Origin of the sequence: Paenibacillus cremeus (assembly GCF_007786445.1) — a bacterium.
Lineage (GTDB): Bacteria > Bacillota > Bacilli > Paenibacillales > NBRC-103111 > Paenibacillus_G > Paenibacillus_G cremeus.
Genome location: NZ_VNJI01000053.1, coordinates 1 through 50,459, shown reverse-complemented (window position 1 = coordinate 50,459; position 50,459 = coordinate 1). Strand labels below are relative to the sequence as shown.

Sequence of the window (50,459 nt, the reverse complement as noted above, 5' to 3'; positions counted from 1 at the left end):
CCTCAAGATGAGATTTCCCAGTATGTAAGACCCCTTGTAGACGACGAGGTAGATAGGTTCGGGGTGGAAGCGCGGCAACGTGTGGAGCTGACGAATACTAATCGGTCGAGGGCTTATCCAAAACGATTCAGCAGGCTTTGTTTCGAATCCAGTTTTCAGGGTGCAAATCCTGAACAATCCGTTTGGTGATGATGGCGGAAGGGAACCACGCGTACCCATCCCGAACACGACCGTTAAGCCTTCCAGCGTCGATGGTACTTGGACCGCAGGGTCCTGGGAGAGTAGAACGTCGCCAAGCAACCGAAAGCCCACTAAGGGTGGGCTTTCACAATTTTATACACACACAAGGGCCTTTAGCTCAGCTGGTTAGAGCGCACCCCTGATAAGGGTGAGGTCGGTGGTTCGAGTCCACTAAGGCCCATTAGTATTCTATTATGGGGCCATAGCTCAGCTGGGAGAGCGCCTGCCTTGCAAGCAGGAGGTCAGCGGTTCGATCCCGCTTGGCTCCACCAGTATTCCCTGATAGCTCAGTTGGTAGAGCACTCGACTGTTAATCGAGTTGTCACAGGTTCGAGTCCTGTTCGGGGAGCCATTCATGGAGAGGTGTCCGAGAGGCCGAAGGAGCACGATTGGAAATCGTGTAGGCGTCACAAGCGTCTCGAGGGTTCGAATCCCTCTCTCTCCGTAGCAATACATCTTCACATCAAAGGGATGAGAACCGGAGGTTCGTCGGAGCATAGGCTTCGTTAGGATTGCTTCGCAGTCTCAACACGAATTGTTGAGTATCCCTCTCTCCGTAGCAATACACCTTCGCATCAACACATATTTATCCTCGCGATGGGAAACATAATCATATTGAATATGCCGCTGTAGCTCAACTGGTAGAGCAACTGACTTGTAATCAGTAGGTTGGGGGTTCAAGTCCTCTCGGCGGCACCATGAGTTTCTTCATCCGATTGCGCGCGTATGGCGGAATTGGCAGACGCACTAGACTTAGGATCTAGCGGGAGACCGTGGGGGTTCAAGTCCCTCTACGCGCATCATAATGCGGATGTTGTTCATCCGCTTCATAGGATAAACGAAGAAAAGCCCTGAACGCGCAGCGTTTAGGGCTTTTCTCTGTATTCTCTCATGTCTCCAACAAAATCTCACCCGTGCGGGACAAGTCGTATCCGGCAATCGCTTGCAGCTCTTTACGGAAAGCGTCAGAGCGCAGGATCTGTATAAGCGATTGAATCCAAGGCAGATTGTCGGCATGCTTCAGCATGACGAGATCGTAGCGCTCTTGGATCATTGGAATAAAGTCGATCTGCCCTACGAGGGAGGCGGCTTTCTCGATGCCGACACCGACATCCGCCTCGCCAGATGCGACTTGGGTGGCAACGCCGAGGTGATTCGTGTGCTCCTGCGCATAGCCGATCAGCTGATCGGCTCGAATCCCATGGAGCCGCAGCTGCTCGTCCAGCAGGACTCGGGCGCCGGAGCCCTTTTCCCGGTTCGCGAGGCGGAGGCCCGGACGGCCCAAGTCGGACCAGTTGGTCAGGCCCAGCGGATTGCCCTGCTGGACATACAGCCCCGCGGTGCGCGACAGCAGGTTGACGACCAGGTAGGGGGATCCAACCAGCAGCCTGCGGATGTAAGGGAGGTTGTACTGCCCGGTTTCCCCGTCAAGTAGATGAGTGCTGACGATATCGGACTCGCCGCGATACATCGAGATGAGGCTGTCCATGCTGCCGACGAACGAACGCAGCGGCCGGATGCCGGGAATATGCTTTTCCAGATGCTTGGCCAGGATATCCAGACCGATGTCATGTCCGGTGATTACGATTGGGCGAGGACCGATGGGAGAGGCGGCGACCGGAGTTCGCACTGCAGGAGGTGCTACCACAGCAGGCGCATCCGACACCGGAATCGTCCTAGCCCGCTGCTTATAGGCCTCCAGGTCGCTAGCGTCGACCCGCATTTGCTTGCCCACCCGGTAGGAGGGCAGCTCGCCTTTTTTGATCAGATCATAGACGGTGAGCTTGGATATTTTGAGCAGCTGGGCAATTTCTTCGGTAGTGTATGAAATGACGCTCAACATCGGGATCCTCCTAAATTTGCAATTGGTTGTTCAAAAAACTCCGTTCCAACACTTTAATATATTGTAGCATATACGGCACATAAAAGTGGGCAATCCGGTTTACAATCCAATTTTAAACTGGGTATAATTAGGTTTAATTATATCTATTTATATCTAAATATCTATGTAGAGGGGATATCATGTTTAAAATCATTAAAAATAGTATGGTTTGGGGTGTTGTTGCCTCCTTAACGATTATGCTTGCCGGCTGCGCAGCTCCAGCAGCTCCAACCGCTTCACCGGCACCAGCGGATGCGCAAAAGAACGCCGTGGCGGCACCGGTCGAGCTGACCATCTCAGCGGCCGCCAGCATAACGGATGCCCTGAAGGAAATTCAGAAGTCTTATGAAAGCAGCCATCCCAATATTAAAGTGAACTTCAACTTCGGCGCTTCCGGAGCGCTTCAGCAGCAGATTGAGCAAGGCGCGCCGGCGGACCTGTTCCTCTCGGCTGCAGCCAAGAACATGAAGGACCTCGTGGACAAGCAGCTGATCGACAGCGCGAAGCAAAAGAAGCTGCTGACCAACGAGCTGGTAGCCGTCATTCCGACCGGCGGCAAGACACCGATTGCGAGCGTGGCTGATCTGTCTAAAGCGGATGTGAAGCACGTGGCCATTGGCATCCCGGAGAGCGTTCCAGCTGGCAACTATGCGAAAGAAGCATTGACAAACGCGAAGCTGTGGGATTCGTTACAGTCTAAGCTGGTACAGGGAAAAGACGTCAGACAAGTGCTGCAATACGTGGAAACCGGCAATGCGGACGCCGGATTTGTGTATAAAACCGATGCGATGACTTCGCAGCAGGTGAAGGTTGCTTTTGCCGTCGATCCGAAAAGCTATACGGCAGTCGAGTACCCGATCGGCGTCGTGAAGGCTACCAAGCATGGAAAAGAAGCGGAAGAGTTCTATACATACTTGCAGTCCAAACCGGCGCTAGACGTGTTTATTAAATATGGCTTTACGGCGATCCCGTGAGTGCGGCGGCAATAAGGATCAGCTGGCCTGAATTTTGGACGCCGATCTGGCTGTCACTGCAGGTAGCACTGCTTTCCAGCATCGTAGTCGCTGTGCTTGGGGTAGGTGCTGCCTGGTGGATGAACCGTTGGAGTTTTCGGGGGAAGACGCTGCTGGAAACGGCTTTTATGCTGCCGCTGGTGCTTCCGCCAACGGTCGTCGGCTTTGTACTGCTGGTCCTACTGGGACGCAAAAGCTGGATCGGACGTGGCATCGAATGGCTGTTTAGCGCGCCGATTATTTTTTCTTGGTGGGCCGCTGTGGTCGCTTCCATTATCGTAGCTTTTCCGCTGGTGTATCAGACGATGAAGGTGGGCTTCACCTCCGTCGACCGCGATCTGGAGGGTGCCGCACGTGCTATGGGGGCAACCGAATGGCAGGTGTTTGCGTACATCACTCTGCCGCTGACGTATCGTGCGCTGATCTCCGCTTTTATCCTTGGGTTTGCACGGGGACTGGGGGAGTTCGGAGCGACGCTGATGATTGCGGGCAACATCCCGGGGAAAACGCAGACGATCCCGACAGCAATTTACGTGGCGGTGGACAGCGGAAATTCGGCATTGGCCTGGGCTTGGTCTGGCTCGCTAATCGTCATCTCCTTCCTCATGCTCCTCTTGACCGGAAGGAAAAAGAATACCTAAAACAAAAGGCCTGCGAGAGCACTCTTAATGGAGCGTGCTGACGCAGGTCTTTTTGCATTTAAAGTTACAACGCTTTCATGTCAGCAGAAGAAGTGGATCGCAGCTTATACCTTCGCGCCATCAGGAAGAAGCCAAGCGCGCCAAGCAGCGAAAGCACGGACGCCAACTGGAACAGTACGGAAAAACCTTGCTGATCCATGATCCATCCCCCGACATTGCTGCCGATGATGCTGGAGAGATTGGAGGCGACGACGGTATAGAGCGTTTGGCCGGTCGTTTTCATGCCGTCCGGACCCATCTCGTAGACGAAGGTCACCGCAGCAGCCATCAGCAGAGCATACGTAGCGCCATGCAGGAGCTGGTTCATCAGCAGCACGGAATACGAGGGCTCGAAGGACAAGATGAGCCACCGCAGCATCCCTGCCAGTGCGCTCAGAGAAAGTATCGGGTAGAGAACGAGGACTCTTGGGGCTTCCGGCAGTTTTGGGCACCCGAGGTGGTGCAGCGAGACGGGAAGTTCTATATGTACTACACGGCGCGCTGGAAGGAAAAAGACAGCCTGCGCATTGGCGCCGCTATCGCGGACCATCCTGCGGGGCCGTTCATAGACGTGTACGATCGTCCGATGTTCGATTTTGGCTATGCTGCGATTGATGCCCATATTTTGTTCGATGACGATGGCCGGATGTATATGTACTATTCGCGGGACTGCTCGGAAAATGTGGCGAACGGCCGTTTCGAAAGTCATATTTACGGCTTGGAGCTGGCGGACGATATGATCACAGTCCAAGTAGAAGGGATCTGCTTGTGCCAGCCGGACCAGGAATGGGAGATGAAGTCGCTGTCCCGCGGTCAGCAGTGGAATGAGGGCCCGTTCGTGCTGAAGAGGGAGGGGCTTTATTATTTGATGTATTCCGCGAATTTTTTTGGCGGGCACGACTATTCGGTCGGCTATGCCACGGCGAAGCATCCGCTCGGGCCATTTGTGAAGTATGAGCATAACCCGGTTCTGGTTAGCGATCGGGAGGAGATCTCCGGTCCCGGCCATCACAGTGTGATTGCGTCGCCTGATGGGACGGAGCTGTTTATCGTGTACCACATTCATATGGATCCTGCGCTAGGAGGCGGCAATCGCCAGGTGTGCATGGATCGGATGCGATTCCGGGAGGACGGCTCGATTGAGGTGCTCGGTCCTACGCTCAGCAGTCTTCAGCCGGTGCCTTCGGCTTCTGCAGTTCAATGAGTTCAACGAGCAGGTGATTGGAGGAAGTGCACGTAGAGTCGACATTATTCGTTCAGGCGGCGCCGAATGGCACGGGGGTCAGCGGGTGGACGGGACGTACGACTTGATGGTGGCATCAGCGGATCACATCTGCGCGCTCACTCCACCGTCCTCGAGGACTCGCGAACCAGCAGCTCGGACTCGAGGATGCGCACCCGAGGCTCCGCCGGTTCGCCCGACTCCATGTGATGGATCAGCATCTGGACGACGGCGCCGCCCATCTTATTTTTGGGCTGGCTCACGGTACTGAGCTTGGGTGTAATATACCGGCTGATGCGGTTATTGTCCACACCGACGACAGCCAGCTGACCCGGGATCGAGATCCCGAGCTCCGCGCACGCTTGGTACACGCCGAGCGCCATTTCATCGTTGGCGGCGTAGATCGCCGTGAAATGGACCGGCTTGGCCGCTAGTCGCATGACCGCCTCGTAGCCGCCACGCTCGCTAAAATTCCCGTTCTCGATCCACTCCGGCCGAAACGGAATATGATGCTCCCGCAGTCCCTTCAGGTAGCCCTCCAACCGCTCGTAGCTGTCGATGGCATCCGCATATCCGCTCAAAAAGGCGATTTCTCGATGCCCCTGCTCCACGAGATGCTGTACAACCTCCTTCGAAAATTTCACGTTATCCGTATACACGCAATGAATTTTCTCGTGCTCCACATGCCGGCCTACCACACCGATGACGTAGTCCATGTCGGCCAAGCGGCATAGCTCTTCGTCGGGCAGGAGCGGGGTGACGAGAATGAGCCCATCGACCGTTTTGTTGGTGAGCAGATTGAGAAACTCCAGCTCTTTCTCCGGGCTGTTGGCCGTATCGCCGATAATCACCTTATATTTCTGAGCATACGCCTGGTTTTCAATGCCTTTAATGACCTCGGCATAGTACGAATTGTTAATCGCGGGGACAATGACGGCGATGGTCATCGTTTTTTGGGAACGCAAATTTTTGGCGGCGGCGTTGGGCTGGTATCCTAATTCATGAATGACCTTCATCACCTTGTCTTTGGTCTCGGATGCGACAAGGCTGTTATTGTTGAGCACCCTCGAAACGGTGGCGGGAGAGACCCCGGCTCTGGCGGCGACATCGATCATTTTTATGTCCATTTTTATCCAACCTTAAGTGGAATGAGAATTCAAAGTGCATGCGTTCTATTCTCGACTATATCCTAATCTGAAATCGATTTCAACCATTCAAAAAACGATTTCATTGGAGTTTTCGACCCAATTTTCAAAGTGAAATATCGATATAATCTTAAATTATGTTGTTAAAATACGGAAATGGCGGATTCGTTTGACAACAAATCGGCATGGAATCTATAATTCAACATGAAATCGATTTCATAAATCAATCATCGATAATCAAGGGGGCATCACCATGGCAAAGTATCCTATCGCATTGGCTGGCATGCTGCTGGCTGGAGCTGTTTTATCCGGCTGTTCCAGCACGAAACCGGAAGCGGGGGCAGGCGGAGCGGCGGCACCGACAGACAGCGCATCGCAGGCGGCCAATATGAAGCCGGTGGAACTATCGATTTATCACAACGGCGGAATTCCGGAGGACCAGTTCCAAGCGCAGTATGGAGACTATATTAGGAAGAAGCTTCCGAACGTCACGGTGAAATTCATTCCTAAAGATAAAAACGTGAACCTGGGCGAAATGATCAGCAGCGGCTCGATGAAAATCGATATTTTTATCGACTCTATCGGTCAGATCGGTTTGAAGGGCTCGCTGCTCGACATTGGTCTCAACCAGGACATCAGCGATCTCGTCAAAAAGCACAACGTCGACCTGAGCCGATTTGAGCCAACGACGATCGATGCGGTGAAGGTGATGGGAGGCTTGTACGGACTTCCAATCAGCAACAGCGCGCTCGTTCTGATGTACAACAAGGACATTTTCGATAAATTCGGTGTGCCCTATCCGAAAGATGGCATGACGTGGGATCAGCTGGCGGAGCTGTCCGCGAAGCTTACGCGTACGGATGGCGGAACCCCCTATGTCGGCTATTCGACCTCGATCAACCATTTTATCAGGCTCAATCCGCTGTCGCTCGCCGATGTGGACGCCAAAACCAAAACGGCGGCGCTGGATAACGACAACTGGAGAAAACTAATTCAAGAAACGATGCTGAAGCCGATGCAAGCGGAGGGCTACCGTCAAGTGCTGACCGACTTGAGCAAACAGTGGTACAAGGTGCCTTACATCGACGAGTTTTCCAAAGCCCGTAACGTGGGGATGTTCAGCTTCCTGTACGGCGACAACGCGTGGGCCAAGGATATGAACTGGGATGTCGTATCGCTTCCGACGTTTAAGGATAATCCGAAGCAGGGCAGCCAATCGTACCCGAGCTACATGTTCATTACGTCGACCAGTGAGCATAAGGACGAGGCGTTGGAAGTGGCGAAGCTGTTTATTACCGACGAATACCAGACACAACTGTCCAAATCCGGGGGCATTACGATTCTCAAAAATGACGCAATCAAGCAAGTGTTCGGCCAAGACACCCAGATGAAGGATAAAAACATCAAGAACGCCGTGTTCTACAACAACTTTGCGCCGGCTGCTCCAAAGACCAAGTACGATACGTACGTCGAGGATGCGGTTAAGGCTCAGGTCAGCAACATGCTGCTCGGCAAGACAGATCTGAATACCGCACTCCGGACCGCCGAGGAAGACGTGAGCAAAAAAATCGCAGCAGATAATAAATAACTTCCATATCGCAAAATCTGCTCCCGGCAACCTGGCGTTGTCGGGATTTTTTTAATACAACTGGAATTGTTTAATACTTATGAGACATTAACAAACATTTTTAACAGTCGCGTTATAAAAGCCCTAACATCTATAAGCTACAATTTTACTAACTTTGCAGGCAGAGAGGGTGGGGGCAAGGAATGAGAGTAGCCGCATTATTAAAAACGGTGGGTGCTGTTTGTTTAACTTTATTAGTCGTTTCAATGGTATGTGTCGTTAACTTGAATAACAGCTTCAAGGCGGAACGATCAGCAGTAAGCAGACAGGTGGAATATAAACAGCTAGGCACCACGCTTGCCAACGCTTCCGACTATTTAACGAACGAAGCCCGTCGATACACCATTTTCGGCGACCAAGCGCATTATAACAACTATATGAAGGAAGTAAACGAAACGAAGACGAGAGACATGGTCGTGAGTCGTCTCAAGGAGCTCCGGGCGCCGCAAGAGGAACTGGATCTGATCGAGCAGGCCAAGAAAAACTCCGATAATCTCATCCAGACAGAAACGAACGCGTTCAAAGCCGTGGCCTCCGGTGATTTGGATAGGGCGCGAAAGCTTATGTTTGATGCGGAATACGACAAGAGCAAAAAGCTGATTATGACGCCGATTGAAGCGTTTCAAGAGAAAATGAACCGCAGGGCTACCAATGAAACGGAGCAGGCCCGGTCTACAGCGACATTCTGGCTTTCGATGACGACGACTTCGCTGATTGTACTGGGCGTCATATTAACAGCAAGCTTGGTGGCTTTATTCATCCGCATTGTGGGACCGCTTCGTCAATTGAATCATTCGATCGAGAATCTGGCGAGCAGCGATGGTGATTTGACGGTCAGATTGCCGGTGAAGGGACGAGATGAGTTCAGCTCGATTTCCGAGGCCTTCAACCGGATGGTAGCTAACTTGCACGGCTTGATCGGCCAAATTGCACAGATTAGTCGGAGCCTTACCCAGAGCTGTGAAGAGGTATCGTTAAGCACAAATGAAATTGCATTGGGCAACCAGCAGCAGGCGAGCTCGATGGACAGCATCAACCACTCGCTGAAGGAAATGGTAAGCTCCATCGAAGAAGTGGCACAAAATGCCGACAAAATGTCTACCGCCTCAACAGATGCCGTACAAGCCGCCAACAGCGGCAGCCTGGTGCTTACGACCACTTTATCTCAGCTGAGCGAAGTGGCGGTACATATTAACGAGCTGTCCTCGAAATCGCAGCAAATTAACGATATTGTTGTCCTCATTGATGATATTGCCGCACAAACGAAGCTGCTTGCCCTGAATGCGGCGATCGAAGCGGCGAGAGCGGGGGAAGCGGGCAGAGGCTTTGCGGTGGTCGCAGACGAGGTAGGAAAGCTAGCCCAACGCAGCGGCGAGGCGACCCAAAACATCAGCAGCATCATTAACATCATTCAAAGCGATACGGAGCAATCCGTGTCCGCCATGAGAAGGAGCAGCGAAATGACATTTAAGGTGGAAGCGGCGCTGCAAAATATTGTGTCGGTCGTGTCGGATTCGTCCTCGCGTATCGATGAAATTGCCGGAGCGTGCAATGCGCAATCGCGACAAACACAAACGTTGCTGCTGAACGTGCAAAGTATGTCCGCTGTCACGGAACAGACGTCGGCAGGGGCGCAAGAAAATGCGGCTGCGGCGAACGAGCTTAACGAAATGGCATCTACGCTAAATCGGCTCATTTGCAGGTTTATCATTTAATCCGTATGAAAATAAGAGTCCAAACCTATATCATACCAAGAAATGGACAAGCGTGCGTCGGTTTTCTTTGACCTCGCTTGTCATTTTTTTAGATATCATACAATATATTGAACACTGAGAAAAAACAGGACCTTTTTCCCATGCTTGTTACTAGTCTTTTGTTCCCGGTGGCGCTATAATAAACCTGTTTTGTCGATGATCGACCAACATTTTACATACGTTTGTTATGAAAGGGGCAACTAAGATGAAGTTGACGGTTGGGAATAAGCTGTATCTGGGATTTGCTTGTGTCGTTCTGCTGATGCTGATTTCGGGGGTTATCAGCGTTCGAAACATGCATTCGATCAATGCCGCTACGAGTAAGGTGACCCATGTCTGGCTTCCCGGAGTCGAATCGATTAATCGGATTGATTTTTTAACCCAGCTGCTGAAGACGACCGATTTAAGCTTGATGGCGACCACCGAGCCGGCTGCCGAGCAAGCGTACATTCAGCAGGTAACGCAAACGGCCATGCAGATTGACGATCAGCTGACCGCGTATGAGCCGACGATTAGCTCCGAGGAGGAAAAGCAGCTCTTCCAAGATATGAAGCAGCAGATCGGCGAGCTGATGAAAATTCACGGCGAGCTGGTCATGGCGGTGAATAACGGCAGCAAAAATGGGCCTAAGCAAAAAGAAACCCTGCAAAAGTGGGACGAGGTTTCTAAAAAAATGCAGGAGCTGGTCAGTAAGCTGGTCGAATTGAATCATAATGGCGCTCAATCGGCAAGCATGGACAGTGAGCGAACTTATACCTCCAGCCTTAAGTTTACCTGGGTGATGATCATTCTTTCTCTGGTGATCTCGATGGGGCTGGCTTACTACATTACCAAAAACATTGCAGGACCTGTGCGCCGCGTTTCCCAGGCTCTCCGGGAAATGGCGGATGGAAATTTGCAGGTCGGGGACATTGAGGTGAGCAATCGCGATGAAATCGGCGAGCTGGTGGAATCGCTGCGGATCACCGTCAGCCGGATGCGCACGATGATCCTTGAGCTGCAGGGGGCTGCAGCTCAAGTGGCTGCCTCTTCGCAGCAGCTGCTCGCGGGCGCTGATGAGACGGCTCAAGGCTCCAGGCAAATCGCTGCCTCTATGAAGGGAGTAACGGAGTCCGCGGATACCCAGCTGCGCAGCTCGGAGGAATGCAGCCGGGGGATGGACGAAATGTCCGGAGGCATTCAGCGAACGGCTGAGGCTTCCAGCACGGTGGCTGAGATGGCTTCGGAGGCATTGCGTCATGCGGAGGACGGGCAGCGCTATATCGAAGCTGCGATGGGGGGAATGACCGCTGTGCGCGAAGCGATGAGCGTCTCTTCCGAAGGGATCCGAGATCTGAACAGCCGTTCGACAGAAATCGCCGAGGTTGGACGCATGATCTCCGAGATCGCATCGCAGACTGATTTGCTTGCCTTAAACGCGGCGATCGAGGCTGCACGTGCCGGTGAGCAGGGACGCGGATTCTCCGTCGTCGCCTCCGAAGTGCGCAAGCTGTCCGAACAGGCAGGGCAATTTGCGACACAAATTTCCGAGCTGATTCGGTCAGTTCAGCAGGATATTAAGCATACTGCCGAGTCCATGGATACGAGCATGCAGCGGATCGGAATCGGCGTGGAGAAGGTTCAAGCCGCCGGCGCATCCTTCAGGGAGTTGGTAAGCAGCTCCGAGCGTGTAAATCAGCAGATCTGCGAGGTTGCCGCTGTCGCGGAGGAAATGTCCGCCAGCAGCGAGCAAATCACGGCGTCGGTGACACAAATGGCGTATACGGCTTCGGCCTCATCCGAGCAGTGCCAGGGCGTGGCTGCGACGACCAAAGAGCAGCTGGCTGCGATGCAGGACATTTCGCAATCCGCGCACTCGCTGGGCCGTACCGCAGAGGAGCTGCAGCTGGCGGCAGGACGGTTCCGGACTTAAGCGTGACATTCCTCAAATCAAGAAGTTCATCGCCTGCTAGGTCTCCGTTGTGCATTTGTACAGCGGAGGCGAGCATAGGCTTGGCAAATCCACTATTCGTCGGAACGTGATGCTTAGGAGGGTCATGATGGGTCAAAAGCCAAGTGGCAGCTAAAAAAGAGAAATTGTTCATCTAATGCTCGTCTCAAATTTTCAGCTCTTAAAAAGCCGTGCCCTTCTCCTTCGAATGTGAGATATGAAACGGGTAGTCCACGTGATTTTAATCCATCAGCCATGATTTGAGCTTGATTGGGTGGGACTACCTTGTCTTCAAGTCCATGGAACATAATAAGCGGTGAATGATATCGTTCCAGCGCATGAGACGCAGAACGTTGATGGTATAGCTCCAACTGACCGGGAAGCTCGCCAATCAATCCGTCTAGATAGCGTCGTTCAAATTTATGCGTTTCTTTAGCCCATAGCTCACAGTCACTGATGCCAAAGTGGCAGCCACCTACGGCAAAAACATCAGAAAATGCCAAACTCGAAAGCGTCGTATATCCACCAGCGCTGCCACCTGTAATTGCGAGTCTCCTTCGATCTACTTTCCCCGTATTCGCCAAATACAGGGCACCTGCAACACAATCTTCCACATCAGCGGTCCCCCAGTTGTTGTTCAGGGCGTCGCGATATGACCGACCATAACTGGTGCTTCCGCGATAATTGACGTCAAGCACTGCAAAGCCTCTGCTGGTATAATATTGAATATCCCAACGAAATCCTGGAGAAGTCATGCCCGTTGGGCCCCCATGAACGGTGATGAGCAGCGGTGGAAGCTCGTTCTCTCCTCCTTCAAAATCCCGGTTCGTCGGCGGATAATACAGACCGTGTGACATCCACCCGTCTCTGGACGGAAAGTCAATCACCGTTGCCGTGGACAAGTAATCCGTATTCAGTTGAATTCGATTGGAAGTCACAAGCGTCTCGATTTCTCCTGTGTTTGGATGAAGAGAAATGATACGGTGGGGTGTCGTAGAGCAGGCAGCATTCAACAAAATTTTTCCATTATAGACTATCGGTGAACCAATAAACGTATACGGAGTATCCTGTGTTCTCAACCTCCCAGTTGGGATATCTATCCACCCCAGATAGAACAAACTATGTTTCGCATACGAGCTAACGATGGTGTCATCATCGAAAAATGTAAACATGGATGTTCCACATTGCCAGTTACAGAGCCCAAAATCAACCTGCTCGTTCGTAATTTGTTGAATTTGTCCATCAGAATAGCGATAAATATTCCACCAATCCGTTTTATCCGAAGAAAAATAAAGCGATCCATCTCTATGCCACATCGGTTGAAAAATGGACTCTTTCTCATTGCCTGCCACATGAAAGGCCGAGGAAATACGCCCATCCTCCAGCACCTCAGCCATCCACAATTCCGTTCCGTCCCAAGGCATAATGGGGAAATTCCAAGCAAGCCAGCACATCCGTTTTCCATCTAAGCTAATCTGAGGTGCTAAGTAGAAATCGGCCCCTTCAACCAACACATCGCCCTCGCCGGTTTTATTACAATCCAGTGCAACAATAGAGAGCGTCGGCTCCCCTTCTTGACGATGATCTTCTCTGACACATATCAAGCGATTCCGCGCTTCGTCTATCACAAGGTCAGCGTATCTTAAATTTGAATCCGTTGTGATGGGTACAGGCTTGCCCTCGCCGCTTAACGGCTGCTTGTAGATAAGGTTGTCTTCAAAGTTAGAAAAATACAGATAACCGTTAAAGAAAACAGATGCTCCCCCGCCATATTCATACACACGCGAGCGAACGTTGTAAGACGCAGGAATGACATCATATTCACGTCCATCTGCTGTGCGGCAGACCACAACGACCCTCCCGCCTTCCAACGGACGGCCTTCTGCCCAGAACAGGCTGCCGTCTATCATAGACGGTCCAGATAATTCAACGAATTGTGTCGTAATTAGCTCTGAAGTAAGCGGTGAAACCCACGACCCGTACGAGGAACTTTTTTTTCTCACTAAGCAATCACCTCTAATTTTTTTCATTTGATTTCCGATACTCACGGGGAGATACACCTCTATAATCTTTGAAGTGTTTATTGAAGTAATGAATGGACGAGTAACCGCATTCGTGCGCGATGTCCGTAATGCGCTTGTCCGAGTTGACGAGCATATAGATGGCTGCCTGCATGCGAAGGCGGTGGATAAACATATTAGGCGTCATCCCGGTGACAGATCTGAACGTTCGGTAAAAAGCGGTATGCCGCTTTCCTGCCATTTTAAGCAGGTGATTTACGTCGATTTCTTCTGTAAAGTGTTCCAAAATGTATTCTATCGCTTGAATTATGCTGGGATAGACCTCCATCCCGTCGTCGAATCGTTCTGCGGAGCTGATGGATTCATCACGCTTGGAAGCATGGCGCAGCGTATGAACGAGAATATCGATGACGAGCAAAAATTGCTTCGCTTCCCAGCCGATCGCTTTTGTTTTCTCTTCTTCAATAGCCATCTTTGCAAGTTGATGAATCGCTATGGCGCTTGATGATGAGGCCGGAATGAGCGGCGAAATCGCCTCTACGGCATAAAACGGAGCTAACAGCTTATACCCGTTTGGGATCAGCCTTACAATCGAGGGAGAGAGCAAAAGACTGATCCAGCGTATGGGCATTTTTGCATTTTTGACCAAATTCCAATGGGGCTCGAATGGGCGGAACAGAAAAACATCTCCCGGCGTGCCGTCGTATTTCTTATGGGCCAGTTGAAAGTTCGCTTCGTTCTCCACCAATATGTGATATTCTAAGACATCGTGAAAATGCAGCTCATGACTCTCTGAGTCTCCATATTTTTCTTTAAACACGAAGTCCCGTTCAATTTTGAAATCGGCAAAGAACATCATGCCTGCCCCCTCATTGTTCAATTCAATTATACATGGGATCAGCATTGTACAAAATTGCAACTTTATATGGGAAATAGAATAAGACACCCCTTCTTCAAAATGATACTCTTTTTAGTAAGCGACTCAATAAAAACGTGACATTCGAAAATCAGGGGGAAAAAGCATGATAAAAATCGTATTAGTAGGAGGCGGGAGCGTCCATTGGTCACCTCGCCTAATCAATGATTTATTGCTGACACCGAGCTTGAGCTTGCAGAGTGCCGAATATGTGATTTATGACTTGAACCAGGAGGCCGGGTTGAAGATGGCGGACTTCGGGAACAAGCTGGCCCGTCACAGGGGGCTGTCATGCAGCTTCCATGCCACTGTAGAAGCAAGTGAGGCGTTAACCGATGCCCATTATGTCTTGATTACAATCTCAACCGGTGACCTTGACGCGATGGAGTACGACTTATTGATCCCTGACGACTATCGGATTTATCAGACGGTAGGAGATACTGTAGGTCCCGGCGGATGGGCGAGAAGCTTACGCAATATTCCAGTTTTTGTAGAATTAGCCCGTTCCATTGAACGCTACTCCAAAAACGCGGTTGTCTTGAACTACACCAATCCAATGGCGACTTTAACCAAAACATTCTATCAAGTGAGCAATCTCCGGACGGTCGGGCTTTGCCATGGATTGTTTGAAGTCTATGCAGTTCTGATGCGTATTTTTGGACTGGAAAGTGAAAACGAAATTAAGGTACGCTTCGGCGGAACGAATCATTTCTTCTGGATGTTAGATATGCAGATCAGGGGAGAAGACGGTTACGCATTGTTGAAGGAGAGGCTAAACGGAAGGTCGTTTGCCGAAGTAGTCAAGGAACTGTATGACGATGAGGCAGGTTATAATCCTGACAAGCTGGTATCCAATGAACTATTTCAAACGTACGGGTATCTTCCCTATGTAGGTGACACGCATACTTCCGAATTTTTACCCTATTACCTGACACAGGACCCGTCAAGACTTGCAAATTACAAATTGAAGAGAAAAACCATAGAAGGACGAAGGATGCAAAGGCAGAAATACACGCAGAGGCTTGACGTTTATCTGTCCGATATTGAAACGGTGACAACCGAACGTTCGCGGGAGTCAGCGGCCGATATCATTGCAGCATTTGAAAGCAAGCAAGATTTCATCGATGTGATGAACCTTCCAAATAAGGGGCAAATCGCCAATCTTCCAAAAGATTCGATTGTTGAGACGCTGGGAGTGGTCAATAGCCTCGGATTTACGCCATTGACCGTTGGGAATTTGCCAGAGCCCTTGTTGAATCTGGTATTGCCGCATGTGAGGAACCAGGATCTGATTGTAGAGGCGGCGCTTGAAGGAGACAGGGATAAAGCATTGTATGCGCTGTATTCCGACCCCTTATGCTCCCATCTTTCTTATCCTGAGGTTAAGGAAATGGGTGAGAAGCTGTTGAAAGCACACAATCGTTTCATGCCTGAGGGCATTCGCCTGTGAAATTACTTGACTAGCTATTGATAGATTTGGATGCGTTTTCAATCCCGATGAAAGGAAAGAATCGTGATGATGTCCATTCAAGAGCTGGAAAACAGAGTTATTAGATTGTACGATGTGAAAAGTCAGTTAAAAGCATTCATTTATCAGCTTTCCGAAGAAGCATTCGAGAAAGGAGACCGGGCGCGCGATCAGATCAAAACGATCGAACAGTTGGAGGATCGTAATGCATGGATGCGTCAAAAATTTATCGAATCGATGGGGGGCTTGCCTTCAAATGATTCTCCTCTCCGCCCCCAAATTGTCGGGACGATCCAGTGCGACGGGTACAGGATTGAGAAAATCATCTTCGAGTCTCGTTCGAATGTTTTTGTGACATCGAATCTGTATGTTCCCGATGGTATTACTTCACCGCGTGGCGCAGTATTGTTTCTATGTGGTCACCTTGAGCAGGCCAAATGCGCGGATGAATATCAGATCGTTTGCCAATATCTTACTCGTGCGGGACACTAGTCGTACTTTCAATGGATCCTGTCGGACAGGGAGAACGACATAGTTACTATGAACGGTCAAGAAACCAATCTACAGTTAGATGGGGCACTGCAGAACATGATTATGCAGGCAACCAGTGTTGGCCGCTGATGAAAAATGATAACCTGCACTTGTATGCAGATGGACGTCAAGGCGTATATGCGTGCCTCGCCGCACTGTTGGATTCCCGTGTAACTCGTATTGAAGCGGTGAATGGGATGAGCAGCATGGCAGATTGGATTCGAACTCGCCACTACGATTCCTATGACACTCTCAGTCTCATTGTTCCCGGGATGTTACAATATTTTGATCTTTCTGATCTGGAAAAGTTTCCTGAATTTCGGAAAAAACGATATTGCAATATTTCTTAAATCCATATATAGTAACAGTAATGATAACGCTTACACCTTGGGATTTATTAAACCGGTTTAAAAAGGAGACTTTTTATAGGTTTATAGAAGGTGGGGCGTTATTTATTTTTGATTCCAATAAAAGCGCTTACATTTTAAACCGGTTTAAAATAGACTATTACTTTAAATCGGTTTAATTTTTATTTGCTTTGGGGGTGAAATAATAATTTTCAGTGTTTAGAGTTTGCAGAGAAAGATGGAATCGTTAATTACAACTATGGAGGGAATCGTCTTGAAAAATAACAGGTTATTTTTCGTACTGATGATGTTGATTTTCGCAGTTGTATTTGTGGCATGTGAGAATGACAGTGAGCCAAAAGATAAGCCAGCAGCAGGAGCAGCTACTGCTACGGCTACTCCAGCTCCAGCTGCAGCTGCACCAGGGAAAATAGAAGGCTATAAAGAGGCTCCGATGTTAGCTAAGCTCGTCTCTGCTGGTACTTTGAAACCGGTAACCGATCGTTTGCCGGTCAAGGAAGATATCATGGTTGAGAAAACGTTAAACGAGATCGGCACGTACGGCGGTGAATGGAAAATGCCTTGGGGCGGACCTAATGATCGCTGGACGGTTGGTCAGCCTACGGAAGAAGCGCTGTTCCGTTTCGTTAAGGATGGAAGTACAGTTGAGCCAAACGTTGCCAAAAGCTATGAAGTCAATAAAGATTTTACTGAATATACCATACATTTAAGACAAGGCATAAAGTGGTCCGATGGTGTGCCGTTCACAGCTGATGACGTCATGTTCTATTGGGAGCACATGGTCACGAAAGAGACTTTCGGTAAAAAAATCTATGATGCGTACTACTCCGTCGACCCTGTTACAGGCGAAACGGCTTTAGCGAAATTTACTAAAGTCGATGATTACACCTTTAAAGTTACACATAAGTATCCAAACGTCATGTTCCTGGAGCGCGTTGCGATCGACTGTAAATGGCTCTGGGCACCGGGCGGGGAGCATTTCCAAAAAACGATCCTGCCAGAGTTTGTTGGCGAAGCTAAGACACTTGAAATCGCAAAACAATGGGGATATGCAGATGTAAAATCTTTCTTGGTTGCAACGGGCTATTATTACTGGGTAAACCCACAAATTCCGACTTTACGACCTTGGGTAGCTAAGAACGATCCGAACAGTGATCAATTTATTATGGAACGCAATCCATATTATTGGAAGGTCGATGCCCAAGGCAATCAGCTGCCGTATATGGATCGTCTCGTCGCTACTAAAATTCAGGATCCTGCAACACAAAGAGTTCTTGGTACATTATCTGGCGACTACAATCTGCTTGATTTTGATGTTAAAGACTTTACTGTACTGAAAGAAAATGAGAAAAAAGCAGGGTACCAGGTAATTACTTGGGCAACTCCAAACTGGTCAAGCGCGGGTCTTCAGTTTAATCAGACCATTGAGGATCCTAATCTGCGCAAGCTATTCCAAGATATTCGATTTAGAGAAGCCGTTTCCGTTGCGGTTGACCGCAAAGAAGTTTCAGAGATTTATACCAATGGTTTAGGCGTTCCTCAGCAAGCTTCAGTTCCTGAAGGCTTACCTGGATACCAAAAGGGCTGGGCGGATCAATGGGTTAAATTCGATCCAGCACGTGCGAATCAACTTTTGGATGAAATCGGTCTGACGAAACGGGACAAAAACAATTTCCGTTTGAACGCTGACGGCTCTGATTTAACGATCACCATAATTGAGCAGGATTTGAACACAGCACCTTTCCTGGAATTAGTGAAAAAATACTATGAGAAAGTCGGCCTGAAGGTGGACTTAAAAGTTGTGGATGCAGGTACGCACCACGATCTCAAATATGCCAATAAGATTCCAGCAACTACAGAAAATATTTCTGTCGTTAATGTAGCTTTAAGACCTGATACATTAGTGCCTCTGCGAGTATTGACGCCATGGTTCGGCCATTATGCCTTGTACACTCAATCGAAAGGGAAAGAAGGCGTTAAACCCGATGGAGATGTCGCGTTGATTTTGGACTACTGGAACAAAGTCAAAGCAGCTACAAGCAAAGAGGAAATTAATAAATGGAGTAATGAAATCATTAAGCTTCATCAAAAGAATCAGTGGGTTATTGGCTATGCTGGCCCAACACCAAAGCTGTTCGTCGTATCGAATAAAATGGGTAACGTACCTAAGGACCTGGTCTATGCAGATGAATTCCGCAGTATTGGGCACGGTCATCCAGCTCAATTCTATATCAAACAATAAGCTAGTTTTTAAAATAATAATGGGGGAATTCAACTTCCCCCATCCTTATTTTAAAAGGCACTTTTGAATTAACCGGAGAGGATAGGATCGGGATGCTCCAATATGCTATTAGAAGAATCCTTTTGGCCATACCTGTCGTGCTGTTCATTTCGATGATCGTATTCTACATCATTCAGCTCCCACCCGGTGACTTTGTTTCGACTTATGCGGCGAAGATGTCTTCGGCCGGTGAAGTTATGACACAACATGATATGGATGTAATGAGAGCAAGCTTAGGATTAGATCGATCATGGTTTATCCAGTATCTAGTATGGATGAAAGGTATTATTTTGCATTTTGACTTTGGGTATTCATTTAGCTTTAATAAGCCTGTCTTGGCCGTCATCCAACAATACATGGCGTTGACGTTAATCGTCTCTATCGTCACTATGGCTTTTACGTACGCCATAGCTATTCCTATTGGTATTTATTGTGCGGTAAGGCAGTATTCAGTCGCAGACTACATTTATTCAGCGTTAGGTTTTCTCGGCATGGCTACACCGCATTTCTTATTAGCTATTATTTTAATGTACCTCTCTTATATGTATTTTGGGGATCCGCTGGTAGGTCTTTTTTCAAGTAAATATGTCAATGCCGCCTGGTCCATGGACAAAGTCCTTGACTTATTGAAGCATATGATCATTCCGGTTATTGTCATTGGTCTGGGGAACACAGCAGAGCTGATCCGTGTGATGAGAGGTCAAATGCTGGACGAATTGAATAAACCTAATGTGGTGACAGCAAGATCGAAAGGCTTATCCGAAACAAAAATATTGCTAAAATATCCAACACGCGCAGCTATGAATCCTATCGTTAGTACCATCGGATGGTCACTTACATCTGTATTTACAGGTTCGACGATTACGGCAATCGTTTTAAATCTGCCCATTCAAGGCCCTGTCATGTATAGCGCCTTATTAGCGCAGGATATGTACCTCGCTGGCACATGGTTATTGTTCATGGCCGTGTTAACGGTTATAGGGACATTAATTTCCGATATTTTATTGGCATGGCTGGATCCAAAAATTCGCACAGCGTTCAGAGGTATGTGATCTATGAAAACGATACCGATAGCAGAAAAACAGTTACTGGGCCTACTAAAGCGGAAAAAAAATAACGACGCAAACTACAGTTCGCAATGGAGTCTCATATATCGTAAGCTAAAGCAGCACAAATTAGCTCGGATCAGCTTGTTTATACTGGCCTTGTTCTATATTACGGCGATCTTTGCCCAATTCGTAGCGCCTTATGGCTTAGAGAGCTATGACAGTAAATATGTCAATGCGCCGCCGGCAAAGCTGAGCTTCAAAGATGCAGAAGGCAAGTTTCACCTTCTGCCATTGGTATATGATTTAAAATCAGGCAGGGACAAGGTTACGTTAAGGAAAATATTTGAACCTGACGAGAAGGTCCGCTTTTCCGTCAAATTTTTTGTTGAGGGTGAAAAATATAAGCTTCTTGGCTTATTTTCAACCAATATACATTTGTTTGGCGTAGATGAACCCGGACGTGTATTTATATTTGGCACAGATGGCATGGGGAGAGATTTATTTTCGCGTATCCTCATAGGAAGTCAAATTTCATTAAGTATTCCTCTGCTTGGGGTATCCATTAGCTTTGCCTTGGGTTTATTGCTCGGAGGGATCTCCGGCTACTTCGGTGGTTGGATTGATACTGTCATTCAGCGGCTCATTGAAATTATTCGTTCCTTCCCTACCCTTCCACTATGGATGGCGCTATCTGCTGCAATACCACCGCGCGTACCTGTAGTGACGATGTATATTTATATTGTCATTATTTTCGCATTTATTGAGTGGACCAGTCTGGCTAGAATTGCCAGGGGTAAGTTTATCTCGTTAAAAAATGAAGAATATGTATTAGCTGCCAAAATTGCCGGTGTAAGCGATGCGAAGATTATTATGAAACATCTCATCCCAGGTTTTATCAGCTATTTGGTCGTAGCCACGACGCTAGCCATTCCTGGTATGATTCTGGGCGAGACAGCGATGAGTTTCCTTGGACTCGGTATTCGTTCGCCTGCCACAAGCTGGGGAGTTCTGCTTCAGGAAGCTCAACATATCGACAATGTGGCTTTATACCCATGGAAATTGATACCGTTGGGTTTTGTTGTTATTGCCGTATTAGCCTTTAATTTTTTAGGTGACGGGTTACGCGATGCTGCGGATCCATACAAAAGATAATCTAATAACAAATTAGAGTAAAGCGAGGGGACCGTATGACATCGCAAGCTTCACAAGCAGAAGCGCCGCTTCTCTCCGTTCAAGACCTAAAGATACAAATTCAGATGGACAATGGGCTCATGAGGGCCGTTGATGGTGTTGATTTCGAAATCAAAAAGGGTAAAACATTAGGTCTTGTTGGGGAGTCGGGCTGCGGGAAAAGTTTAACGAGCAGAGCCATTATCAGTATCAATCCCAAAGAGTGCGAAGCCACGGGCAATATTTTATATCATTCTGATTCTGAAAACGTGGACTTGTTAAAATTAAATCCACGCGGCAAACAGATACGATCCATTCGCGGCAGAAAAATCGCTATGATTTTTCAAGAACCAATGACAGCATTTTCGCCGATGTATACGATTGGCAACCAGATCATGGAATCGATTCTCATCCATCGCACCAAGGATAAAAAAGAAGCTAAAAGGATTGCGCTGGAAATGCTCAGTAAAGTGGGAATTTCTGATGAAGAGAAGCGGTTCAATCAATACCCGCATGAATTTTCCGGCGGTATGCGTCAGCGGGCGATGATCTCGATGGCCTTGTCTTGTAATCCGGAATTGCTCATTGCCGACGAGCCTACGACAGCGCTGGATGTTACGATTCAAGCGCAAGTCATGGAGCTTATGAAGGGACTTCAGAAGGAATTTGGCATGGCCATTTTGCTAGTGACGCATGATCTAGGCATCATTGCAGAAATGTGCGACGAAGTGGCGGTCATGTATTTGGGGAAAATTGTCGAGCAATCGACAGTGGGGGAAATTTTTAAAAATCCAAAACACCCGTATACAAAAGGCTTGCTCAGATCAATGCCGAGATTAGGTGGAAATCGAAATGCACGGCTGGAATCTATTGAAGGAACGGTTCCCATTCCGATCAATATGCCTCCCATGTGCGGATTTTATGATCGATGCAAGGATCGAATCGACGGCATATGCAACACAAGAGCCGTACCCAAAACACAAATATCCGATAACCATATGGTCAGATGCTTCCTTTATGCGGATGAAGGTGAGGGGAAATAAGGATGACAAAAAAGATACTGGCTGTAAAAAATCTAAATAAGGATTTTTATGTGAAATCCGATAAAAAGCTGTTTAATAAGCTTACCTCCATTCGTGTTTTGAGCAATATCTCTTTTGAGCTTATGGAAGGCGAGACGCTAAGTATTGTCGGTGAATCAGGCTGCGGAAAAACAACGCTGGGCAGATGTATTGTGAGGGGCGTGGAAGCCACTTCAGGGGAAGTCATTTACCACACAGAATCTGAAGATCAGGTTAATTTTCTGGGCCTTCGAGGTAAGGAATTCAAGAAGTACAGAAAAGACATTCAAATGATTTTTCAAGATCCTTATTCGTCACTAAGCCCGAGAATGAGTGTGTATGATATTATTGCGGAACCGCTGAAAGCCAACTTTAAGCTGACAAAAACGGAACTCGATGAAAAAGTGACTTTAATTGCAGAAAAAACCGGTTTAAATGTCAGTTACCTTAGACGTTATCCTCATGCCTTTTCCGGAGGGCAAAGACAGCGTATCGCGATTGCAAGGGCGCTCGTTTCTCAGCCTCGCCTAATCGTCTGCGATGAGTCCGTGTCCGCCTTGGATGTCTCGATTAAAGCGCAAATTATTAATTTGTTGAAAGACCTGCAGAAGCAACTGCAAATCACGTATATTTTCATCTCCCATGATTTATCTATTGTCCAAAACATATCCGATAGGGTAGCCGTGATGCACTTGGGAAAAATCGTAGAATTAGCACATGTGGACGCGCTATTCGATAATCCCAAGCATCCGTATACGGAGGCGCTCTTATCTGCAGTACCTGAGCCTGATCCGGAATATAAGAAAGATCGAATTATACTCGAAGGCGAAGTGCCGAATCCGGCTAACCCGCCGAGCGGATGTCACTTCCACCCAAGATGTCTGTATAAGACGGACAAGTGTATTCAGCAAGAACCAGAGCTGCAGCATATAGGCAACAATCACTACGCGGCGTGTCATTATGCAGACCATTTAGATTTAAGAGGTGTAGTCCAGTAATGAAGGGATGTAAATCCGGACATGGCAAAAATTGATGATGTTGCAAGGCTGGCGAGGGTTTCAAAAGGGACCGTTTCCAATGTCTTTAGCCAAAAAAGACCGACCAGCGACGAAATCAGAGAGCGTGTAATGCGTGTTTCTAAACAATTAAATTATGTCCCTAATCATACTGCAAGAAGCTTGGTTACCAAGAAAACAATGGCGATTGGATTAACCATCCCATATGGCAGCTTCTTTTTTACCGCGTTTCATATGCAGTTTATCAACGGGGTCATTCTGGAAGCAGCTTATTATGGATATAGGGTTTTGCTAGATATCATTCCTTCACAGGAGGTCAAAACACCGTTTTTGACGAGTTATCCGATCGATGGTGCTGTCGTTATGAGGCCAACAGCAAATGATGAACGTATCAACCAAATGCATTTGGGACAGATCCCTTTTGTTACTGTAGGGCACGTGATGAATGAGAATATTGAACACTTTACAAGCGTAGATAACGATAATCATCAGATCATGTACAACATTTGCGAGTATTTAATAAGCAAAGGCCATAAAGATATCATGTTTTTGAATGCGAGTGAACTCATGACCGTGTCCATCGATCGAAAAGCGAGCTTTATTCATGCAATGAAAGATCATGGGCTGGACGTTGAGGAACACATGATACATCATAAGCCTGACCTGGATTCAAGTGAATATATGGATTATGGCTATGAAGAGACAATACTTATTCTCGGTAAGCAGAAGAAGAAAGTAACCGCCATTATTGCAGATGATGAACGTACCGCATTCAGTGTTCTCAAAGCGCTCAAGGATCTCAATCTCAGTGTTCCAGGGGATGTCTCTTTATTCGTGGTATGTGGTGATCACTCGATGATGGTGCAATCGAATCCAGCTTTGACTAGCATGGATTTGCAGCCATCGGAACTAGGGGCTCAATCGGTACGCTTGTTAATGCATCAATTAGGTGTGCTGCAAGGTGATTTTTCTGGAAATATCATTGTTGAAGGCAAAATTATTGAACGAAATTCGGTGTCAACGATAGATCATAAGGAAAAGCACAATTAAGGGAGAGAGCAGGATGACGAATAAAACGTGGAATGTAGGCATTATTGGCTTGGGCGCTATCGGCGCTTCCCATATGAACCATCTTGCGAAAATTACCAATACAAAAGTTGCCGCCATATGCGATGTGAATGCGAACGCGGTCGAACAGGTTGGGGATCGTCTGAATTTACCACCTGAGAAGCGATACAGCGATTTTCAAGCGATTATAGCCGATTCTGAAATCGACTTTATCATTTCAGGTGTCTCGAATAAATTCCATTTTGACATCTTAAAATTAGCGATTGAATACGGCAAGCCTATATTTTCTGAGAAGCCTTTTACCCGAACCATGGAAGAGGCTGACGAATTAGTAAGCTTATATGAAAAAAATCCGATCCCCTGCATGATTGGATTTTCATATCGGTACAGACCTTGCTTTCAATACGTGAAGCAGCTCGTTACGAATGGTACGTTAGGCCGTATTCGGCATATCGCTGCACATTATCTGCAAGAGGAAAACGCACCTATGTTTAATAAGGAGTACACATGGCGATTTAATAAGGCTATGGCCGGATCAGGAATATTAGCGGATATAGGCTCACATATGGTAGATGCGGCACGTTTCTTTGTTGGAGAATTTACGCAGGTGTCTGGAATGATGAGTACGTTTACAGATCGCCGAATGGATAAGCGGACTGGAGAGTATGCCCAAGTAGATGTGGATGATTTTACCGGCTTCCAGTGTGTACTTGAAGGTGGAGTGATGGGGTCTTTTTATACCCATAAAAATGCGATCGGTACACGCAATCAATTTGACGTTACCCTATTTGGCGATTTGGGTACGGTCCGAATTTCAGTCGAACGGCCTAATGAAGTTCATTTAACGCTTAGAGCAGGCGAAAATCTACAACTAACCGAGACCGTCATACACTTGGATGAGAAATCGGTGAAGCCCATGCTGCAGGATTTTGTGGATTATTTGGAGCAAAGGAAATCTACTTCGGTCCCGACAATTATGGACGGTTACCGTAATCAACAAGTGCTGCAAGCGATCATAGACTCATCAGAAGACGGAGTGACGAGAAGTTTATCATTTTAATCGATTATAATAAGGGAGGACTTATATGATCAGAGTAACCATTTGGAACGAATTTCTTGTAGAGCAAAGAAAAGAGAAGGTAGCCCGGATCTATCCCAAAGGCATACACGGAGCCATTGCTGACGGTATTAGCCAGGATGGCTTTGAGATTAGTTTTGCGACCTTCAATGAGCCTGAGCATGGTTTAACCCAAGAAAAGCTGGATCAAACGGATGTCCTTATTTATTGGGGACACGCAGATCATAAGGGCTTTCAGGATCACGTCGTTGATCGCATTTGTAACCGTGTACATAATGGGATGGGGCTAATCGTACTGCACTCAGGTCATCATTCCAAGTTGTTCCGCAAATTGATGGGCACTTCCTGCGATCTGCTTTGGAGAGAAGCGGATGAGAAAGAGCGACTATGGGTCATAGATCCATCCCATCCGATCGTAGAGGGAATTGGACCCTTTATCGAGTTAGAGGAGGAGGAAATGTACGGAGAGCATTTCGATATTCCCGCACCGGAGGAATTAATCCTCGTCAGTTGGTTTCAGGGAGGAGAGGTGTTCCGCAGCGGATGCACCTATCGTCGCGGTCAAGGGAAAATCTTTTATTTCCGGCCAGGCCACGAGACATATCCAACCTATCACAACAAAGATGTTCATCGCGTAATTGCCAATGCTGTTAAATGGACAGCTCCGATTCAAAGAGAAAAAACCTTTTACGGACGCCATATGCCTCTTGAGGAAATTAAAAAGTAAAAATGATTTACTCCCTCACTTGTCTTCAGGGTCGGGCTTAAGAGCTTCTTTCAATGAGAAAGAAGCTGTTTGCTTATGTTAGCAAACGTTATGGGAGGCAGATAAAATGAGGAAAGAGGGTGAAATAAATGAAGACTTCGATATTATTAAGCGGCCTATGGGATTGGCACATCCCGGGCGGACAAAATCAGAAAATTACTGTCCCATCGTGCTATCATTGTGTTGGCGATGCGTATTATGAAAAAGACTTTGAGATTTTAAATTTACCAACCCATCAAAAAGTAGTGCTGCGGTTTGAGGGAATTCACTATGAAGGCCATGTATGGGTCAATTCGGTCGATATCGGTGAAATGTTCCCCTACTGTCGCTATGAATTCGATATCACCGATTACATAAAAACTGGCACAAACCATATCACTGTACTGGTGCAAGACATCACAGCGGAGTTTGGCCCCACAAGCGGTTGGGAAGACTACGGCGGCATTTCGAGAGATGTTTTCCTTTATTGCTATGACGATGCGTATGTCTTGGAAACGCAATGGATTACGCATTTCAACGGGGATTACACGGCGGCTGACTGCGAATTGAAGGTATGGATTGAAAATCCGTTTACGCCCTGCAATGCGGATGTTTGCTACGAAATCATTTATAACAACTCTGTCTATTTATCAGGTAACACAGGAATCGATATCAAAGAAGGACGAAATGAGATTCCATTCCGTTTTCATGCCGTCGCGCCGCCGCTTTGGTCGCCGGAATTGCCAAATATCTGTGAATTGAAAATCAGAGTGATGAAAAACAATGCTATTGTCGACCGAAAAACGGAAACCATCGGATTCCGGGAATTTAAAGCAGTCGGAACAAGATTTTATCTAAACGGCAAGGACACCGTTTTGAAAGGAATCTGCCGCCATGAAATGTGGGGCGAGCATCAAGGGTTTACCCTCTCGAAAGAGCAGATTGAGCGTGACTTCCGTTTGATCAAACAGCTTGGCGCGAATTATGTGCGCCTGGTTCACTATCCGCATAACGAATACACGCTTGAGGTTGCCGATCGCATGGGCATTATGGTCAGCGAGGAACCGGGCTTGTGGTGGTCGGATTTTCGCAGCGGGCGAATGGAAGAAAAGGCGCTGGAAATCTTATCGCGCACAGTTCACCGCGACCGTAACCGCGCCTGCCTGATCTTCTGGCTGTTGTTCAACGAATGCCGTTTTGCCGGCGATTATCCGTCACGTGGGAAGAAGGTCTGTCGTGACCTGGATCCGACAAGATTGGTTTCAGCGGCAAACTGTATGGACATAGACGACACCAAGAACTATTTTGATGAGCAGGGCCTCGATTTCTATACCTACCACGCCTATGGATACCGGCCTAAATACATCGGCGGCGATCGTCCGCTGTCGGTTGAGGATGCCTGCCGTTGTTTTAAGGACAAACCTCTGGTCTTCACCGAATGGGGCGGCTGGTTTATCCATAACAATGTCAATCTGATCAACGGATTTAAACGGGATTTCGTGAAATTTATGCATAACCGCAGCCCCGAACCGAATTTGGCAGGAATCGCCTGGTGGCAGTTCCAAGATATCTACCAGTTTTACCGCGGCCTGCCTGGTGTTGTTGACGGTCAGCTTAGCGATGGACTGGTGGATAACGAACGCAACATAAAGCCAATGTACAATCAAATGAGCGACTTATTCCGGCTGATCGACGAGCCCGCGCCACCGGTTGCGTTGATGTCGTCCTCCGCACCTGCGCAGTTGATTTGCAATTGTAAGATCATCGAGCCGAATTTCCCGTTCGACAACCGCAATATGAAAGCCCTGAGCTTGGTGAATCTGCTGCAATCCTCCGAGCAGCAATTTGCTTGGGAACAGGTATTGAAAAACACAGCCCGCCGGTCCCGCGCCGGTCATCACAGCTATGTAAAAAGCATAGGTCCTGTGATCCCGCAGAAAATCGAATCCATTGGACGGATTCCGGTCTGCCTGGAGAAGGGGCAGCCGCTTGTCTTCTCAAGGGATTATGAGTGTGCCGAGGTTATTGTGAATGAAATGGTCTCAGAAGTATTTTTCTTCGGGCATGTAACCTATTGCGAGGGATATCCCGCGCTAGGGAAGTATGGCGATCCCGTGATGAATTATGAATTTGTTTATGAAGACGGTGGTACTGATTTGTTTGAATTGAAAAATGGAATTGATTTTTCATCTGCAAGTATGCTTTGCGATGGTTCACGTATGAACCCGATATCAGTCAACGCATTCCGAGTCATAGAACTGACTTATGAACAGGATTGGGAGCATTATCAAATCTGCTGGCAGACATGTTCGATCAATCCAACTAAGAAACTAAACCGCATTAAAATGCAGTTGGTTGGTCCTGGCGAAACTCTGTTTACGCCACTGGTTTATGGAATTACGGTGAAAACCACTTTCAAATAGCAAGTATGGGATGTAATGGCGGCTCGCCGTTAGCAGATCGGATTACCTCATCTGCACACATAAGGCTCATCCGTAACATCGCTTCATGAGTATGGGAAGAGATATGGCAAGTAAATATACAATTATCCAGTTCATTTGCCTAAGGAAGGAATCGGAAACCATTCCTATCGTAGTTTCATTTACGGGTGCGTGAAGTGTGATGAAAACGGTTCGGATTACCAGCCAAATGAAGGCGCTATTATGTCTGGGGAATGATTGTCATAAAGGGGGTCCTATCCGGAAATTCCTTTTGAACAGGCCTGTTTGATTGAACCCGCGGCAATTGCATTCAGGGGTCTGGAGAAAATTAAAATTACACCCGGCGATACATTGGCTATCATTGGACCGGGACCGATAGGCTTATTGACGACAGCAATGGCCAAGGTATGTGGTGTTCGCAAAGTCGTGCTGATTGGTTTTCAACCAAATCGGTTAGCATTAGGGTTGAAGCTTGGTGCTGACCACATCATCGATATTTCCAAGGAAGATTATTTGGAACGTGCCATGGACTGTACCAATGGCGAAGGGTTTACCGCTATCGAGGAGGCGTCTGGCAATGCACAAGCGATCGCGCAGCACCGATCTGATTATACACGAGTTTGCATTGCAAGATTATGAGAAAGCATTGCGGCTCATTGAAAAGCAAGATCCTTCGTTAATCAAAGTCCTTCTTAAGCTATAAGGAGATGATTATATGAAAATGATAACAACGACCTATGACGGAAAAGTTAAAAAAACAACCGAGCGGGACGTGCAATGGATTCAGGACGACATATCTGTAGAAAACAGAGTTGTCAACATTTATCCGCAGGTTGAGTTCCAAGAGATTATCGGATTTGGAGGCGCTTTCACAGAGGCGTCTGGCTACGTTCTCAGCAAAATGAGTGAAAAATCCCGACACGAGATTATTGAGAGCTATTTCGGCTCCAGTGGAATTGGTTATACGACATGCCGCCTTCATTTGGACAGCTGCGATTTTGCCCTTGGAAACTATTCCGCTATAACGGACCCGAACGATTTCGAGCTCAAGACGTTTTCGCTGGCAAGGGATGAAGAGTATATTCTCCCGCTAGTTAGAATGGCGCAGCAAAACGGAAAAGAAGAACTGCAGTTTTTACTTTCCCCATGGTCGCCACCAGCTTTTATGAAAACGAATAAGCAAAAAAACGGCGGTGGAAAGCTGCTGCCGGAGTATCGTACCATGTGGGGCCAATATATGGCAAAATACGTTAAAGCATACTGGGATATGGGTATAAACATCACTATGCTTAGTGTCCAAAACGAGGCTAACGCCACTCAAAAATGGGATTCGTGTGTGTACAGCGGTCAAGAGGAAATGGAGTTTGTCAGAGACTACTTGGGTCCGGCCATGGAAGAAGCGGGTGCTCACGATGTTCAGATATTGGTGTGGGATCATAATAAAGAGCGCGTGTTTGAGCGTATGAGTGAAGCACTCGCTGATAAAGAGGCCGATAAATATGTGGGAGGTGTGGCGTTCCACTGGTATTCGGGGGATCATTTTGAAGCGGTGGCTCTTGTTTCAAGATGTTTCCCTGGCAAGAAGCTGATTTTCAGCGAAGGCGCATTCGAGTACATTCCAAGCGAGGGTATTGACCAACTCGATCATGCGCAAGCGTACGCACATCAGATGATCGGCAATTTCAACGCTGGCATGCATGCTGCTATGGATTGGAATTTGGCTCTGGACAAAGACGGAGGTCCAAACCACGTCAACAATCTAGCCATTGCCCCCATCATGTGCGACGTTCAAAACGACATGTATGAAGTACAGCTTTCCCATACTTATTTAGGCCATTTCAGCAAATACATCAGGCCGGGCGCAAAGCGCATCGGGCACTCGACTTATCGCGGAGATTTGGAGGTAACCGCCTTTAAAAACCCGGATGGAAGCATTGCCGCTGTTGTATTGAACCGAACGAAAAATGATATTAGGTATAGACTGCGCTTTTGCGGAAAGCTTGCAGATGAATTAATCGCAAATAAAGAATCGATCACTACACTTCTTATACAAGAGCAGCATTGATGAAGCTGTGAATTCCTTCTGAACGGCCAATTAACCTGTAGTTTACCCAAAATTTGATTATTAAGGAGATTTGCGACGATGAGCGAAAAAAAGCTGATTATTTTTCTCGATAGCGGCGATACCATTATTGATGAGGGCACGGAGATTCGGGACGACGAGCAAGTCGTCTTGAGGGCAAATGTGATCCCGGGCGCCGATACGATGGTCAAAAACTTATATGAGCGTGGATATACCCTGGCCTTAGTGGCCGATGGACTGGCGCAATCGTTCAAAAATATGCTGGTCCAAAACGGCATATACGATTGTTTTTCCGCGATGATTTACTCGGAGTGCATGAAGGTCAGCAAGCCGGACCGCCGGATGTTTAAGGCCGCGGTTGGTGCCCTTGATCTTAGCGAAGCGGATTACGGCCGCATTATTATGGTCGGCAACAACCTGAGCCGCGATGTCAAAGGTGCGAATGAATTTGGCATCACAAGCGTTCATTTGGCCTGGACACCCCGGTATCCGAAAACACCTGCGGACGAGAGTGAAAAGCCGGATTACACGATTAATACGCCCATGGAGCTTCTCGATTTGGTGGAAAAGCTCGAGGCGGAGTTAAGCTGACGCCGTTGGTAAAAATGATTTTATATAAAGATAGACAAAATTCGACGCTCCGGAAGTCTAGGTACAGGTATGATGGACTAAAAAAGGTTCATATTCCATGTGGATGCATGTACGCAGACTTGGGGGTCGGGTGTGAAAGTATTAACGCATGATTGCGAATTCAGCAACGCGGTTTTGTTCGGGGAATATGTTATGGTCCTAGATGCGGAGCAAAAAACCTATCTGCACGGCGGCCTGATTCGAATCTGCAACGAGGAGGGTGTCATCGTCGGCGATCGATATTTCGAGCGGAGCCGCGCGACGTTCGTCGTGATGCCACCCCCGCAGGTCTGCGGGGGATAGGGCATGCAACGCGGAAAACCCGCGTTGGAGCGCCGCAGCGGCGCCAAGCCCGACGTGCAACGCGCGGAAACTCCGCGTCGCCCCACAACGCCAAAAAGGATCAACCAGATGTTGTCTGGTTGATCCTTTTTGGCGTTGCTTTAATACAAATGACATGCCACAGCATGGCCGTCCTTGGTTTTCTTCATCTGCGGACGTTCTGTCTTGCAGATGTCCATGCAAGCGGAGCAGCGCGTGTGGAAGGCGCAGCCCGAAGGCGGATTCGCCGGGCTCGGCACGTCGCCGGTCAAGATGATGCGCTCCGGCGTTTTGCGCGGATCCGGATGCGGCACCGCCGACAGCAGCGCTTGAGTGTATGGATGCTGCGGGTTGCTGTACAGCTCGTGCTTATCTGCCAACTCCACCAAGCGACCGAGATACATCACGCCTACGCGGTCGCTGATATGGCGTACGACAGACAAATCGTGGGAGATGAAAATGTAGGTCAGCTTAAACTGCTCTTGCAGTTCTTTCATTAGATTGAGGATCTGCGATTGGATCGAAACGTCCAGCGCCGACACCGGCTCGTCCGCTACGATCAGCTTAGGTCTGGTAATCAGCGCCCGGGCGATCCCGATCCGCTGACGCTGGCCGCCGGAAAACTCGTGCGGATAGCGGTTGTAATGATGAGGCGTCAGCCCGACGATATTGAGAATTTCCAGCACGCGCTGCTTGCGCTCGGCGGCGGAGCCCAGCCCGTGAATGATCAGCGGCTCCTCGAGAATCGCCCCGACCGTCATCCGAGGGTTCAACGACGCGTAGGGATCCTGGAAAATGATCTGCAAATCGCGGCGCATGGCGCGCAGTTCGCCGCCCTTGAGCTTCGTCATGTCTTTGCCTTGAAACAGCACGGTCCCTTCCGATGGCTCAATCAGTTGGATGATTGAACGGCCGGTGGTCGACTTTCCGCAGCCGGACTCGCCAACGATCCCCAGCGTTTCGCCTTCCTTTACCTCAAAAGATACATCGTCGACCGCCTTGACAAAGCGCGTGGTACGCCCGAAGCCGCCGGATTTAATCGGAAAATATTTTTTGAGACCTTTAATTTCTAATAGATTGTTCACCGGGCTGCGACCTCCTTAGCGGCGTTTTCATGAATCCAGCAGCGGCTGAGCTGGCCGTTCTCCAGAGCGAACAGAGGCGGCGCCTCCTGCAGACATCTGGACTCGACGAACGGACAACGCGATGCAAAATGGCATCCCTGCTTCACGCTGCCAGGCAGCGGAACGTTACCGGGAATCGATTTGAGCCATTTGCTGTCTTCGCCCAGCTTCGGCATAGATTCCAGCAGACCTTGCGTGTACGGATGCGAAGGGGTTTCGAACAGGGAGATCACATCCGCCTGCTCCACGACTTGTCCTGCGTACATGACAACGACGCGCTGGCACATCTCAGCCACAACGCCCAGGTCATGCGTAATCAGCAGGATGGAGGTACCTTGCTTGCTGCGCAGCTCGCGCATCAAATCCAGAATTTGCGCCTGAATGGTCACATCGAGCGCGGTGGTCGGCTCATCGGCAATGAGCAGCTCCGGATCGCAGGACATCGCCATGGCGATCATCACGCGTTGGCGCATCCCGCCGGACAGCTGGTGCGGATACTCGTCCACAATCGCTTCGGCGCGCGGAATGTTCACCTTTTTCAACATCTGAATGGCGTGCTCGCGGGCTTGTGCTTTATTGTAGCCCCGGTGCAGCATGACCATCTCGCTCAGCTGCTTGCCGATCGTGTACACGGGATTCAGCGACGTCATCGGCTCTTGAAAAATCATCGCGATTTCGTTCCCGCGAATGCGCTGCATTTCTTCTTCCGGTACGTTCAGCAGGTTGCGTCCTTTATACAGGATTTCCCCATCGGTTATTCGTTTCCCGCCCTTAGGCAATAAACCCATTATGGTAAGAGACGTAACGCTTTTTCCGCAGCCGGATTCACCAACAATCCCCAGGGTTTCACCCTTTTGTAAGGTTAGGCTGACACCGTTGACAGCGGGAATGACGCGTCCCTCGCTAATAAAATGATTCTTAAGCTGACGAATTTCGAGCAAATTAGACATCGAAGACCCTCATTTCTCCCTGTAATATAGCGATGGGAAGCGATTACCACTTGCTTTTTTTTATTATCTACTTTCTCAGAAACCTTTTGTTTAGTCAATGGTTAATTTTATTGTTGAATTTGGTAGTTTTTCGTCGTATAGTATACAAAACGAAAGCGACCAAAGAGAAAAGCTTTCGGATTGTTAAGTAATAATTTGGTTATTCAACTACTTTAAGGAGGTAAAGCAATGAAGAAATCGTTTCGCTGGGGGTTAAGCGCATTACTGGCACTTACTATGGTTGCAGCAGGCTGCAGCAGCAATAAGGCCGCCTCTACTACCAAACCTGCATCAACTGATACCAAGGCTGCTGCGACAACAGCGCCTAAAGCCGGAGGTACGCTCAGCATTGAGATTAATGCGGATCCGCCGAAGCTGGATCCATCCCTTTCGACTGCTCTAGTAGACCGTCAAGTGTTTCAAAGTATTTTCGACAAATTAGTAGATACGGATGCCAACGGGAAAATCATTCCGATGCTGGCTGAAAAATGGGAAATTTCCCCAGACCAAAAAACGTATACCTTCAAATTGCGCCAAGGCGTAAAATTCCAGGATGGTACGGACTTCAACGCTGACGCGGTAAAATTCACGTTCGATCGCAACATGGAAAAGAACTCCGTTCGCCGCGGTGAGCTTTCCGAAGTGGACAAGGTAACCGTTTCAGATCCTTATACAGTAGTAGTTACATTGAAAAACCCGTTTGCACCATTCTTGTCGGTTTTGACAGACCGTGCCGGGATGATCGTATCTCCTGATGCGGTGAAAAAATACGGCGAAGACTTCCTTAACCACCCAGTGGGTACAGGTCCTTTCGTATATAAAGAGCGCGTGAAGGGCACGTCCGTAACGCTGGAGAAAAACCCGAACTACTGGGTGAAAGGGCAGCCATACCTGGATAAAGTCGTGTACAAAGTGTTCACGGACTCCAACGTTGGTTTGACCAACCAGAAGAGCGGGCAAGTCGATATCATGACGAACTTCCCTTATAAAGAAATCACGAACATGGCTAACGATCAAAACATTAAGGTCATGAACCTGGCGGGCCAAGGCTACCAAGGGATTCACTTGAATACGTCCAAAGCGCCGTTCAATAACAAAGAGCTGCGTCAAGCCGTGGATCTGATGATTGACCGTGACGCATTGATCAAGGTAGCACTGAACGGAGCGGGTACGCCTGCACATTCCCCGTATGCACCGTCTCACTTCTCTTATGGCGATTCGGATAAAGCTGCAAAACCAAATGTCGAGAAAGCGAAAGAGCTGTTGAAAAAAGCAGGCAAGCCGGATGGCTTCTCCTTCACGCTTAAAATCGGAACGACGCCGACGAACCAGCAAGTGGGCGAAATGGTACAAAGCATGCTGAAGCCTGCAGGCATCACTGTGAACCTGGAAAAAGTGGAATTCGGTACTTTGCTGGAGCAAGCGAAGAGCGGCAACCACGAATCCGCCCAATTAGGCTGGAGCGGAAGACCGGATCCGGACCAAAACATCTTTGACTTTGCCTTCACCGGCGCTTCCAACAACTACTCCCAGTACAGCAACCCAGAAGTGGACAAGCTGCTGAAAGCGGGTCGTGCCGAAGGCGACGAGGCGAAACGTAAAACGATTTACAACGATCTGATGAAGGTTTTGAACGACGACGACGAATATGTTTACCTGTGGCACTCCAACAACGTATTCGGTATTTCCAAAGGGGTACAAGGCTTCGCGTACATTCCGGACGGCTTGGTCCGTACGGCAACTATCAGTAAGTAAGGAGAATCCGTATGGCTTTTTTAGTCAGGCGTCTGCTAATGGCCGTTCCTGTCATCTTCATTGTAACAATAATGGTCTTTTCATTACTTCATATGCTTCCGGGCGATCCGGCAACGGTCATTCTGGGACAAGAAGCGACGCCGGATGCGGTGGCGGCTTTGCGTGACGAGCTTGGCTTAAACAAGCCTATCGTGATTCAATATCTCGATTGGATGGGAGGAGTGCTCCAGGGAAACCTGGGGCGCTCGCTCGTCGATCGCTCACCGGTATGGGAGCTCATCACGCAACGCTTTCCGGCAACGCTTGAGCTGACAATCGGTACCTTCATCGTCTCGCTGCTGATCGCGGTTCCAGCCGGGATCTTATCTGCAACCCGTCAAGGCAAATGGGTCGATTATCTCAGCACCATTTTGGCGCTCGGCGGCATGTCGATTCCTCACTTTTGGCTGGGAATGATGATGATCGTCTTTTTCTCGGTTCAGCTGGGCTGGCTTCCTGCCTCGGGCTATGTTCCGTTCTCGGAGGACCCGCTGGGCAACCTGTCTGCGATGATCATGCCGATTGTAGCTACAGGCCTCAGGGAGTCGGCAGTACTGATGCGGATGCTGCGCAGCAGCCTGCTGGAAGTGATGCATGCGGATTTCGTCCGTACGGCGTACTCCAAAGGGCTGAAAGAGCGTGCGGTCGTGCTCGGCCACGCGCTGAAAAACGCGCTTGTGCCTGTTGTAACCACCAGCGGCTTGATTGTAGCCGGTTTGCTCGGAGGTCTGGTCATCACGGAACAAATCTTCTCGATTCCGGGCTTTGGCCGATTGATTGTCGAGTCGATCTTCCGTCGTGACTATGTCACCGTACAAGGCGCAATTCTCGTCTCTGCGTTAATGGTCGTTGTCGTGAACCTTGTTGTTGATTTGGCGTATGCATTAATTGATCCAAGAATCAAAATGGGGAAGGGGTCCGAATAAATGAGTACGCAAGCAGGTGCCAACCTTTCCCAACCAAGCAACCGTATGAATACCCCTACGAACCAGGATACGCTGGGTAAAGCGGAGAGCCGCAGCCGGATCATGCTGCGCAGATTTCTTCGCAATCGCCTCGCTGTATGCGGCGCGATTATTATTGGCTTGCTCGTCATTGCGGCGATTTTTGCTCCCGTTCTGGCCACCCATGACCCGTTCAACCAGAATTACTCCGATCTGCTGCAGAAGCCGAGTGGTGATCATTGGCTGGGCACGGACGATCTCGGACGAGATACCTTCTCCCGTTTGCTGTATGGCGCTAGATTGTCGCTGGAAGCGGCACTCGTCTCTGTAGGCATTGCCGTAGTGATCGGTGTACCGATCGGATTGCTTTCGGGTTACTTCCGGGGCTTCTGGGACGATTGGGTCGTTATGCGTCTGGTCGATGCGATGCAGGCGTTTCCTTCGCTGATTTTGGCGCTGGCGATGGCGGCGGCGCTTGGCGGCGGCTTTTTCAACGCGATGGTGGCGATCGGGATCGGCTTTACGCCGGCCTTCGTTCGGATCACGCGAGCGCAGGTGCTGACCGTTCGCAACCTGGAGTACATCCAGGCGGCCAAAGCGATCGGCGCGCGCAATTGGCGGATCATGTTCCTGCACGTGCTGCCGAATTCCATGGCTCCACTGATGGTGCAAATCACGTTGTCCATGGCCGCGGCGATCATTGCCGAAGCGAGCTTGTCCTACTTGGGCCTTGGGGCCAGACCTGAGGAGCCGAGCTGGGGCTCGATGCTGCATATTGCGCAGGGCTACTTGAATATTGAACCGACACTGGCGATTTGGCCGGGGATGTCGATTTTCCTCGTCGTACTCGGATTTAACTTCCTTGGCGACGGTATTCGCGAAGTGCTCGACCCTAAGCTTAAACGATAGTTTAATGGAGGTATTACGATGGTTTATGCCTATTCCGAAGAGAATGTGATGCCGACCATGGAATTGGATGAAGTGGACCAGCAAATATTAGAAGCGCTGCATGAGAACAGCCGAATTTCGTATACCGATTTGGCCAAAAAAATCGGTTTGTCCCGGATCGCTGTGCAGCAGCGGATCTCCACCCTCATTGAGGAGGGAGTCATCGAGCGCTTCACCGTGGTCATCAATCCGGCGAAGGTTGGAATCCAGGTATCGGCATTTTTCAACGTGGATATTGAACCGCGATTTTTGGACGAGGTCGCAGAGAAACTGTCCAAAGAACCTCCAGTAACAAGCCTATATCATATGTCGGGACCGAGTACGCTGCATATGCACGGCGTATTTCGAAATATGCACGAGATGGAAAACTTTTTGCTCCAAACGCTTTATGCCATGCCGGGGATTGTGCGCGTAGACAGCCAGCTGCTGCTGCGCCGGTACAAGAGCCGAATGGGGATGAAGCTGTAAGAGCGTGGTAAGGGGATTAGCAGCTTATGAGCACGAAAACTTACAAAGAGCTCACGATCGGCATGGCACGAGCCGGCGTCTTGGGCTTTGGCGGCGGGCCTTCCGTAATCCCTCTGATCCGTTACGAAGCAGTAACGAAGTACCAATGGATGGACGATAACGAGTTTGGCGAAATATTGGCCATTGCCAACACCTTGCCGGGTCCGATTGCGCCGAAAATGGCCGCTTATTGCGGATACCGGTTAAACAAAACGATGGGAGCAGTTGTAGCCGTTCTCGCTCACATTCTCCCAACCAGCTTGGCGATGATCGCCTTGCTGGGCTTTCTGTACATGCTGCAGCATTCGCCAGTGGTGGCGGGCATGATTGCGGCGGTACGACCCGTGATTGCCGTGATGCTGGGGCAGATGGCGTACGAATTTGCTGCGAAGTCGGTCAAAGGGCTTGGAAAGCTCGGGGCCTTGATTTTTGGAGTGATCGCGTTCGTGCTGCTGTCGGTGCTGGATGTACATCCGGGGATCGTCGTGGCTATCGCGTTACTCTATGGCGCGTTTCATTTCAGACTCATGGCGTCGCGAAGCAAGGCTAAGGATGCAGCCGCACAGAAGGGGGCATCCGCATGATACTGCTCAAGCTGTTTTGGGGATTTTTTGTTGCGAACATTCTCGGGTACGGCGGTGGGCCGTCCTCGATTCCACTCATTCAAGAAGAGGTGGTCAATCACTATGGTTGGCTTACGACCGCTCAATTCGCTGACGTGCTTGCGGTAGGCAACGCGCTGCCGGGGCCGATCGCCACCAAGATCGCCGCATTTGTCGGCTATCAGCAGGCGGGCTGGGTAGGGCTGCTCGTCACGACCTTGGCGACGGTAGCGCCTTCGGCGATTGGCCTGATCGTGCTGCTTAAAGTGTTGGATCGCTTCCGTAAATCGTCTGCGGTAAAAGGCATGTCGCTGCTGGTGCAGCCGGTGCTGGCCGTGATGATGATCGCTATGACCTGGGAGCTGGCGCACGTATCGTATACGTCCATCGGGATTTGGCACTCGCTAGGGATCGGTGCGGTATCGCTCTGGGCGTTCACCAAAGGGAAGATTCATCCCGCATTTGTCATTCTAGGCGCATTTGTGTATGGCGGATTGGTTTTATCCGGAATATTGGTTTGAAAGGAAGAACAATCTCATGAACTTTGATGCACGATATCATCCTTATGCCTCCCGCAGATCGCCGATGTATGCGCGTAACGGGATGGTAGCTACCTCGCAGCCGCTTGCAGCGCAGGCGGGGCTCTCGATTTTGCGCAAAGGGGGCAACGCCATCGACGCGGCGATTGCTACCGCGGCTGCACTCACGGTGGTCGAGCCAAGCGCTAACGGAATTGGCGGCGATTCGTTCGCCCTCGTTTGGACGCAAGGCAAGCTGCACGGGCTAAACTCCAGCGGTGCTGCACCGCAAAGCATTTCCGTTGACGCGCTGAACACTGCAGGCGTGAAGGAAATTCCGAAGTATGGCTTTATCCCGGTGACGGTACCGGGTGCACCGGCGAGCTGGGCAGAGCTATCCCGCAAGTTCGGTAAGCTGCCCCTCAAGGAAGTGCTGCAGCCGGCGATTGATTACGCGGCGAACGGCTTCCCGATCTCCGCAGGCATCTATTGGAAGCGCGCGACGGATATCTTCAAAGCGAACCTGAAGGGCGAGCAGTTTGAAGAGTGGTTCCGCGTGTTCTCGCCAGAAGGTCAAGCACCTAAGATCGGCCAAATGTGGCGTCTGCCGGATCATGCCAAGACGCTTCAAGAGATCGCCGATACGGATGCCGAATCGTTCTATCGCGGAGATCTAGCGGAGAAAATCGACCGCTTCTCGAAGCAATACGGCGGCTATATCCGCAAAGAAGATTTGGCGGCGTTCAAGCCGGAGTGGGTCGATCCGATCAGCGTGAACTACCGTGGATACGACGTGTGGGAAATTCCTCCGAACGGTCACGGTCTCGTGGCGTTGATGGCGCTTAACATTTTGAAGGGCTATGAGTTTGGCGAGCGCGATACCGTAGACACCTACCATAAGCAGATCGAAGCGATGAAGTTGGCGTTTGCCGATGGCCAGAAGTACATTGCCGATGCTCGCAAAATGTCTGTCAGCGTGAAGGACCTGCTGTCTCCAGCGTATGCTGAAGAGCGCCGCCGCCTGATCGGCGACCAAGCATTGACGCCGGCTCCGGGCACGCCTCCAAGAGGCGGTACGGTGTACCTCTGTACGGCGGATGGCGAAGGCAACATGGTGTCGTTCATTCAAAGCAACTACATGGGCTTCGGCTCCGGTCTGGTTGTGCCTGGCACAGGCATCGGGCTGCATAACCGCGGTCATAACTTCAACCTGGATCCGACGCACGACAACTGCCTGGAGCCGGGGAAAAAGCCTTACCACACGATTATCCCAGGCTTCATGACGAAGGACGGCGCTCCTGTAGGCCCGTTCGGCGTAATGGGCGGATTCATGCAGCCGCAAGGCCATGTACAAATGGTGATGAATACGGTCGATTTCCAACTCAATCCGCAAGCGTCGCTGGATGCTCCAAGATGGCAGTGGATGGAAGGCAAAACGATCGAGTTCGAGCATGCTACGCCATCGCATATCGTAGAAGCGTTAGCGCGCAAAGGGCACGATGCCAAGTGGACGCTCGGCTCCATTCCGTTTGGCCGGGGTCAGATCATTTGGCGGGACAACGAGACGGGTGTCCTGGTCGGAGGTACGGAGCCTCGCACCGACGGTCAAGTCGCCGCATTCTAATGAAACAAAAAAGCATTGTCATGGCAGCTCAAGCTCCAAATGGAGATCTGGCTCGTGGCAATGCTTTTTCTTCGTTTTATTCGCATTTAAATGAGGGGTCCAAATCGGCGGCAGCTCGATTCAGCTTGTGCAGCAGCTGACCGAACATCCGGCATTCCTCATCGGTCCACTCTTTCGTCATTTCCTTCAATCGGGCAGAACCGGCTTTTCTAAATTCGCCTAGTTTCGTTTTTCCTAATTCCGTCGGCTCCACGAAGAAGGCTCGTTTATCCAGCGGATCGGGAACCTTTTGTGCATAGCCTTTTTGAATTAGAGCCGCAACCTGTCGGCTAACGGTGGAGATATCGATTCGAAAATCTTCCGAAAGCGCTTTAACTCCTGCTGGGCCTTGCGTAGAAATTTGATGCAGAATTAGAAAGGCCGCACGGTCGAGCTCATATTTCTTGGCATAGCTCATCGCTGTAAGCCGGCGTACCATTACCGCCAATTCCAGCTCTATAACTTCAAACGAACGCTCATTCATCTATGGTCACCTCAGTAAAATATTTGAAATAGTTTGACATTTGACAGGACATTAGGTCGTCATATAATATAGTTTCATACTACAACTTGTTGAGAGGTGAGTCAACTTTTTGGCTCTAATAGCAGGAGACAATGAATAAATTGCCCGCCTGAGCGCCAAGAAACAGTTCAATGCGGGGAATTTCTTTGTGTTTTAAGGATTTCAAATTTTAAGCAAAGGCAGGAACAAAGGATGAAACGTAAAGCGTTATTGTATGTCATCTTAACGGCATTGGTCGTTGTTGGTGGCGGGATCGGCGGTTACTTCTGGTACGAAGGTCAAAATTACATCTCTACCGATGATGCAAGGCTGGCCGGTGATATTTACAAAGTCATGCCCCGAATCACAGGTAAAGTTACGTCTTTAGGCGTTAATGAAGGGGATCATGTCTTAGCCGATCAAATTATCGGAACACAGGACAACAACAACTTGCCGACGAGCAGCTTGGATCAAGCGACGCTCCGATCGCCGATTGACGGTACCGTTATTAAGACGATGGTGAAGGCCGGAGAAGTTTCCTCGCCGGGTCAAACGGTAGCGATGGTAGTAGATACGAACAAATTGTACGTATCGGCTAACATTGAAGAAACCGAGATCAACAAGATTCATGAGGGTCAGGCGGTTGAATTCCATTTGGACGGCTTCTCAGGCAAAGTGCTGACCGGGAAAGTGCAAGAGATCAGCAAAGCGACAGCCTCTACGTTCTCCTTGCTTCCATCCACGAACACGAGCGGCAACTTCACCAAGGTTACGCAGCGCGTGCCGATCAAAATTTCGATTGACGATCATCAAAATCTTGATTTGTCGCCGGGCATTAGTGCCACGATCAAGATTCACTTAAAAAGTATCTCATAATTAGAGAGAGAGGAGCTAGCCCCCATGAAAAAACGAAATGTAATGCTCGCCCCAGCAGCTTTAGCGCTTGCGGCTGTGATCGTCCTTCCCGGCTGCGGATCGGCCGTTTCCGGCCAAGCGCAGGCTGCTGGCGAGTCGGTTCAATTAATGAAGCTTGGCCAGACGGCTACCGCAGGCCTCAGCGGTAAAATTATTCCGGATCAAGACATTAAGATTGTATCCAAGGTATCCGGCAAGGTAGCTGCAGTGAATGTCCAGGAAGGCACCAAAGTGGCCAAGGGAGATGTGCTCGTACAGCTCGAAACCACAGACCTGGAGGAGCAAGTGAAGCAGGCTGCCTCTTCCCTAGAAGGCGCGCAAGCGAAGCTGGGCGATACGGAAGCCGGAGCCCGCAAGCAAGAGATCGACGGGCTGCAAAGCACGGTAGACGCTGCTCAAGGCGCATATGATCAAGCTACGGCTGCAGTAGAGCAAGCCAAGGCTGCACTCGATTTGTCCACCAGCACTTATAATCGTTTACGTAATGCCTATGACAGCAACTCAGGTGTAACCAAAGAAGATTTGGATAAAGGCACCATGGATTATCAACGTACCCAAGCTGCTTATGCTCAGGCGCAGGCAGCACAAAAAGCGGCGGGGGCACAGGTACAGGGCGCAAGCTCCAAGCTTCAGCTAGCTAAGGTCGGTGCGACAGATAACACGATTAAAGCGCTGAAATCGGACGTCGAGCGTCTTGGCGCTGGTCTGGAGCTGGCAAACAGCAGCCTAAGCAACGCAACCGTAACCGCGCCGATTGACGGGATGATTGTGAAGAAGAGCATCTCCGTTGGCGAGCTGGCGCAGGCAGGCGTGCAGATTCTTTCGCTGGTCAACATGGATCAAGTACAAGTCGAGCTTAGTGTGGCCGATAGCCAAATTGCTCAAGTGAAAACGGGGATGCCGGTTGATGTAACGGTCGCCAACCTGCCGGGTAAAACGTTCAAAGGCGTTATTGCTTTCGTTAGCCCGGTTTCCAACGCGAACAGCAACACATTCCCTGTCAAGGTGAAGATGGACAATAAAGACGGTCAGCTCTTTGCCGGGATGGTAGCGGAAGTGAAGCTGAACGGGACACAGGACAGCCGTTTGGAAGTGCCGAAGAGCGCGATCGTGAAAAAGGATCAGAAAGAATATGTATTCGTTGCAGATAATAATCATACGGCGCACCTCGTGGAAGTGAAAACGGAAGAGAAAAACCAAAGCTGGGTTTATGTGCAAGCCAGCGATAAGCTGAAGGCCAATGATCAAATCATTGTCAATCCGACGGACAAAATCTCCGAAGGCACGCAGGTAAAAGCCGGATAGGAGGCTAGAGCTATGGCCGAAGCATCGGCAGTAAATCAACCGGGATCGGAAGATAATGGGAAAATGTGGCTGTCGCTCATCGCGATCGTCATGGGTACGTTCGTAGCGGTACTCAACTCCAGCTTAATGAACGTAGCGATGAACAAGTTCGTTTCCGTCTTCGGTTCGGATATTAATACCATGCAATGGGTTATTACGGGATATACATTGGCTTCGGCTATGGTTATTCCCATGAGTGGGTTCTTGGGCGCGAGATTCGGCAATAAGACGATCTTTGTCTATTCTGTCGCCGGGTTTACGTTATTTTCCGGGTTAAACGGCTTAGCATGGAGTGCGGGCTCCATGATCGCCTTCCGGATTCTCCAAGGCTTTGTCGGCGGATTTATTATGCCCATCGGGATGTCGATTATTTATTCGGCCTTCCCGAAGGAGAAGATCAGTACAGCGATCGGCCTATGGGGCGTTGCAGCGATGTGTGCCCCGGCTTTGGGTCCCACTTTTGGCGGCTATTTGATTCAAAATTTCAGCTGGCGCCTGTTGTTTTTCATTAACGTGCCGATCGGGATTTTGGCTGTTATCATGGGGAAGATCCTGCTCAAAGACTCGCCTAGAAAAATGGGTTTGAAGTTTGATACACCCGGAGCGCTTCTGTCGATGACGTTCTTTGGGAGCTTGCTGCTCGCATTGAGTAAAGGGCAGTCAGAGGGCTGGACTTCGCTGTTCATTGTCAGCCTGCTGTATGTTTCCGTCTTTAGTCTACTGCTCCTCATTTGGGTGGAACTTGGAAGCAAGAATCCAGTGCTCGACCTAAGATTGTTTAAAAACTTTAAATTTACCATTAGCGTGATATCGGGTTCATTAGTTATGATGGGGATGATGGGTGGTACGTTTTTAACGCCGCTGTACTTGCAAAATATTCAAGGGCTCTCGGCCATGCAGACGGGCATTGTCATGATGCCGCAGTCGGTCGCCATGGCGCTGATGATGCCAATTAGCGGAAAGCTGGCGGATCGGTTCGGGATCGTTCCGCTTTGTATGGTAGGGCTATCCATTCTCGGGGTTACGACGCTGGAGCTGCATCACTTGACTACCGATACTCCGAATCATTGGCTCGATACGCTGCTCACGATTCGCGGGATTGGGATTGGTTTATGTATGATGCCTCTCACTACGGCAGGGATGCGCGCCGTATTGCCTCAGCAGGTAGGTAATGCTTCGCCGCTGTCCAATGTTTGCCGTCAGGTGGCAGGTTCCCTCGGGATCGCGATTTTTACGGCAATCATGAGCAATCGTCAGGTCGTTCATTATTCGCATATCTCGGACAGCGTTCAGGTGGATTCGCTTATCGCCAACAACACGTTGTCGATGCTGACCGGCGCGATTTATTCGTGGTCGGTGGATACGGCTACGGCGACAGGAACGGCGGCTGCCTATTTGGCAGGCTTCATGCAGAAGGAAGCGCTCGTGCGCTCGATTGCCGATACCTTTTATTTATCTGCTATTCCGGCATTTTTATGCATCCCGTTCGTTCTCTTGTTTATTCAACGGAAAAAGGCGGCGGCTCCAGCAGCTGGAGTGAAAGAGTAACTATAGAATCCTTTAATTAGGAGAGGAGAATTACTACTTATGAAAAAATCATTATCCGTAATGCTGAGCACGGCTATGGCACTGGCTGTTTTCTCGAACGTGGCGGTCGGATCTGCGGCGGCCAAATCGTCCACGGATTTCAGCGACCTGGCAGGACTGGATGCTACAACGAAGGCCAAATTCGATGCGATGATCTCGGCCGGCATTTTTGATGGCGTGAGCGATGGCGTGTTCGGGGTGAACGACCGCATGAACCGCGCCCAATTCGCTAAAGTCGCTGCGCTGGTTTTCGGCTTGAAGGTGGACACGACGCTGCGCGTCTCCAGCTTCAGCGACGTGAGTGCGAATGACCCGGCGAACGGCTATGCACTGCCTTATATCGAGGCGCTGAAAGCTGCTCACCTCACCGACGGCTACGGACCAGGCACATACAATCCGGCTGGTGAAGTTAGCAAAGAGCAATTGGCCGCTTTCCTGCTTCGCGGTCTGAACAAAGACGCTGAAGCGAAAGCAACGGCAGGGCTGACATCGGACAGCACCGTGTCCTCTTGGGCAAAAGGCTATGCAGCGTTGGCGCTTCAGCTGGGCCTGATGGGCAAAGAAGCCGACGGTACGTTCGGCGGCGTGTCCCCGGCGATTCGTCAGCTGCTGGTCACTTCCTCGTATGAGGCGAAGCAGCAGTATGTCCCTGGTGTAATATCCGCCGGAGAGATCCCTGCGGAAGTACTTACCGCTTATGCGTTGAACGGCAATACGAATGCCCGCGTCAAAAGCGTGCTGCAAGAGAAAACTGTTGACGGCTGGAGAATCGGTGCAGTTGTAAAGCTGGATAACACGACGGGCTCGACCGTGCGTGTTCCTGATTATGAGCTGCGTGTGCAAACGACGGATGGCACCGTGCTTACGCTTCAACCAAGCGCAAGCAATGCGAAGTCCATCAACCCGCAGAGCGATGTGACGCTAAGCTACATGGCTGACGTGAATGTGAAAACGGACATTAACCTGTCGACGCTGCGTTTTATCGATGTAGATCTGACCGTTTATCCTAAGAAAGAAACATTGCTTGCAGAGGTTCCGGTTCAATCGATGGTATGGCGCGGGAAAGACGCGGTCATCACGGGTTCGACGCTTTTGGGCGACTGGGGTGCATCCTTCTCCGCACCGGGCGTGACGTCTGCACTGAAATATTCGGCTACCACGTTGTCTAAGCAGTTTGTGGGACAAACGCCAACTTATCTCGTGCAAGTGAAAGTCGTTAATACGGGCAGCTACGCTGAAACCGTGCCGGACTTTACCCTTAGCGGCAAGTCGGATACCCAGACGTACGTCGGTAAACGAGTGGAAGAGGGAGCCATCACGCTGAATCCGGGTGAGACTAAGAACATTCATTTTGCCGTCACAACCGATGCGAACACGACTTTGAATGCCTTCTATGTGCTAGCGCAGGAAAGCTTCCTGAAGCAAGGCGCGACAACACCGATCCAATACTATACCGGCCGCATCGGCTTCCGTCTGCCGACCGGGGATACCACTGTAACGACAGGAGCAGACTATACGTACGGCTCGACAATGGCTTTTGACTCGTCGGATAACTTTATTAACCCGAGTCTGGCGGTTTCGCTGCAAGAGCTGCATGTTACAGACAATACCGAAGCAGGTAACAAAACCGGTCTAGCGAAGTTCAAGCTGGTGAACCGAGGCGATAAGCCGATCCCAATGCCTGCGTTCCAAGCGGAGCTGGCTGGCAAAGACGGAAACGCCTATACTGGCACTCGCCAAACCGTAGGTACAACAGACATTGCTCCGGGTACAGCGGTTGTCGTAAGCTATGGCTTTAACATCCCATCGACCGATACGAACGACAAGTATACGCTGAATATCCAGAGTCTGCTTGGAAGCAGCGCACAAGGTCAACCGACGTACAAGTCCACGATCGCCAGCTACAACGTGAAGGTGCAAGGGGATGACGATCGAAAAAGCATTTCGCTCTATCCGTTTACACTGAACTTTAAGAGCTGGGCGCTGTCTCAGTTGACAAGTATGGGTTCGACTGGCTTCACGTATACGTATAAATTAAGCTTGGATCTAGATCTTACTCGTGATCCTGATGTCGTGCTGGATCCGAACTTCTCGAAGCTGAAATTCGAACTGGTGGATGCTCTAGGCATTTCGTTAGGCTCCACGTCCTTCCCACTGACAGGTGTGAATCATATTGTGAGCGGAGAGCAGAAGCTGACCTTCACGAATCTCAACCAAGACCAAGTTCGCAACAACATTACGGTAAAAGTATACGAAGCTATGACGACGCCGAACGGCGAAGTGGATCGGTTTATTACGGAACTGAAATAATAGTACGGAAGAAGAGAGTCCGACCTTTGAATAAGGTCGGGCTCTTTTTTTATATATTTTTAATAGTTTGTTTGGCTATATTTAATATTTTTGTGTAAAATCCGACAGATTTTTCTTTAAGGTTATATTAATATTAATTTAATGTTGGCTAATAGTACCATAATCAATGGTAGTCTTTATTCATATAGTAGAGACACTCTTGGTTCTCGCTGCCATACTGTTGCCGTCAATTGTAATATGAATCGTACTATTTTGCCTAATTTATGGAAGGAGTGTCACCCGCTGTTTAATCCACAACGCATGAAAACCGCTATCGTATTCCCCATTGCCGCTGCTATTGCTATAAGCAGTCCGATGGCCTGTTTTGCACAAGAACATGAAGTGAAGGCAACCGACATTAACGGAGATGTTTATGTGAAGCTGAGCGATTTGAAGGGACTGCTTAGTGCTAGTTCCGGTTCTTACGATTCCGGCTCCGGGACCTACACCTTCGAAACCAGCGATCCGATCGTCGAGATTGCGAAGAAAACCTCACCGTCGGTGGTTGCCATCATCGGCAAGTCACAGCTCAAAAGCGGAGAAAGCTCCTCCAAGAACGATCGCTTTAACTTGATTCACGGCACAGGCGTCGTCTGGGAATCCAATGGCTGGATCGTAACCAATGCGCACGTAGTCAAAGATATGGCGCAAATCACGGTCGTTACCTACGATGGACATCAATACGCAGGCAAAAAAATGTATGTCGATGAAGAAAGCGACTTGGCGCTGGTGAAAATCGATGCGACGGATCTAGTGAAAGCCACTTTTGCTGAGAAATTGGATGTGGAGGTCGGGGATCCGGTTATTGCCATCGGTACACCGATCTCATTCACGTTGCGGAATACGGTGACCTCCGGAATCATCAGCGGACTCGGTCGCTCTGTGAACTCTACCTATCGCCTGCTGCAAACGGATGCGGCCATTAACCCTGGCAATAGCGGGGGAGCTTTGGTGAACGCCAAGGGAGAGGTTATTGGAATCAATTCCTTGAAGTATGCCGCAGCTGGAATCGATAACATCGGCTTCGCCATTCCTTCGGAAACGGTCATTTATGTCATCAACAACTTTATGCAGTATGGCAAAGTAAATCGTTCTACGCTCGGGATGAATCTGGAGGAAAGCTGGGCCGCAGTGGTCGGCTTGCCTACGGAAGATCCGCTGAAGGTCATTACTGTGAATAAAAATTCAGGAGCAGAGAAGACGGGCGTCGTGTCCGGCGATTTGCTTTACTCCATTGACGGCGTAAGCATCAATACGATTGTCGACGTCAATGAGCTGCTCAAGAAATACACGCCAGGCCAGACGGTGACGTTGAAAATGCTGTCGGGCGGAGACCTGGTAGAGCGCGAGCTCGTGTTAAGCGAAAGCAAATAAAAAGACAAAGAAAATATTCTATATGGCAAGGGGACAATCCATTCTATGAACAAATTGTTGGCGTCGATCGCACTGAGCACGATGATTATTTCCTCCGTAGGCGTGCTGCCTGCGGGAGCGGAAGAAAGCAAAAACATTAATATTCGTCTACAGATCGACAACGAAGAAATGCAGATGAACGATTCCAAGATCAAGGTGGAAAAGCCGTTCTTGGATAATGGCTCGACGCTGGTACCTCTGCGTGTCATCACGACCGCATTTGGCGCGACCATTAAGTGGAACGACCAGACGCAGTCCGTCGAACTGGCGTATGGCAACCAAGTGATCGTTTTAAAAATCGGCAGCACAGAAGGTACCTTGAACGGCAAAAAGATCGATATTCCAGTCGCTCCGCAATTGAAGAATGGAACGACAATGGTGCCGCTTCGCTTTATTTCCGAAACGTTCGGCGCGAAGGTGGAGTTTGATGCCAGCACGCAATCGATCACCATCACCGGCGGCGTGAAGCTTGCGGATACTAAGGACGGGGGCAGTAACATTGACGAGGATGCCGGCAAAACGTTCATTGGCGACAGCTACCTTCAATGGTCTATGAAGTATCCTACGGGCTTGATCAAGTCGAATCAATCGTTTAGAGACAGCTCGATTACATTCAAGGACGCGAAAAACGAGTACGCTCTTTATATCGGAATTTCCGATCTGGACAGCAAATTATCCAATGATGCCTTAATTAAAGAAATCACCGACGATGTGAGCGGGACCATTATTAGTAAGACATACGTTTCGAATGCCAAGTATCCGTATGCTAGCGTCGTAACGAAGGATAGTAAATCAGCGTATACCGTCTATCGTGCGATTCAGCAAAACAATCGGCTGTATATCATCACTCTTTATGTGCAGAAAGAAGAAAATTACAAGAGTGATGAAAAAATGAGCTTTTACAACGACCTAATCGATAGCTTTGCTCCGGAATTCACGGGAAGTAAGTCCGATGTGAAGGATATTTCCACGGTAAAAGATGGATGGAGAACTTATACGGATGCCCAATTCCGGTATTAGCTTGAATGTGCCTGCTACTTGGAGTAAAGCATCAAGCAGTGAATGGATCAGTCTGTATAATGCAGATGAGAAGGCTTCTGTGGATGTCCGTGTTACCTCTGCTGTCGATGGAGATACGGTGGATCAATGGGCCAATCGTGAGAAGACATATATGAGCAATACCTTCCTTCCAAGTTATATTCAAATCGAACCAATCAGCGACGTAAAAGTTTCTGACATCTCTGCAAAGCAGCTAAAATACGCTTATAATTATGGAGATGCTGCTAAAAAGCATACGGTTTAGGGACTGTTGACAAAGTATGGCTAGGGAGTAAGTTCCCTAGCCATACTTCAGTTTTTGGCATATTTTCTCTTGAATTGTTGTGATTTGCGGTGGTTAACTTCCCCCTTATACCGCTCTTATCATACGTTTTATGTTTAAAGCCAATGCGGAAAAAAGGCAATGTTCGGTGGCGTTCCGAATGCCCTTCTTGTAGGTCTGTGTGAGGTTATGACATCTT

General features: G+C 49.2%; 43 protein-coding genes, 6 tRNA genes and 2 rRNA genes. 43 read left to right on the top strand and 8 right to left on the bottom strand.

Going from position 1 to position 50,459, the window contains the following annotated elements:
- The 8 genes from FPZ49_RS28815 to FPZ49_RS28780 form a co-directional block, all read left to right on the top strand.
- Window positions 1-121, top strand: a 23S ribosomal RNA gene (locus FPZ49_RS28815); the annotation flags it as partial.
- Window positions 122-181: 60 nt separating this feature from the next.
- A 5S ribosomal RNA gene (gene rrf, locus FPZ49_RS28810) occupies window positions 182-298 on the top strand.
- A 49-nt stretch (window positions 299-347) separates the two neighbouring features.
- Window positions 348-421: transfer RNA gene (locus FPZ49_RS28805), tRNA-Ile, on the top strand.
- 15 nt (window positions 422-436) lie between these two features.
- A tRNA-Ala gene (locus FPZ49_RS28800) sits at window positions 437-512 on the top strand.
- A gap of 4 nt (window positions 513-516) precedes the next feature.
- Window positions 517-592, top strand: a tRNA-Asn gene (locus FPZ49_RS28795).
- A gap of 5 nt (window positions 593-597) precedes the next feature.
- Window positions 598-685, top strand: a tRNA-Ser gene (locus FPZ49_RS28790).
- Between the two features lie 178 nt (window positions 686-863).
- Window positions 864-939: transfer RNA gene (locus FPZ49_RS28785), tRNA-Thr, on the top strand.
- 21 nt (window positions 940-960) lie between these two features.
- Window positions 961-1,040: transfer RNA gene (locus FPZ49_RS28780), tRNA-Leu, on the top strand.
- Window positions 1,041-1,129: 89 nt separating this feature from the next.
- On the opposite strand, the gene FPZ49_RS28775 is transcribed toward FPZ49_RS28780, so the two are convergent.
- Window positions 1,130-2,083 carry a helix-turn-helix transcriptional regulator gene (locus tag FPZ49_RS28775; RefSeq protein WP_144853764.1) on the bottom strand — a complete coding sequence of 318 codons (954 nt, stop codon included), beginning with the start codon at window positions 2,081-2,083 and terminating at the stop codon, window positions 1,130-1,132.
- 179 nt (window positions 2,084-2,262) lie between these two features.
- Here FPZ49_RS28775 and modA point away from each other — a divergent pair, with 179 nt between their 5' ends.
- A complete protein-coding gene (modA, locus tag FPZ49_RS28770) occupies window positions 2,263-3,096 on the top strand; it encodes a molybdate ABC transporter substrate-binding protein (RefSeq protein WP_144853762.1) in 834 nt (277 codons plus the stop codon).
- The gene (gene modB / locus FPZ49_RS28765; RefSeq protein ID WP_261381672.1) at window positions 3,093-3,776 is read left to right on the top strand and encodes a molybdate ABC transporter permease subunit; all 684 of its coding nucleotides are present in this window, start codon (window positions 3,093-3,095) and stop codon (window positions 3,774-3,776) included. Before modA ends, modB begins: the two co-directional genes overlap by 4 nt.
- A 64-nt stretch (window positions 3,777-3,840) precedes the next feature.
- On the opposite strand, the gene FPZ49_RS28760 is transcribed toward modB, so the two are convergent.
- The gene (locus FPZ49_RS28760; protein WP_391563880.1) at window positions 3,841-4,221 is read right to left on the bottom strand and encodes an MFS transporter; all 381 of its coding nucleotides are present in this window, start codon (window positions 4,219-4,221) and stop codon (window positions 3,841-3,843) included.
- Between FPZ49_RS28760 and FPZ49_RS28755 the strand changes: the two genes are divergently transcribed.
- The gene (locus FPZ49_RS28755; protein WP_144853758.1) at window positions 4,126-5,019 is read left to right on the top strand and encodes a glycoside hydrolase family 43 protein; all 894 of its coding nucleotides are present in this window, start codon (window positions 4,126-4,128) and stop codon (window positions 5,017-5,019) included. The genes FPZ49_RS28760 and FPZ49_RS28755 overlap by 96 nt on opposite strands.
- A 137-nt stretch (window positions 5,020-5,156) precedes the next feature.
- Here the strand turns inward: FPZ49_RS28755 and FPZ49_RS28750 are convergent, their stop codons facing one another.
- Entirely contained in the window at window positions 5,157-6,164 is a 1,008-nt protein-coding gene (locus FPZ49_RS28750; RefSeq protein ID WP_144853756.1) for a LacI family DNA-binding transcriptional regulator, read from the bottom strand.
- Between the two features lie 271 nt (window positions 6,165-6,435).
- Between FPZ49_RS28750 and FPZ49_RS28745 the strand changes: the two genes are divergently transcribed.
- The 3 genes from FPZ49_RS28745 (at window position 6,436) to FPZ49_RS28735 (ending at window position 11,475) form a co-directional block, all read left to right on the top strand.
- On the top strand, window positions 6,436-7,770 hold the full coding sequence (locus FPZ49_RS28745) for an ABC transporter substrate-binding protein (RefSeq protein WP_144853754.1): 1,335 nt from the start codon (window positions 6,436-6,438) through the stop codon (window positions 7,768-7,770).
- Between the two features lie 182 nt (window positions 7,771-7,952).
- A complete protein-coding gene (locus FPZ49_RS28740; protein ID WP_144853752.1) occupies window positions 7,953-9,524 on the top strand; it encodes a methyl-accepting chemotaxis protein in 1,572 nt (523 codons plus the stop codon).
- A gap of 244 nt (window positions 9,525-9,768) precedes the next feature.
- On the top strand, window positions 9,769-11,475 hold the full coding sequence (locus tag FPZ49_RS28735; RefSeq protein WP_186446157.1) for a methyl-accepting chemotaxis protein: 1,707 nt from the start codon (window positions 9,769-9,771) through the stop codon (window positions 11,473-11,475).
- 122 nt (window positions 11,476-11,597) lie between these two features.
- Here FPZ49_RS28735 and FPZ49_RS28730 read toward each other — a convergent pair whose 3' ends face one another.
- Entirely contained in the window at window positions 11,598-13,541 is a 1,944-nt protein-coding gene (locus FPZ49_RS28730) for a S9 family peptidase (protein WP_144853748.1), read from the bottom strand.
- Window positions 13,510-14,373 (bottom strand): AraC family transcriptional regulator, encoded by an 864-nt coding sequence (locus FPZ49_RS28725; protein ID WP_186446155.1) that lies wholly within the window; start codon window positions 14,371-14,373, stop codon window positions 13,510-13,512. Before FPZ49_RS28725 ends, FPZ49_RS28730 begins: the two co-directional genes overlap by 32 nt.
- Window positions 14,374-14,536: 163 nt before the next feature.
- On the opposite strand from FPZ49_RS28725, the gene FPZ49_RS28720 reads away from it, so the two are divergent.
- The 15 genes from FPZ49_RS28720 to FPZ49_RS28650 all read left to right on the top strand — a co-directional run bounded on the left by FPZ49_RS28720 (window position 14,537) and on the right by FPZ49_RS28650 (window position 31,722).
- Window positions 14,537-15,880, top strand: coding sequence for a family 4 glycosyl hydrolase (locus FPZ49_RS28720; protein ID WP_144853744.1), 1,344 nt, complete (start codon window positions 14,537-14,539; stop codon window positions 15,878-15,880).
- 66 nt (window positions 15,881-15,946) lie between these two features.
- The gene (locus FPZ49_RS28715) at window positions 15,947-16,390 is read left to right on the top strand and encodes a hypothetical protein (RefSeq protein ID WP_144853742.1); all 444 of its coding nucleotides are present in this window, start codon (window positions 15,947-15,949) and stop codon (window positions 16,388-16,390) included.
- Window positions 16,391-17,050: 660 nt separating this feature from the next.
- Entirely contained in the window at window positions 17,051-19,039 is a 1,989-nt protein-coding gene (locus FPZ49_RS28710; protein ID WP_261381671.1) for an ABC transporter substrate-binding protein, read from the top strand.
- A gap of 92 nt (window positions 19,040-19,131) precedes the next feature.
- Window positions 19,132-20,130, top strand: a complete 999-nt coding sequence (locus FPZ49_RS28705; protein WP_144853740.1) for an ABC transporter permease — start codon at window positions 19,132-19,134, stop codon at window positions 20,128-20,130.
- Between the two features lie 3 nt (window positions 20,131-20,133).
- Window positions 20,134-21,279, top strand: coding sequence for an ABC transporter permease (locus FPZ49_RS28700; protein WP_144853738.1), 1,146 nt, complete (start codon window positions 20,134-20,136; stop codon window positions 21,277-21,279).
- 35 nt (window positions 21,280-21,314) lie between these two features.
- Complete coding sequence (locus FPZ49_RS28695; RefSeq protein WP_144853736.1) at window positions 21,315-22,340, top strand: ABC transporter ATP-binding protein; 1,026 nt, start codon at window positions 21,315-21,317, stop codon at window positions 22,338-22,340.
- Between the two features lie 2 nt (window positions 22,341-22,342).
- Window positions 22,343-23,356: an ABC transporter ATP-binding protein gene (locus tag FPZ49_RS28690; RefSeq protein WP_144853734.1), complete on the top strand. Its 1,014-nt coding sequence runs from the start codon at window positions 22,343-22,345 to the stop codon at window positions 23,354-23,356.
- Between the two features lie 21 nt (window positions 23,357-23,377).
- Entirely contained in the window at window positions 23,378-24,424 is a 1,047-nt protein-coding gene (locus tag FPZ49_RS28685; RefSeq protein WP_144853732.1) for a LacI family DNA-binding transcriptional regulator, read from the top strand.
- Window positions 24,425-24,437: 13 nt separating this feature from the next.
- On the top strand, window positions 24,438-25,502 hold the full coding sequence (locus FPZ49_RS28680; protein WP_144853730.1) for a Gfo/Idh/MocA family protein: 1,065 nt from the start codon (window positions 24,438-24,440) through the stop codon (window positions 25,500-25,502).
- Between the two features lie 25 nt (window positions 25,503-25,527).
- Window positions 25,528-26,247, top strand: coding sequence for a ThuA domain-containing protein (locus FPZ49_RS28675; RefSeq protein WP_144853728.1), 720 nt, complete (start codon window positions 25,528-25,530; stop codon window positions 26,245-26,247).
- Window positions 26,248-26,375: 128 nt separating this feature from the next.
- Window positions 26,376-28,688, top strand: coding sequence for a glycoside hydrolase family 2 protein (locus FPZ49_RS28670; RefSeq protein WP_144853726.1), 2,313 nt, complete (start codon window positions 26,376-26,378; stop codon window positions 28,686-28,688).
- A gap of 303 nt (window positions 28,689-28,991) precedes the next feature.
- Window positions 28,992-29,345 carry a zinc-binding dehydrogenase gene (locus FPZ49_RS28665; RefSeq protein ID WP_144853724.1) on the top strand — a complete coding sequence of 118 codons (354 nt, stop codon included), beginning with the start codon at window positions 28,992-28,994 and terminating at the stop codon, window positions 29,343-29,345.
- A gap of 76 nt (window positions 29,346-29,421) precedes the next feature.
- Complete coding sequence (locus tag FPZ49_RS28660) at window positions 29,422-30,771, top strand: glycoside hydrolase family 30 protein (protein WP_144853722.1); 1,350 nt, start codon at window positions 29,422-29,424, stop codon at window positions 30,769-30,771.
- Between the two features lie 78 nt (window positions 30,772-30,849).
- Window positions 30,850-31,380, top strand: coding sequence for an HAD family hydrolase (locus FPZ49_RS28655; RefSeq protein ID WP_144853720.1), 531 nt, complete (start codon window positions 30,850-30,852; stop codon window positions 31,378-31,380).
- Between the two features lie 132 nt (window positions 31,381-31,512).
- Window positions 31,513-31,722 carry a hypothetical protein gene (locus tag FPZ49_RS28650; RefSeq protein ID WP_144853718.1) on the top strand — a complete coding sequence of 70 codons (210 nt, stop codon included), beginning with the start codon at window positions 31,513-31,515 and terminating at the stop codon, window positions 31,720-31,722.
- A gap of 140 nt (window positions 31,723-31,862) precedes the next feature.
- Here the strand turns inward: FPZ49_RS28650 and FPZ49_RS28645 are convergent, their stop codons facing one another.
- The gene (locus FPZ49_RS28645) at window positions 31,863-32,825 is read right to left on the bottom strand and encodes an ABC transporter ATP-binding protein (protein WP_144853716.1); all 963 of its coding nucleotides are present in this window, start codon (window positions 32,823-32,825) and stop codon (window positions 31,863-31,865) included.
- Entirely contained in the window at window positions 32,822-33,814 is a 993-nt protein-coding gene (locus tag FPZ49_RS28640) for an ABC transporter ATP-binding protein (RefSeq protein WP_144853714.1), read from the bottom strand. Before FPZ49_RS28640 ends, FPZ49_RS28645 begins: the two co-directional genes overlap by 4 nt.
- A 228-nt stretch (window positions 33,815-34,042) precedes the next feature.
- On the opposite strand from FPZ49_RS28640, the gene FPZ49_RS28635 reads away from it, so the two are divergent.
- The 7 genes from FPZ49_RS28635 to FPZ49_RS28605 are packed head-to-tail and all read left to right on the top strand — an operon-like array spanning window position 34,043 to window position 40,790.
- Entirely contained in the window at window positions 34,043-35,608 is a 1,566-nt protein-coding gene (locus FPZ49_RS28635) for an ABC transporter substrate-binding protein (protein ID WP_144853712.1), read from the top strand.
- Between the two features lie 11 nt (window positions 35,609-35,619).
- Complete coding sequence (locus FPZ49_RS28630) at window positions 35,620-36,573, top strand: ABC transporter permease (RefSeq protein ID WP_144853710.1); 954 nt, start codon at window positions 35,620-35,622, stop codon at window positions 36,571-36,573.
- The gene (locus FPZ49_RS28625) at window positions 36,574-37,500 is read left to right on the top strand and encodes an ABC transporter permease (protein WP_261381670.1); all 927 of its coding nucleotides are present in this window, start codon (window positions 36,574-36,576) and stop codon (window positions 37,498-37,500) included.
- Window positions 37,501-37,518: 18 nt separating this feature from the next.
- A complete protein-coding gene (locus FPZ49_RS28620) occupies window positions 37,519-38,007 on the top strand; it encodes an Lrp/AsnC family transcriptional regulator (RefSeq protein WP_144853708.1) in 489 nt (162 codons plus the stop codon).
- Window positions 38,008-38,033: 26 nt separating this feature from the next.
- On the top strand, window positions 38,034-38,630 hold the full coding sequence (locus tag FPZ49_RS28615) for a chromate transporter (protein ID WP_144853706.1): 597 nt from the start codon (window positions 38,034-38,036) through the stop codon (window positions 38,628-38,630).
- Window positions 38,627-39,169, top strand: a complete 543-nt coding sequence (locus FPZ49_RS28610) for a chromate transporter (protein ID WP_144853704.1) — start codon at window positions 38,627-38,629, stop codon at window positions 39,167-39,169. The genes FPZ49_RS28615 and FPZ49_RS28610 overlap by 4 nt, the downstream gene beginning before the upstream one ends.
- A 16-nt stretch (window positions 39,170-39,185) precedes the next feature.
- The gene (locus FPZ49_RS28605; protein ID WP_144853702.1) at window positions 39,186-40,790 is read left to right on the top strand and encodes a gamma-glutamyltransferase family protein; all 1,605 of its coding nucleotides are present in this window, start codon (window positions 39,186-39,188) and stop codon (window positions 40,788-40,790) included.
- Window positions 40,791-40,866: 76 nt separating this feature from the next.
- On the opposite strand, the gene FPZ49_RS28600 is transcribed toward FPZ49_RS28605, so the two are convergent.
- Window positions 40,867-41,313, bottom strand: a complete 447-nt coding sequence (locus FPZ49_RS28600) for a MarR family winged helix-turn-helix transcriptional regulator (RefSeq protein WP_144853700.1) — start codon at window positions 41,311-41,313, stop codon at window positions 40,867-40,869.
- 231 nt (window positions 41,314-41,544) lie between these two features.
- Here FPZ49_RS28600 and FPZ49_RS28595 point away from each other — a divergent pair, with 231 nt between their 5' ends.
- The 7 genes from FPZ49_RS28595 to FPZ49_RS28565 all read left to right on the top strand — a co-directional run bounded on the left by FPZ49_RS28595 (window position 41,545) and on the right by FPZ49_RS28565 (window position 50,242).
- Window positions 41,545-42,207 carry an HlyD family efflux transporter periplasmic adaptor subunit gene (locus FPZ49_RS28595; RefSeq protein ID WP_144853698.1) on the top strand — a complete coding sequence of 221 codons (663 nt, stop codon included), beginning with the start codon at window positions 41,545-41,547 and terminating at the stop codon, window positions 42,205-42,207.
- Window positions 42,208-42,231: 24 nt separating this feature from the next.
- Complete coding sequence (locus tag FPZ49_RS28590) at window positions 42,232-43,551, top strand: efflux RND transporter periplasmic adaptor subunit (protein WP_144853696.1); 1,320 nt, start codon at window positions 42,232-42,234, stop codon at window positions 43,549-43,551.
- A 12-nt stretch (window positions 43,552-43,563) separates the two neighbouring features.
- Entirely contained in the window at window positions 43,564-45,138 is a 1,575-nt protein-coding gene (locus FPZ49_RS28585) for a DHA2 family efflux MFS transporter permease subunit (RefSeq protein ID WP_222429980.1), read from the top strand.
- 39 nt (window positions 45,139-45,177) lie between these two features.
- Window positions 45,178-47,487 (top strand): S-layer homology domain-containing protein, encoded by a 2,310-nt coding sequence (locus FPZ49_RS28580; protein WP_144853694.1) that lies wholly within the window; start codon window positions 45,178-45,180, stop codon window positions 47,485-47,487.
- A gap of 252 nt (window positions 47,488-47,739) precedes the next feature.
- Window positions 47,740-48,900 (top strand): S1C family serine protease, encoded by a 1,161-nt coding sequence (locus FPZ49_RS28575; protein WP_261381669.1) that lies wholly within the window; start codon window positions 47,740-47,742, stop codon window positions 48,898-48,900.
- 45 nt (window positions 48,901-48,945) lie between these two features.
- Entirely contained in the window at window positions 48,946-49,959 is a 1,014-nt protein-coding gene (locus tag FPZ49_RS28570; RefSeq protein ID WP_144853692.1) for a copper amine oxidase N-terminal domain-containing protein, read from the top strand.
- Entirely contained in the window at window positions 49,940-50,242 is a 303-nt protein-coding gene (locus FPZ49_RS28565) for a hypothetical protein (protein WP_144853690.1), read from the top strand. Before FPZ49_RS28570 ends, FPZ49_RS28565 begins: the two co-directional genes overlap by 20 nt.
- The last annotated feature ends 217 nt before the right edge of the window (window positions 50,243-50,459 follow it).

Coding starts and splice junctions, on each gene's coding strand:
- FPZ49_RS28720 (WP_144853744.1), top strand. CDS start 14,537: ATGATAAAAATCGTATTAGTAGGAGGCGGGAGCGTCCATTGGTCACCT.
- FPZ49_RS28585 (WP_222429980.1), top strand. CDS start 43,564: ATGGCCGAAGCATCGGCAGTAAATCAACCGGGATCGGAAGATAATGGG.
- modA (WP_144853762.1), top strand. CDS start 2,263: ATGTTTAAAATCATTAAAAATAGTATGGTTTGGGGTGTTGTTGCCTCC.
- FPZ49_RS28625 (WP_261381670.1), top strand. CDS start 36,574: ATGAGTACGCAAGCAGGTGCCAACCTTTCCCAACCAAGCAACCGTATG.
- FPZ49_RS28570 (WP_144853692.1), top strand. CDS start 48,946: ATGAACAAATTGTTGGCGTCGATCGCACTGAGCACGATGATTATTTCC.
- FPZ49_RS28620 (WP_144853708.1), top strand. CDS start 37,519: ATGGTTTATGCCTATTCCGAAGAGAATGTGATGCCGACCATGGAATTG.
- FPZ49_RS28675 (WP_144853728.1), top strand. CDS start 25,528: ATGATCAGAGTAACCATTTGGAACGAATTTCTTGTAGAGCAAAGAAAA.
- FPZ49_RS28705 (WP_144853740.1), top strand. CDS start 19,132: ATGCTCCAATATGCTATTAGAAGAATCCTTTTGGCCATACCTGTCGTG.
- FPZ49_RS28630 (WP_144853710.1), top strand. CDS start 35,620: ATGGCTTTTTTAGTCAGGCGTCTGCTAATGGCCGTTCCTGTCATCTTC.
- FPZ49_RS28735 (WP_186446157.1), top strand. CDS start 9,769: ATGAAGTTGACGGTTGGGAATAAGCTGTATCTGGGATTTGCTTGTGTC.
- FPZ49_RS28695 (WP_144853736.1), top strand. CDS start 21,315: ATGACATCGCAAGCTTCACAAGCAGAAGCGCCGCTTCTCTCCGTTCAA.
- FPZ49_RS28775 (WP_144853764.1), bottom strand. CDS start 2,083: ATGTTGAGCGTCATTTCATACACTACCGAAGAAATTGCCCAGCTGCTC.
- FPZ49_RS28590 (WP_144853696.1), top strand. CDS start 42,232: ATGAAAAAACGAAATGTAATGCTCGCCCCAGCAGCTTTAGCGCTTGCG.
- FPZ49_RS28615 (WP_144853706.1), top strand. CDS start 38,034: ATGAGCACGAAAACTTACAAAGAGCTCACGATCGGCATGGCACGAGCC.
- FPZ49_RS28595 (WP_144853698.1), top strand. CDS start 41,545: ATGAAACGTAAAGCGTTATTGTATGTCATCTTAACGGCATTGGTCGTT.
- FPZ49_RS28680 (WP_144853730.1), top strand. CDS start 24,438: ATGACGAATAAAACGTGGAATGTAGGCATTATTGGCTTGGGCGCTATC.
- FPZ49_RS28725 (WP_186446155.1), bottom strand. CDS start 14,373: ATGATGTTCTTTGCCGATTTCAAAATTGAACGGGACTTCGTGTTTAAA.
- FPZ49_RS28690 (WP_144853734.1), top strand. CDS start 22,343: ATGACAAAAAAGATACTGGCTGTAAAAAATCTAAATAAGGATTTTTAT.
- FPZ49_RS28745 (WP_144853754.1), top strand. CDS start 6,436: ATGGCAAAGTATCCTATCGCATTGGCTGGCATGCTGCTGGCTGGAGCT.
- FPZ49_RS28670 (WP_144853726.1), top strand. CDS start 26,376: ATGAAGACTTCGATATTATTAAGCGGCCTATGGGATTGGCACATCCCG.
- FPZ49_RS28750 (WP_144853756.1), bottom strand. CDS start 6,164: ATGGACATAAAAATGATCGATGTCGCCGCCAGAGCCGGGGTCTCTCCC.
- FPZ49_RS28655 (WP_144853720.1), top strand. CDS start 30,850: ATGAGCGAAAAAAAGCTGATTATTTTTCTCGATAGCGGCGATACCATT.
- FPZ49_RS28740 (WP_144853752.1), top strand. CDS start 7,953: ATGAGAGTAGCCGCATTATTAAAAACGGTGGGTGCTGTTTGTTTAACT.
- FPZ49_RS28715 (WP_144853742.1), top strand. CDS start 15,947: ATGATGTCCATTCAAGAGCTGGAAAACAGAGTTATTAGATTGTACGAT.
- FPZ49_RS28610 (WP_144853704.1), top strand. CDS start 38,627: ATGATACTGCTCAAGCTGTTTTGGGGATTTTTTGTTGCGAACATTCTC.
- FPZ49_RS28755 (WP_144853758.1), top strand. CDS start 4,126: ATGCAGGAGCTGGTTCATCAGCAGCACGGAATACGAGGGCTCGAAGGA.
- FPZ49_RS28605 (WP_144853702.1), top strand. CDS start 39,186: ATGAACTTTGATGCACGATATCATCCTTATGCCTCCCGCAGATCGCCG.
- FPZ49_RS28700 (WP_144853738.1), top strand. CDS start 20,134: ATGAAAACGATACCGATAGCAGAAAAACAGTTACTGGGCCTACTAAAG.
- FPZ49_RS28565 (WP_144853690.1), top strand. CDS start 49,940: ATGCCCAATTCCGGTATTAGCTTGAATGTGCCTGCTACTTGGAGTAAA.
- FPZ49_RS28580 (WP_144853694.1), top strand. CDS start 45,178: ATGAAAAAATCATTATCCGTAATGCTGAGCACGGCTATGGCACTGGCT.
- FPZ49_RS28640 (WP_144853714.1), bottom strand. CDS start 33,814: ATGTCTAATTTGCTCGAAATTCGTCAGCTTAAGAATCATTTTATTAGC.
- FPZ49_RS28600 (WP_144853700.1), bottom strand. CDS start 41,313: ATGAATGAGCGTTCGTTTGAAGTTATAGAGCTGGAATTGGCGGTAATG.
- FPZ49_RS28660 (WP_144853722.1), top strand. CDS start 29,422: ATGAAAATGATAACAACGACCTATGACGGAAAAGTTAAAAAAACAACC.
- FPZ49_RS28685 (WP_144853732.1), top strand. CDS start 23,378: ATGGCAAAAATTGATGATGTTGCAAGGCTGGCGAGGGTTTCAAAAGGG.
- FPZ49_RS28635 (WP_144853712.1), top strand. CDS start 34,043: ATGAAGAAATCGTTTCGCTGGGGGTTAAGCGCATTACTGGCACTTACT.